Here is a 54,703-nt window from a genome sequence, read left to right on the forward strand (position 1 = left end):
ACGTTTGGCAGGGTGGGGACTGTCTTTCATGACATTCGAAAGATAAGACCCTATTCTGTCCATGATTACCCGACCACCTCAGTCTTCCGTCAGCAGATAGGCCACGCAGAGGTTTTCTATCAGGGCGTTGGCTACCGGCTTGTTGATTTCGCTTTTCTTGTCATTCCAATTGGCACTGAGCAAGTACTTCTCCCAGGTGGCTATCACAGGAGCCAGCTGCTGCTTGTCGGGGCGGGGCTGGGTAAGCATGGCCGACAGCACCGCAACGTTCTTGGAGATTTCTCCATAAGCCGGAATGCCGCCTTCCACCGTATTCACCACCACTTCGATAGGGAAGTCATGCGGATTCAGGTCGTAGTCGATGCGTCGTAAAACTCCCCTGAGCAGGTAGTCGCCTTTTTTGGGAAGGTAGGTGTTGTCCACGTAGTCGTTCAGCGCCCCTACGCTTTTGAAGTCCGGGGTGTCCTCGTAGTCGCCGTAGCTACGGTGGGACGCCAGCAGCGTGTTGTTTTTCAGGTCTATCAGCTCATACCCGCAGTTTGCCCGGTAGGTGATGGTGTAGTGGAAAGTAGGCGCCTCCTTGCTGCCTGCCTGCAGCAGATTTCGTTTGGCGATGTAGAAGCTCCGCACTTTCACCTTCAGCAGCAGGTCGGCACTTCCTTCGGTTCGCTCCAAGCCTTTAAGCAGGGGCGCCTGCTCTGGCGTGAGCGGCCTTTTGCCGAAGTCGTACTCTACCTTGTAAGTCTTGTAGCGCGAAGCCAGCTCAGCCTTGGGCGACTTATGAAAAGTAAACAGCGTTTTGGTGTCGATTATCTTTTGCGCATACAGCGGCTGCGACAGCAGCAGGGCGGAGCCCAGCAGCGCACCCGGTATGAAACGGGAGAGTAATGATGGTTTCATCAGATGTAATACACTTTATTGCAGAGATATGTGGTTCTGCAAAGCTAATTGACAAGGCCATGGCTAACAAGCAGAGTGCTGAAATTAAGATTGATGATGCGGCAGGCTATTTTTGTGCTTTTACCACATGGGTATGACTGAAGAGGCTGCGCAATGAACCCGGGTAGGTCATTATTTACAATGATTCGTGGTCCCGTACTAATTTATTAGTTGTTTTCAGGCGCGAACGAATTCAGCTGGCATGAGCATTCGCGAACAACTTTTTATTCCCCAGCCAATGCAATGTCTTTGTACTGCGCTCAGGAGTATCAGTCAACGCCTGGCGGCTTATGCTTTCACGGGTGAGGTGGCTGTCAGAGCAAGGTGTTCGGCTGCTATGACGGAGCTTGCCGAATCAGTGGCCGCCGCGTCATTTGGGGTTGGCCGGGCCCTTGGTGACGTTTCTAACCCAACACCTGAAGGTGCAGGGCAGAGCGCTGCGTCCAGCAGCCCTGCCTGTTCGGGGCCATCATCGAATCGGTCGAACTTTGCAATGAATACAGGTGCGAGCCCGGCGTGCAGGCAAACCCCGTCTGGGACACCCCAACCTGGCCTGATGACTGGGGACTTCAATGAATAATAAGCAATGCGAGAATCAAACAACCAGCCTCCTGTGTCTGATAATGAAGCAGCGGCATCAACGCCACCGGTAGAGATGCGGCTCACGGCCGACGGCTCGGCTACGCTGTTTGTGCCGGCCCTCAACGAGCATTACCACTCCCGGCACGGCGCCCGGCAGGAGTCACTGCACGTTTTCATCCGGCTGGGGCTGCAGGCGCGGCTCGGTAGCCAGGCGGGCAGGCCGCAGCCCCTGCGCATTCTGGAAGTAGGCCTCGGCACCGGCCTCAATGCCCTGCTCACCTTGGCGGATGTTGACGGTAAGGATGCTGCTATCGAGTACGATGCCCTGGAAACCTACCCGGTGCCGCCCGAGCTGGTGGCCGCCCTGCAGCCGGAATGGGACGCGCTGGGGCCACCGCTCAGCGCCTTGTTTCAGCGCCTGCACGCCGTTGCCTGGAACGAGCCGGTAGCGCTGGCGCCGGGCTTCACCCTCACCAAGCTTGAGCAGGCGCTGGAAACGGCAAGGCTCCCGGCCGGGCGCTACGATGTTATTTACTTCGACGCCTTCGCCCCGGAAAAGCAGCCCGAGCTCTGGACGGAAAGCATCTTCGCCCAGCTTTATGGAGCTGCCGCGCCCGGGGCGCTGCTGGTGAGTTACTGCGCCCAGGGCCAGTTCCGGCGCAACCTGCGCGCCGCCGGCTGGCTTACCGAAAAGCTGCCCGGCCCCCCCGGCAAGCGGGAAATGACCCGGGCCGTGAAAAGCTAAGGCCCTGGTTGGCGCGGGGCACCTGACCCGCCGCGCCGGAGCGAACCAGACACAAGTCGTTCAACGAGTGCAGGCCAGAGGCCTGCGAAAAGTCGACACGGAGCCAAGCCCTTTGGGTACGACCCCGCGTAATCAGGGCCGAATGTACCCGGCCCAGCACATCAGCACATCAATTAATCAGCACATCAACCTTGTCTCGCAAATTCATCGAAACCGACGGCCCGCAGTGGGTGGAGGAAGGCATTATCAGCCCCGAGCAGTACGCCCGGCTGCTGGGGCGCTACCCAGAGCAGGAGCGCGCCATTGGCTTGCTGCCCCTGCTGGGCGGGCTGCTGGTGGGGCTGGGCATTCTGAGCCTGGTGGCCGCCAACTGGCAGGCCTTGCCGGAGCTGCTGCGCCTGGCCATTCTACTCTTCACCCTGCTGGCCGCCTACACGGCCGGCGAGCGGGCCCTGCGGCAGGGGCAGCGCCCGCTGGGCATCGGGCTGCTGTGCGTGGGCCTGCTCACGTTTGGGGCGGGCATTGTGCTTACCGGGCAGATGTACCACCTGGTAAGCCACGACGTGCGGGCGCTGCTGCTCTGGGCCCTGGCCGGGCTGGCGCTGACCTGGCTTTACCGCAGCCGCTTTCTGTTTCTGCTCACGCTGGTGATTCTGGGCGCGGCCATGGCCTACAGCGTGCACGAGTTTGAGGTGTATAGCTACGTGGGGCTGGGCCTGCTGGTGCTGGGGCTGGGCGGCTACTGGTTTCGCTACCCCGACAACCTGCTGGGCTGGGGCTTTTCCCTGGGCTGGCTCACGGCCATGGGCCTGCTACTCGACCATACCCATACGCCCTTTGTATGGCTGCTGCCCCTGCTGGGCCTGCTGTACGTGGCCGGCGACTGGCTGCCGCGGCGGCGGGAGGCCCTTGCCGTGCAGCTGCTGCCCCTGGCTGCCGCCTGGTTTGTGGCAGCATCCGTGGCGGCCAATGGGGAGGCTGAGTCGACCCTGGAAGTGCTGCGCAAGGCGGGTGGCGCCTACGCGCTGGCCTTGCTGGTGCTGCTGGGGGCCTCGGCCGCCGGCAAGTGGCGGCAGCGGGCCCTGCCCAGCCTCAGCGACTGGCTGATTTTCCTGCCGCTGTTTTTTCTGCCCGCGGGCCCGCTGGTCATTATCCTGCAGCTGCTGGTGCTCTACGCCTTTGCGGGCGCCGTGCTGTGGGCCGGCTACCGCGAGCAGTGGCGGGCCGAAGTGAATGCCGGCACCGTGCTGTTTATCCTGGCTTCGGCCCTGGCGTACTTCCGCCTCACCTGGGCTTTCCTCGACAAGTCGCTGTTCTTCATTGGGGGCGGGGTATTGCTGCTGGCCCTGAGCTGGTGGCTGCGCCGCCGCAACGAGCAGATACTGGCCCAGACACCCCCGCTTGCTGCTGCTGACGCCCATGAATAGCCCTTTCCCTACCACTCACCCTGCCACCCCAGGCAGCCGCCAGCAGCTGCGATTCCGCTGGCTGGTGGGTGCCCAGGCCCTGGTGCTGCTGGGCATTGCCGGCCTGGCCTGGGCCGCCGACCACTGGGGCCAGACCATCCGCCTGCGCACCCGGCCCGTCGACCCGCGCAACATCCTCTACGGCGACTACGTGCGCCTCAACTATGACATCAGCCGGCTGGACACCAGCCTGTGGCGCGGCCCCGGCCGGGTGCCCGACCGGGGCCGGCGCGTGTGGGTGCTGCTGCGCCGGGCCAGTCCGGCCTGGCAGGCCGCAGGCGTGTACGGCGAGGCCCCCGCCACCACCGCCGACCAGGTAGCCCTGCCGGCCCAGGTAGAAAACAGCTGGCGGGGCATCAGCCTGCGCTACGGGCTTGAGCGCTACTACATTCCCGAAGGCAGCGGCCAGCGCCTGGAAAAAGCCGCCGCCGATAGCGCCGGCCTGCTGGTGCGGGTGCAGGTGGCCTCCTGGGGCACCGTGCGCTTGCAGGGCGTGGAGCTGAAATAAAAAACACCACCCCGGGCCAGGCGTGGTCCGGGGTGGTGCAAGGTTAGGCAGTAAGCAGGGGCTCTACTGAATCTTGTAGGTAATGGGCACGGTGAAAGACACACTTACCTCGCGGCCGTTCTGCTTGCCGGGAATGAACTTGGGCAGGGTGTTAATGGCGCGCATGGTTTCCGCGTCCAGGGTAGAGCTCAGGCCTTTCACAATCTTTACGTCGACTACCTCACCACGCGGGTTTACCGTGAAGCTGGCGAATACGCGGCCTTCTACGCTGTTGCGGATGTCGACGGCGGGGTATTTCACCGCCTTCTGAATAGCTGCTACCACGGCTGCCAGGCCACCACCGCCCGGCAGGCTGGGCATCTGCTCTACCGACACGTAGATTTTGGTGTCAACGACTTCGGTAACGGGGCCCTCAATCGGCGTTTCTACTGGCTCGACAAATTCAGTAGGTCCGTTGGGATTGGTATATGTTACGGCGCCGGGGTCAGCTTTAAGCAGGTCGTCCTGGCTTGCCAGTCCTTCGGTTGTGGCGCGGCTGTCTTCCACAATAGTAGGAGGTGTGAACTGTATGGTAGTGGGCTGGTCAATCCGGGTTTGGGGCTGCACTATTTCTTCTTTCGGCAAAGGCGGAACAATAGGGTCTTCAATCAGCGGGGGAGCAATTGGGTCGTATATCGGCCCTTTTTTCTCAACAATGTCCGGATGCTTCTCCATCATCCGCGCCACAATGGGAAAGGAAATCAGGAGCAGGAAAATGGACGTGGCAATGAGCAGGGCCCGGGTCACGTGCCGGTCGTAGGTGGCCCGCAGCACGTAGGCGCCGTAGGCTTTGTTGCGGCCATCGAAAACGATGTCGTCGAGGCTGGCCGTGGCCAGCTGGGCATTATTCATCATAGTGCTGCGGTATTAAGAAGGTGGGAGTCGTCTTTGGTGATGTCGACCAGCGCGTACTTTTTCTGGTTGGTGATGTTCATCTCGTCGAGGATGTCGACCATGTCGCGGTACTGCGAGTCGGCACTGGGCTTTATCAGCACGATGGTGCCGGGGTGGCTGCGCTGGCGCTCCAGCAAGGCCTGGCGGATGCCGCTGGCGGCAAACGAGGTGCTGTGCAGCACCGGGGCGGCCACGGCTTGGTCGTGCGGGGCATTCAGGCCGAAGTAGTAGTGCACCCGGTGGTTTTTACCCAGAATGATGGTCATGGCCCGGCTCATGGCTACTTTCGACGACTCGCCCTTTACCGGCATGGTCAGGTCCATCACGTAGGGCTTGGCAAACGTGGTGGTGAGCATGAAGAAGGTGAGCAGCAGAAAAGCCAGGTCCACCATGGGCGTCATGTCCACCTTGAGGGAAGCTTTTTTTACCCGGGGCCTTCCCCCGTTGCCTGCTTCGCGGGGCTGTTGCTGAATCTCGGCCATGGCTTCTGCGCTTTAAGGTGATAACTGCCCTGTCAACGCTTTGCCTGAATGCCTTATTGTGAGATATTTAACCCGTATTTAATAAAAAATAAAATTGTAATAAAAGCAGGGCCGCGACGTTCGCGCGCGCGACAAGTACAGCCGCTACGCTGCTGAAAAAAAGCCCCGGCCTGTAATTGCTTCAGGCTAAAAGCGCCACACCCGGTCGGGCGTAATGCAGGCGTGCAGGGGCACATCGGTGGTCAGCACGTCGGCAATGCCGCGCACCGGGGCATCATTCAGCAGGTTCAGGCCGATAAGCTGCGTATCTGGCCGGCACTGGGCCAGAAACCGGTCGTAGAAGCCGCCGCCGTAGCCTACGCGGTGCCCGGCCGCATCTACGGCCAGCAGGGGCACCAGCACCGCGTCAAGCTGAGTGGGCAGCACTTCCGGCGCGTTAATAGGGTCGGGCACGGGTTCTTCAATGCCCCAGCGGTTGGCTCTCAACTGCCCCTCTGGCGTCAGCTCATAGTGCTTGAGCGAAACCCGGTCGGGCTGCACCACGGGCACGGCCAGCCGCAGGGGCAGCTGCTCGCCCCACACCCATCTGACGATGTTCCAGGTGTCGGGCTCGTTCTGCTTGTCCAAGGGTAAAAACAGGTGGAGCCACTGCCAGGCATTTACCGGAAACTCCCGAAACAACCGCTCGCGCAGCTTGTCGCTTCGGCGCGCCACGTCGCCGGATGATAAAGCCAGGCGGCGCTGTAAGGAGGTAACGCGCAGGTTAGATTTTAATAGGTTTTGCATGGCCCCTTGACGAGGCAAAGTTAGTCCTGCACTGTCACGTAGAAGCTCAGCTTGGGCTGCATGCCAGCCATTGCCGCGCCCACCGACAGCCGCTCCCAGCTGTCGTGGCTTACTTCCCGCAGGTAGATGTTGTTATTTGCGAAGCCGATGCCCGCCGAAAACCCGAGCCCCTTGTGCACTTTGGCAGCCGTGCCCCCGCCCACCCATTCAAGGGCCAGAAAAAAGTCTTCGTCCAGGATAAGCCTATCAGCGCGGAGGTCGAAGCTGAGGGTGCCCTGCTCGATGGCGCTGGTTTGCACCACGTCGCGGGTTAGCAGCTTTTGGTCGGTAGGCCGGCCCTTGGCGTCGAGCCGGTAGAGGTTGAGGCGGAAGGTGAGCGGGCCGACGTGGTTGTGGGCCACGTTGAAGTGGGCGCTGAGGATTTTGGTGGGCTTGCGCTTTAGGTAGACAACGGTGCCCATCTGGGCGCCCAGGTCTTTGGAGTCGAGCACCAGCGTTACGCCGTCGCCCTTTTTCGTAAAGCCCAGGGTGTGGGTGCGTCGAAACCCACTTTTGGCGCTTACCTGTACTTCGGCCAGCGCCACGGGTGCCGGGCTCAGCGCCAGCTGCGGCTGGGTGCTGAGCTGGCGCAGGGTAAGGTTGCGGGTGTCGTATCCCAGGCTGGAAATGCGCACCGTGTCGTTGGCCAGCCGGTCGGGGAAAGCCAGCTCAAACAGGCCCTGCTCGTTGCTGACCGTACCCAGCGCCTTGCCCACCACGCCGATGTTGACAAAAGGCAGCGCCTGACCGGATTTGGCATCGGTAATGCGTCCTTTTATGGTTTGGCCGAAGCCTGAGAAAGCGAAAATCAGGAAAAGGGGCAGGAGGAAAATGCGCTTCATTGCAGAAAGAGGAGAGAAAAGCCCAAGGCGATGGCAGCCTTGTGGCCCTCAGATGCAGGCCTGCGCGATGAGGTTGCCTGCCCATGAAGCTGAATTGCCGGCTGCGCCTTACAGCCAGTCGGTATCAACGTTGAGGCTTACTCCTCCTCCAGCACCGTGAACTCCAGCGCCAGCGGCTCAAACGCATCAATCAGCTGCTCAATAAAGCCAGGGTTGTTAATCAGGATGCTGAGCACGTTTTCGCTGCGCTCCTGCAGGCCGCCGTCCGGGAAAAGCTTGTCTTTGAGGGCGCCCAGCTGGCTGTAGGCGGTTTCGTGCTTGGTTTCGGCCGCTTTGCTCAGGCGCTTTTCCAGGCCGGCGAGGCTGGCGGCGGCTTTCTGCGCTTCAGCAGCTACGGTCTTCACCAGGGTAGGGTCGAGGCGCTGGGCCAGCTCCTGCACTTCGCGGAAGGTGGCGGCCAGGGCCTGCTGCTGCTGCTGCAAGCTTACTTCTTCCTGGCCCAGGGCCGCGCCCACCTGCTTTTTCAATTCCGGCAGCGGCTTGAAAAGGTCGAGCGAAGTCAGCCCCAGCTTGCGCAGCTTGCCGGCGTTGGCCTTGCCGACGTAGAGGGCCGAGTTGCGCAGCAGCACCAGGGGGAAGGGCACGCCGTAGGCCGCAAACACGTCCTTGAGCTGAAACCAGTAGGCTACTTCCGCGCCGCCGCCAATGTAGGCCAGGTTAGGCATCAGCATTTCCTGATAGAGGGGCCGCAGCACCACGTTGGGGCTGAACTGCTCGGGATGCTGCCGGGCCAACGCCAGCAGCTCTTCGCGGTTGTGGCAGCGGGCCGTATTGCGAATGGTGACTTCCACACAGTCGGCCCCGCCGGCGTCGGGCTCCAGCCGCTCCCGCTTGCCCTCCGCCGTCAGGAAAAACAGGTTGAGGGGGCGCGAGTACACCTGGGGCTTGTAGCCGGCAGCCAGCAGGCGGGCATTGGTGGCCTGCACGGCGTTGTTGGAAGCCTGCTCCGTAATCTCGCGCTCCAGCACCGGCACCAGGGCCTGCTTCAGCTCCGGCCGGTCGGCATCGAGCGTTACCAGGCCGTACTGCCCAAACAGCCGGTCAACAAGGCGGCGGGTGGCTTCGGCCAGGGTTGTGGCGCCTTCGTAGGCTTCGCGGAAGGCCGCCGGTACCTCCGGCGGCAGCTGGCTGAGCAGCTGCTCGCTCAGCCCATCGAGCGGCATGCGGCCCACCGGCCCGCCGGTGTTTGCTGCCTCCCAGGCGTAGCCCTTGCCAAACAGCGAGAAGTGGTTGATTTCGGCGAAGTCGTGGTCTTCGGTGGCCATCCAGTACACCGGCACGAAGTCGTGCTGCGGATACTTCTCCTTCAGCTGCCGGCTCAGCTTAATCACCGACACAATCTTGTAGATAAAGTACAGCGGCCCCGTCAGCAGGTTAAGCTGGTGGCCGGTGGTCACGGTAAACGTGGTGGGCTCGGCCAGCAGCAGCAGGTTGGCTTCAATGGCCGGCTCGGGGTCCGGGGCGTAGCCGTACTGCCGGCGCAGGGCATCTACCAGGCGCCTACGCGCCTCGGGCGTGTAGGCGGCTTTCTTCTCCTCCAGCTGCGCCGCGAAGTTTTCCAGAGTTGGAAAGCGGTGGTAAAAAGGTGCCAACTCCGGCTTCTGGGCCAGGTAGTCAGTCAGTAGGCTGGAAAACGAGTTGGTGGCGGCGTATGAGATTGTCTGAACCACAGGATTGGGACCGCAGATTATAACGGATTTGACGGATAAGAACGGATTCACATGGCGCAGTACCGCCTTGCGTTCGTAGTGAGGTGGCAAATGTCGGGGTTAAACAAAAAAGGCAGCCAGTCGGCTGCCTTTTGAGAATTAAATGTGGGCTATGGCACTGGCCTGAGCATAAAGCTAGGCACAGCAGAACTGCATGAAAGAGCGGAAAAGAATCCGTTCTTATCCGTTAAATCTGCGTCAATCTGCGGTTCACACCAGCTGCCCGTACAGGTCGAAGTCCGAAGCTGAGGTGATTTTCACATTGGCGAAATCACCCAGCCGCACGAAGGTGTCCTTCTCCACGGGTACCAGCACTTCGTTGTCTACTTCGGGCGAGTCGAACTCGGTGCGGCCCACGAAATGGCCGCTTTCCTTGCGGTCGAACAGCACCTTGTAGGTCTGGCCCACGCGGGCTTCGTTCAGCTCCAGCGAGATGCCCTGCTGCAGCTCCATGATGGCGTCGGCGCGCTCCTGCTTTACTTCGGCGGGCACGTCGTCCGGGAGGGTGTGGGAGTGGGTGTTTTCCTCGTGCGAGTACGTGAAGATGCCCAGGCGCTCGAAGCGGGTTTGCTCCACAAACTCGTACATATCCTCAAAGTCCTGCTGGGTCTCGCCGGGGTGGCCGGCAATAAGGGTGGTGCGCAGGGCGATGCCGGGCACCTTCTGCCGGATTTTGTCGACCAGCTCCACGGTGCGGCGCTTGCTGATGCCGCGGCGCATAATCTTGAGCATGTTGTCGGAGCCGTGCTGCAGGGGCATGTCGAGGTACTTGCAGATGTTGGCGCGCTCGGCCATCACGTCCAGCGCATCCATCGGAAACTGCGAGGGGTAGGCGTACTGCAGGCGAATCCAGTCGATGCCGTTCACGTCGGACAGGTGGCGCAGCAGGTCGGCCAGCTTGCGCTCGCCGTAGTGCTGCAGGCCGTAGTAGGTCAGGTCCTGGGCAATGAGAATGAGCTCCTTGGTGCCCATGCCGGCCAGGCGCTTGGCTTCCTTCACCAGGTCTTCGATGGGGCGGTCGACGTGCTTGCCACGCATGAGCGGGATGGCGCAGAACGAGCAGGGGCGGTTGCAGCCCTCGGCAATCTTGAAGTAGGCGTAGTGCCGTGGCGTCGTCACCAGCCGCTCGCCCACCAGCTCGTGCTTGTAGTCGGCATTCAGCACTTTCAGCATCTGGGGCAGCTCCAGGGTGCCGAAGTAGGCGTCTACCTGCGGGATTTCCACTTCCAGCTCGTCCTTGTAGCGCTGCGAGAGGCAGCCCGTCACGTAGAGCTTTTCCAGGCGGCCGGCTTCCTTCTCGTCGGCGTAGCGCAGAATGGTGTCGATGCTTTCCTGCTTGGCGTTGTCGATAAAGCCGCAGGTGTTGATGATGACGATGTTGGCGTCGGACTTCTCCGCCTCGTGCGTCACGTCGAACTGGTTGGCCTGGAGCTGGCCCATCAGCACCTCGGAGTCGACCAGGTTTTTGGAGCAGCCCAGGGTGATGACGTTAACTTTATTCTGGAGTTGATTTCTAACCTTCATAAATCACTGATTCGCGCTGATTGTATTGATTCCGCTGATTATTCTGCCTATTTGCAGCGCTGCTTCTGGGGGTGATAAAGCCTTCGAGAAAGGGTAAATGGTATCCGGTGGAGCCGGGCAGTGCTTTGCCGGAATGCAAATTTACGACGTAGCCAGTCCCCGCCCACCAGTGAGCACCGCATACACATCGGGCAGTACCCGGCGCAGCACCGCGCCAAAGGCTACGGCCACCAGCACAATAAACAGCGGCAGCAGCAGGTACGTGAGCAGGTGAATGTGTGGAATGGCCCGTCCGTAGCGCAACGCCAGCTCGGTGGCATAGTTCACCAGGGGCACGTGCAGCACATAAATTATAAAGGAGAAGCCCGTCAGCCAGCGAAACCAGCCCCGGGCCATGGCACTGCGCACCAGCCAGTCGAGCCCAAACCAGGCCGTGAGCATGCCGCTCAGCTCACCCAGGCGGTGCAGGGTTATCATGCCCAGCACCGTGGGCCACTGCAGCTCCGTTCCGGTCTGAAAAGCCAGCCAGGTTTTAAGCGCGGCCGTGCCTATCCACAGCGCGGCGCACGGCCCCAGCCGGAACCAGCGCGGCGGCGTTTGCACCTCGTGCCGGCTTCGCGCCAGCCACACACCCAGGCCAAAAAACAGCAGCCCCTCGCCCTGCACGAGCGGCAGCGGCAGCATGGTAAACCAGAGCACGCCCGCAATGCCGAAGTACAGCGCCGGGCGCCGCTCAATCGCCTGCCGCAGCCAGGGATACACTAGGTTATACACCAGCAGGCTACGTAAAAACCAGAGCTGAAACGGCGCCGGTATCAACAGCCAGCGCGACAGCAGCTCGCCCCCGCTGTACTGGCTCAGCAGCTGCCGGGGCCAGAAGGGGCTTATTTCGGCGTCGATTACGGCCTGCCGGCTGATGGGGTATTGCTCCAGCAGCCAGAGCACGCCCAGCCAGAGCCCGCTCCAGAGCAGATAGGGCAGGCCCAGGGTGCGCAGGCGCCGCCGCACGCGCTGCCCGTGCGGCTCCAGCCCCTCGCGCCGGGCAAAGAGGTAGCCCGAGATGGCAAACAGAATGGGAATACGAAAGCGCAGCAGGCCATTGGCCAGAAAATACTGCAGTCCCGTGCCGAGCGTAAGCCCCTCCTCTACCTGCGTCCAGGGCTGTAGGTAGCGCGGGTGCAGGTTGAAGGCGTGCACGTATATCAACAGCACCATGGCCACCAGCGACCAGAATTTCATCTTCTGGCTGAGTAAGGTGTCGAGGCGGGCCGCGGGTGGGGGAAGGGTAGTTATAGCCGTCATTACTGCAATGATGCAGAAATGCCGCCAAGCGTTGGCTTGGTGTAGCGGCTAAAGCAAAAAGCGCTTTACGCCTTCATGCCCAAAAAGAACGTCATGCTGTGAAACTTAACTCAGTGGCTAGCCTATAGCCCTTCAAACTGGCGCAGGAAGCGCATGTCGTTCTCGGTGAACAGGCGCAGGTCTTTAATCTGGTACTTGAGCATGGCAATGCGCTCGATGCCCAGGCCCCAGGCAAAGCCGGAGTAGCGCTCCGCATCGATGCCGCAGAACTCGAGCACGGCCGGGTCGACCATGCCGCCGCCGCCGATTTCCACCCAGCCGCTTTGCTTGCAGATGTTGCAGCCCGCCCCTTTGCAAATAAGGCAGGTGATGTCGATTTCGGCGCTGGGCTCGGTGAAAGGGAAGAAGCTGGGTCGGAAGCGGATGTTGATATCGGCCCCAAACAGCTCCTGCACGAAGTAGTACACCGTCTGCTTCAGGTCGGCAAAGCTCACGTTTTCGTCCACGTACAGTGCTTCCAGCTGGTGAAACATCATGTGGGCGCGGGCCGAGATGGCCTCGTTGCGGTACACCCGCCCCGGCATGATGCTGCGGATGGGCGGCTGCTGGCTTTCCATCACCCGCACCTGCACCGGGCTGGTGTGGGTTCTCAATAAGTGAGTGGGTGAATGGGTGGATGAGTGAATGCCAGCCGAAGCATCAGTCGACCCGGTTTCTTCACTCATTCGCTCATTCACGCATTCGCCCATTAAGAAAAACGTGTCCTGCATATCCCGCGCCGGGTGGTTCTCGGGGAAGTTCAGGGCGGTGAAGTTGTGCCAGTCGTCTTCAATCTCGGGGCCCTCGGCCACGTTGAAGCCGATGCGGCCCAGCACGCGCAGCATTTCCTCGCGCACCAGCGACAGCGGATGGCGGGTACCCAGGGCGCCCGGCACCACGGGCAGGGTGTAGTCGAAGTCGGGGTTGGCCGGGGCGTTGTCGGCTGCAGCCTCCAGGGCCGCGTGCTGCTCGTCGAACCGGGCCTGGGCCTGTTGCTTGAGAGCGTTGAGCTGCTGGCCCACGGCGCGCTTCTCTTCGTTGGGAACGGTTTTGAGCTGGTCGAACAAGTCGGCCAGCCGGCCTTTGCGGCCTAAATAGCTGATGCGGAAAGCGTCGAGCTGAGCAGCGCTGCTGAGGTCGTAGTCGCTGATTTCGGCCGCTACGGCGGCAATAGATTCCTGAATCATGGGGCGAAGTTACGCTTGCTCCCGTACCCTGCCCGGTTGTTTTTCGTATTCAGGGCTCCACATTCCTTCCTGTTCCACTCATTTCCTATCTGTTCTGTTATGTCTCGTCTCCTGCTTCCTCTGGCCCTCGCGGTAGCTTTATGCACCGATGCTGCGGCCCAAACGAATAAAAAATCCACTGGCAGCCGTTCCAACGATGGCTGGGGCGACTCGGGTGCCACTGCCGCACCCGTCTCCGACAATAAAAACGCGCCCGATGCCGGCCCTGGCGCCGGCACGCCCCCCGCCGATGCCCAGTCCGGGGGATTTGTGGAAGGCCGCAACGACGACCGCCGCACCATTGAAGGGATATATGCCGCTCCTGGCTCGCCCGTAATCTTGCAAAATGGCCATGTAGGTGCCTATGATGGTGGAGCCCACGCCCGGGCCCGGGAGCGGGCGGCAGCCAAGGCAAACCGCCCCGCGGTAGCTCCGGAAGCAGCTGCGCCCGGCAGCACCACCGGCAGCGGCTCTGAAGGGGCGGCAACTCCCGCCGGTGGTACAGGCGCGGCCAGCTCCGGAGGAATAAACGCTTCGGGCGGGGCTAGCTCGGGCGCTGGTGCTGCTGGCGCCACCAATTCCGGTAAAACCTCCACGAAAGCAGCGCCTACCAAAGCCGCCTCCGGCAACGGCTGGGGCAGCCCGGCTCCAGCGAAGAAGTCCAAGACCAAAGCTGCTCCCTCGGGCTGGTAAGCGGGTTGGTACCCTGCAGGGTAGAAGCTTGCCCAGATACAGCTCCAGAGCTCTGCTACAGGGCTCTGGAGCTTTTTTGTTGGCCGGGAGAAAGCAGTGGGTTTTGAATTTGGCACGGTAATCGAATTACGCCTTTCAACCATCCACACTATTTCTACTTGTCTTATGTTCCGGTCCATCGCAACCCTCGCCCTCTCGCTGTTTCTGCTCGCCGAAGCCAGCGCCCAAACCACACCCGCTGCCTCCACCAAGGCCACTGCCAAAAGCCAGGCTAAAGCGGCCAGAAAAGTAACCAAGGAAGGCGCCCGCGCCGCGAAGAAAGCCGAGAAGGAGCGGGCCCGCCTGGCCCGTAAAGGCACCACCCCGGCTAAGGCCGTTGCTGTGGACAACGACGGCTGGCCCCCCATTGAAGATGCCAGCGTAGTAGCCAGCACCGCTACGGTTGAGCAGACTTCCGACTACGGCGTAACGCCGGTGCACATGCGCCACGAAGATGTAGTATATGCTGCCCCTGGCACGGCCGTGCGCATCGTCACCACCAAGAAAATGGTTCCCTACAGCGTGCGCTCCGACCGTAAGAAGGCGGCCAGCCCCAACACCCTGGGCCAGTAAAGCGTCGGCCTGCCCGCCATTGGGTACCAAATGAAGGGGCCTGCCTTTTTCGAACAGCACCTGGCTGTTTGAAAAAGGCAGGCCCCTTGCTCGTGTCAGGCGCTTATTCTGCCGCTACGGCTTCGTAGTAAAGCGTACTGCAGTTTTCCGGGCGCAGCACCAGGCGGGCGGCCTCGTGTACGTCGGGTACCTGCACGGCCTGAATGCGCTGGCTTTCGTCGTTTACCAGGTTGGCATCGCCCTGCAGCTTGCTGTAAGCCAGGTTCAGGGCGCGGTTCAGCAAGTCGATTTCTCCAAAAACCAGGCTGCTCTCGGCCTGGTTTTTTACTTTTTCCAGCTCCAGGGAGTTGACTTCGCTAGCCAGCAGCTCGGCCACCACGGCTTCCACGGCGGCATCGGCTGCTTCCAGGCTCACGCCCGCATTCAGCTTGCCGCTGATGACGAGCAGGCCCGGGTCGAGGGAGCCGGTGAGCGAGGCTGAGATGTTGTTGAACAAGGCTTGCTCCTTCACCAGGCGCTGGTGCAGGCGGCTCGACTTGCCCCGGCCCAGCACGTCGCTGAGCAAATCCACGGCGTGGTAGCGGGCATCGGAGCGGGCGGGCATGTGGTAGGCTTTGTACAGGGCCGAAAGCGGCACCGGGGCCGAGGCTTTGAGCATGCGGGCTTCTTTCTGCTCGGGCTCCTGGGGCAGCTGCCGCCGGTAGGGGGGGCCGCCGGGAATGGGGCCAAACCACTTCTCGGCCAGGCGGTGGGCTTCGGCTACGCTCACCGCGCCGGCCACTACCAGAATGGCGTTCTGGGGGGCGTAGTGCTTCTGGAAGAAGCCGCGCACGTCGTCCATCACCGCGTTTTCGATGTGTGAAATCTCCTTGCCAATGGTGTTCCACTGGTAGGGGTGGGCGTGGTAGGCCAGAGGCTTGAGCTTGAGCCACACGTCGCCGTAGGGCTGGTTGAGGTAGCTCTGCTTGAACTCTTCCACCACCACCTTGCGCTGCACCTCCAGGCCGTTCTCGGAGAAAGCCAGGTTGAGCATGCGGTCCGACTCCAGCCAGAACCCGGTTTCGATGTTGGCCGCCGGCAGCGAGAGGTAGTAGTTGGTAATGTCCGACGAGGTAAAGGCGTTGTTTTCGCCGCCCACGCGCTGCAGGGGCTCGTCGTAGCTGGGAATGTTTACCGAGCCCGAAAACATGAGGTGCTCGAAGAGGTGGGCAAAGCCGGTGTGGTCGGGGTCCTCATCGCGGGAGCCTACGTCGTACATCACGTTCAGCACCGCCATGGGGGTGCTGAAGTCTTCGTGTACGATGCAGCGCAGGCCGTTGGCAAGGGTGAATTCCTGGAAGTGAATCATATTTTCAATTAGCAATTAGCAGCGTGTAATGAGCAATGAACAATTGCCGGGTGGTTTTGTCGCGTAAAGTTGCTCATTGTTATCGGTGAATCGGCCCTTGGGTTAAAATGAGGGCTGACCCATCTGCACGGCATACGTTCGCAACCCGCCAAAGTCAGTTGGCTTGCCCGGCTTGCAGTGCCCGGCCCGTTCTAGCCCCGTTAGTAAACAAAGCCGGAGCGGACATTCGTCGGGGTCGGCGCAGGGCCGCCGCCAGCAGCAAAAGAGCGAGTCCGCCCCGGAATTCGGCCGGAAAGAATCAGGAAAAAGGGAAGATGCGCCGGGCCGCGTCCGCTACCTTTGCCCCACCAAATCCCACCCAGCACCGATGAACTTCAACCGCAAGGACTACGCCAACGAAACCCTTCTTCACCTCTACCAGCACCTGTTGCGCCCCCGGCTGATTGAGGAAAAAATGCTGATTCTGCTGCGCCAGGGCAAGGTGAGCAAGTGGTTTTCGGGCATCGGGCAGGAGGCCATCTCCGTGGGCAGCACCCTGGCCCTGGAGCCCGATGAGTACATTCTGCCCCTGCACCGCAACCTGGGCGTATTCACCGGGCGGCAGGTGCCGCTGGGCCGCCTCTTTGCCCAGTGGCAGGGCAAGCGCACGGGCTTTACCAAGGGCCGCGACCGCAGCTTCCACTTCGGCAGCAACGAGCACCACATCGTAGGCATGATTTCCCACCTCGGCCCGCAGCTGGCCGTAGCCGGCGGCATTGCCCTGGCCGACCTGCTCGACCAGCGCCCCAAAGTAACCGTGACTTACAGCGGCGACGGCGGCGCCAGCGAGGGCGACTTCCACGAGGCCCTGAACGTGGCCGCCGTGTGGCAGCTGCCGGTCATCTTCATCATCGAAAACAACGGCTATGGCCTGAGCACGCCCAGCAACGAGCAGTTCCGCTTTAAGCAGTTCATCGACAAGGGCCCGGCCTATGGCATGGAAGCAGTGCAGGTAGACGGCAACAACGTGCTGGAAGTGTACGACACAGTGAAGCGCCTGGCCGAAGACATGCGCCAGAACCCGCGCCCGGTGCTGCTGGAGGCCCTCACCTTCCGCATGCGCGGCCACGAGGAAGCCAGCGGCACCAAGTACGTGCCCCAGAGCCTGATGGAAGAGTGGGCCGCCAAAGACCCGGTGGAAAACTACGAGAAGTGGCTGCTGGCCGAGGGCATCCTCAACGAAACCGCCAAGCACAGCATTCGCGAAACCATCAAAACCGCCATCGAGGAAGGCCTGAAAGAGGCCGATGCCGTGCCCATGCCCACGGCCGACGTGCAGGAAGAAGTGGCCGATATGTACCAGCCCTTCCAGCCGGATGCCGGTCTGGTGCTGGCGGAGGGTAAGCAGGCTGCTGCTCCCGAGAAGCGCTTTATCGATGCCATTCAGGAAGGCCTGCGCCAGAGCATGGAGCGCTACCCCGAGCTGGTGCTCATGGGCCAGGACATTGCCGAGTACGGCGGGGTATTCAAAATCACCGACGGCTTTGTGGCCCAGTTTGGCAAGGCGCGGGTGCGCAACACGCCCCTGTGCGAGTCGGCCATTGTGGGCATTGGCCTGGGCCTGAGCATCAAGCGCAAGAAGGCCATGGTGGAGATGCAGTTTGCCGACTTCGTCACCTGCGGCTTCAACCAGATTGTAAACAACCTGGCCAAGAGCCACTACCGCTGGGGGCAGAATGCCGACGTGGTGGTGCGCATGCCCACCGGTGCCGGCAGTGCCGCCGGCCCCTTCCACTCCCAGAGCAACGAGGCCTGGTTTACCCACGTGCCCGGCCTGAAAGTGGTGTACCCCAGCAACCCCCACGACGCCAAGGGCCTGCTCTGCGCTGCCTTCGAAGACCCCAACCCGGTGATGTACTTCGAGCACAAGATGCTCTACCGCTCCCTGAGCGGCCCGGTGCCGGAAGCCTACTACACCACGCCCATTGGAAAAGCCGCCCTGGCCCGCGAAGGCGATGAGCTCAGCATCATCACCTACGGCATGGGCGTGCGCTGGGCCCTGCAGGCCTGCGACGAGCTGGGCCTGTCGGCCGATGTGCTCGACCTGCGCACCCTGCTGCCCTGGGACCAGGAAGCCGTGCGCGCTACAGTGGCCAAAAACGGCCGGGTGCTGGTGCTGCACGAAGACACCCTCACCGGCGGCATCGGCGGCGAAATCGCGGCCTGGATTGGTGAAAACTGCTTCGAGCACCTCGACGCCCCCGTGCGCCGCGTGGCCTCGCTCGATACGGCCATTCCCTTCGCCCCGCCCCTGGAGGCGGCTTTCCTGCCCCAGCAGCGCCTCAAGGAGCAGCTGGAAGCCCTGCGCAACTACTAAGCAGTTGTCAGTTGTTAGCTGTCCGTTGTTAGTTGTCCGTTGTTAGTCCCTGAATAAGAATTTGACTGACAACTGACAACCTATTTACTTCTGAATGACTGTCTAATCCTGTGGGTGAGGGTACAGCACCGCGCAGCGGGTACCGGCCCTATCGGCTTAGGTAAAACAAAAAGAGGAGCCTATATGGCTCCTCTTTTTGTTTGCAGCAGGATTTCAGGCTAGTACGAGCTGCGCGGAGTCGGGTAGTCTACCTGGCTGATGATTTTGTTGAGGTGGCTAACTACGCCGTCGGCGTCGGCAGAGGAGGGGTTACGCAGCAGCACGCCTAGCGAGCACAGCATGTTGCCCAGCAGGTTTTTCGACGACTGTTCCGGCGTTACCCGCAGGGTAGGGTTGGAGCTGGTGCTGATGGCAGCGCCGTTCAGGTTAAACGACATGGGGCCGTAGTTGATGGTCAGGGCCGAGCAGGAGCTGCTAAGCTGCGACAGCGCCAGCGGAATCTGCACGGGCAGGTTGCCGGTTCCAAAGTCAGCGGTGCTGCCGCTTACCATACCAATGGCGTAGATGGTGCCATTTTGCACCATGAAGTTGGTAATGCGCAGCAGGCCGTTCTGGAGCTGGCGGTTTTCGGTTACGGTCTGGCCCTGGTTATTCACATAAGTGAAAGGGTAGGTGCCGCTTACCGTAGAGGTAATGGCTTTGCCCTGGGCCAGCGGACTGGTGCCAGGCGATGCCGCCTGCTCAACTGCGGCTGCTTCGGGGGCTACTTCGGTTTTATCGCAGCTGCTGGTAGCGGCCAGCAGCATGAGGAATGCAGGGAGAATGGCTAGTCTTTTCATGGCTCAGGAGGGATAAAAGGGTGGGTGTAGAGCGTATGTGCCTGAGAATACGCCACTATCGTGCGCGAGTTGTTCGATTTTCTCGTGCGTGGCTGCCTAATATAGTAGTTGACATGTGCTAAATAATGATGGATAAGTGCAATAGTCTAATCGTAACTACTGGTGTAACAGGAGGATAGAATAGCCCGCGCTAATATTAATGCTGTTAAAAAATATCTATAATAAATGCCAAAATCTTGCGCTGCAATTTTTGGCATAGTGCTGAAACAGCAGCATGGTGGCGGAGGCCTCGGGTAGGCCTAATCGGGCAAGTGCGTATCTTGGGGCAGATTTTAACTTATACCCCGTGAAGCCGCTCTTTATTTATTGCTTGCTGCTGATAATGCTGCTAAGCGGCTGCCGCGTATACGAAAGAATAGTCCATCCCCACCGAATTCCCAACCCCAAGCCTTCGCTCGAGTATAAAGACAAGCTGAAGGCCGATAAGGAACGCAAAAAAGGAGGCCTGAAAATCACCCGTAAGAAAACGAAGAAGAAAGCCAAGGGTAGCGAAGGTGAGGGCGAAGCCAGCACCGACGACTCGGTACCGGTAGCTTCCGCCACCAATACGGAGTCGACGCAGGAAAGCCCCCGTACCCTGCCCGACGGGCCTACGGTGAAGTACAACAAGAAGCAGCTTATCAAGCGCAACAAGCTGCTTCTGCCGAAGAAGCGTCACGAGGTAGCTAAACCTTCCCTGTGGCAGCGGGTAAAATATGTCTTTAAGAAAAAGAAAGGCAAAAAGAAGAAGTCCACTCCTAAGCCCCCACCTGATGTGTCGCACCCCACTGACCCGAATTCTATTCCTTAGCGCGGTGGTGGCCTGCACCAGCGGCCCGGCCCTGGCGCAGATTGTGCGCGAAAAGCCCGGTAAGGTAAAGGCTGCCAACCGCCGCGCCCTGCGCGAAGCCCGCAAAACCGAAGTGCCCTACAAAGACACCCACCTCGACGTGTCAAAAGACCGGCTCAAGCGGGGCAGCAGCGAGCCCAAGGCTACCCAGCATAGCAACAAGCTGGATTACAAGCACGGCATAGCGCCCAACGTAAAGGAGCCGGGCATTTTCGGCCTGCGGCGGAAAAAGAAACTTTAACTCCCCCGCCGTGGGTTGCCAGTTTGTGTTTCGGCGTATAGCAACCTATTCTCCCGAAACTGGTTAACCTCTTCGAAACCCTACTTCCTATGGCTACTCCCTGGTTACCGCTTACCCAGCCCGAACAGCTGGCTGCTATTGTGCAGGAATCACACGAGCATGCGGTGCTGATTTTTAAGCACAGCACCACCTGTTCCATCAGCGCTGCCGCCAAAAGCAAGATTGAGCGCCAGTGGGCCGACAGCGGCTTGAGCGATACGCCCATCTACTACCTTGACCTGCTGCGCTTCCGACCCATCTCCAGCCAGATTGCCGAGCAGTTCGGCATCCGGCACGAGTCGCCGCAGCTGCTGCTTATTCAGGACGGCGAGTGCCGCTACGATGCCTCCCACATGGGCATCCGGCTGAGCGACGTTTCTGCGGTACTGAAGTAAGGCCGCGCAGAAAGGAGCACGGCCTTTCTGCGCGGCATCTGTTACAAATCGTAGCTGAAGCTGGTCTGCTGCCGGATGTCCGGGTGCAGGCTTACCGCCACGGGGCAGGTGTGGGCCGTGCGCTCGAGCAGGGCCCGGTCGGCGGCTTGCAGCGCCGCCGGTAGCCGAAAGGCCAGGTCAATCTGTACAATCCGGCGCGGCGTATCGGTGCTCATGTGCTTGGTAACCGCAAATGTGCTGCCGGTCAGGTTCAGCTGGTGGCGCTCGGCCACGATGCCCATCACGGTCATCATGCACGCGCCCAGGGCGGTGCTGACCAGGTCGGTGGGCGAAAACGCTTCACCCCGGCCGTGGTTATCGGTGGGGGCGTCGGTCTGGATAACGTTGCCCGAGGCAAGGTGGGTGGCTTCGGTGCGGAGCTGCCCGGCGTAGCGGGCGGTGGCGGTATTCATCAGGTCAGCTAATTACCTTTACAATCGTGTGTCTTGGCTGGCCAATTTACGTAATTTAAAGCCAGCCTCGCCGCAGGCATTTACCTTCACATTTCCGGTTGATTTATGCAGCTCTTATCTCGGCGTCTTCTGGGGGTTCTGGCCTTAGGCCTGGGGCTTGGCTTTACTGCCCGGGCGCAGGCCCCAACCCGGTCCGCAGCTACGCTGCCAACGCCTCCTTCCGACGAGCAGTCGTACAAGAAGGAGTTTGTCTACGGCATCAATTTCAACACCCAGGGAGCCCTCATCGGTGGGGTGTCGCTGCGCTCGGCCCGCGTGCTCGACGAGCGGCTGCTGCGCTTCTGGAGCCTGGAGGGGGTGATGCTGAAGAACGCCAAGGAAGTACAGACCAACACGCTGGTGGGAGGTACTTACATCCGCCACAAAACCAATTATGCTTTTTCCCTGCGGCCCTCGTTCGGCTTTCAGCGCATCTTCTTCCGCAAGGCCGCCGATGCCGGGGTACAGGTAAACGGACTGGTTAGCGCGGGCCCCTCCATTGGCTTGCTCTTGCCGTACTACATCACCTACGACCGCACGATAGCAGCCAACCCTGGCCAGCAGCCCAACCCCACCACCGATGAAATCGTCGACGAGCAGTACGACCCGCTCAAGCACACCGAAGAGAAGGCCATCCTCGACCGCTCTCCCTTGTTTACGGGCATAGGCGGCACCAAAGTGGTTCCCGGTGCTCATTTCCGCGGCGCCCTGAGCTTCGAGTACGGGCGCTACCGCGATGCAGTGGCCGGTGTCGAAGTTGGATTTTTGGTGGAAGCCTATACCCGGCGCATGCTCATCCTGCGGCCCCCTACCACCAGCGACACCGACAACCTGAACCACCAGTTTTTCCCCTCGGTTTACCTAACGCTGTATTTCGGGCAGCGCAGCTAATAAGCGGGGATAGTTAGCATCAGGCAATGAACAATAAGCCCCTTCGGATGGGGCACGCACATTTATGGGTTAATTTTGTTGAGACTACAGCCCGGGCTGCGTTGCTTCCTGCTTCTGCGGCCCGCCCTGTTCATTGCTCACTGCTCACTGATAACTGTTAATGATAGACCTTCCCGTTATACAGCCCGAGGTGGCGGCGCCCGCCCGGCCGCGTAAGCCCGACTGGCTGCGCGTTAAGCTGCCCGTAGGCCCGGAATACGCCGCTGTGCGCCGTCTTGTAGACGAGCACAAGCTGCACACCATCTGCGAGAGCGGCAACTGCCCCAACATGGGCGAGTGCTGGGGCGCGGGTACGGCCACGTTCATGATTCTGGGCAACATCTGCACCCGCTCCTGCTCGTTCTGCGCGGTAGCTACCGGCCGCCCCACCGAGTACGACCTGGATGAGCCGCGCCGTGTGGCCGAGGCCATCAAGCTCATGAAGGTGAAGCACGCCGTCATCACCAGTGTCAACCGCGACGAGCTCAAAGACCGCGGCGCCAGCGTATGGCGCGACACGGTAGTTTTCACCAAGCAGCTCAGCCCCGAAACCACCATTGAAACCCTGATTCCCGACGTAAAAGCCAACTGGGAGGCCCTGGAGGTGATGATTTCGGGTGGTCAGGAGGTTATTTCCCACAACATGGAAACCGTGGGCAGCCTCTACCGCCTGGTGCGCCCCCAGGCCAAGTACGACCGCAGCCTGGAGCAGATTCGGCGCACCAAGCTGGCCGGGCACCGCACCAAGTCGGGCATCATGCTGGGCCTGGGCGAAAAGCCCGACGAGCTGTACCGCGCCATGGACGACCTCGTGGCCAACGGCCTCGACATTCTCACCCTGGGCCAGTACCTGCAGCCCACCAAGCGCCACCTCGAAGTGGCCGAGTTCATCACCCCCGAGCAGTTCAACCACTACCGGGAAGAAGGCCTCAAGCGTGGCCTGAAGTACGTGGAAAGCGGCCCCCTGGTGCGCAGCTCCTACCACGCCGAGCGCCACGTGAACGTGCCGATTTAAGCATCTCTGACACCCATAAAAGCAAAAGCCCTTTTCCACTGGAAAAGGGCTTTTGCTTTTATGGGTGTCAGAACATAGCTAACCGCCATCAGCGAATAGCTGAAATTAACGGCGCGCCTGGTTGTCCTGGGGCGGATAGGTGCCCAGGATGCCGCCCACGATGCGGAAGGCCTCCTGCTCGGAGATGGTGTTCTGGTCTACTGCGGCCTGACCGGTGCCGCGCCAGGCCAACTGCTTGCGTTTGGCGTCAACAATGTCGATGATGACCGTGCCTGCCTTGTATTGGGTTACGGGCGTCATGTTGCGGCCGTACCAGCCGTAGCCGTAGTACGGGTAGCCCCAGTTGTTGTAGTAAGGCGAAACCTGTTGCTTGTCTTCTACGCGGGTGCTGTAGGCCACGTACACATCGGGAGCGGTGCTCACTTCAGTAAGGCCTTTCTTGGTCATCTCCGCCGAAACGGCGTCGCGGATGCGCTTGTCCAGGAAAGAGACATAGTCTTGACCCGGGCCACCTTGCGTATCAGTGGGCTGCTGTGGGTACCAGGCCCAGGTTTTGTAGGCGCGGAAGTTCACCGAGTGGTCGAAGTCGTTGGTCACGCCCACGCGGGACGAGGTAGCACAGCCACTCGTGCCCAGGGCCAACGACAAGCCGATGGCCGCAAGGGCAATCGGGCGAGTCAGGAAAGAGGTGATGCGGTTCATATTCAAAAGGAAAGACATGGTGGAAAGGAAGCCCGGACCTACGTTTCGGCAGTTGCCAGGAATGGTTTTGCGGGCTGCTATCTTAACGAATAATGCTGCTGTGGCGTTCCAAAAAAGTAGGCATGCTGAGTACTTCCGGGGGCATTCTAAACGGCTCTTTTTTAGGTTGCAGGCTTGTTGTAAGCCGATTTCGTCCTACCTTGACCACGAATTCCGAAGCCCACCCACTCATCATAATATGAAGAAAACTGCCCTTGTGGTTTTGGCCACCGGCCTGCTGGCCGCCTGCTCGTCTGCCCGGGATGAGCGCATGAATACTGCTGCTGCCAATCGTACTCCTGTTGCTCACAATACCATTGTCGACTGCCCGGTATATGATGGCATGACCAAGAAGTCGGCAGTGCTGGGGCAAATGAAAACCGGCGACGAGGTGCAGGTGACGGATACCATCAACGCCTACTTCGTGCGGGTGCGGCTGGATAAAGGAGGGCAAACGGTGATGGGCTATATGGACCGCCGCTGCTTTGGCGTGCAGGGCAGCAAGTAAGGCCCGGATTGCGGGCATGGCCTATTTAAGTCATTGCCCTGGCCTTTAAACAGGCCTGCTTTTACCGCGTGCAAACTGCGCTGGCCCTGGTCATTATCGAAGACCAGGCCCCAATTCGGGAGGCGCTAAGCGAATACCTCGGTGCCCAGCCGGAGTTCGACTGCGTGCTGGTGGCCCGCTCGATGGAGGACTTTTTGAACCGGCTACCCGGCGTGACAGTGCCGCCTACGCTGGTGCTGAGCGACATTGGCCTGCCCGGCCGGGCATTGAGGGGCTGCCGCTGAGCGTATTCAGCGATGCGGAGCGGGTGTTTGAAGCCATCTGCGCGGGCGCGGCGGGCTATCTGCTGAAAAGCACCTCGCTGCCGCAGCTCAAGGCCCACTTGCTGGAGGTGGCGGCGGGCGGCGCGGCCATGAGCAAGGCGGTGCCCCGGCTGTTGATGCAGGCGTTTCGGCCGCCGCCGTCGGTGCGGGTAGCCGCCGTACTGGGCGGGTAGGAATACAGAAGGCCCGCCTGGATTTCCAGGCGGGCCTTTTAGCCTTGCGGCGAATTTGAGGGTGGGTTACACCCGTCCTGGATTCGCTTAGTGTGAGGCACCGTGGTCGGGTACCACCTGCTCCTCTTCCTTGTCGGCATAGGCATCAATGGGCGTGCAGGCGCAGATGAGGTTGCGGTCGCCATAGGCCGAGTCGATGCGGCTGACGCTGGGCCAGAACTTGGCGGCGCGCACGTACTCCATGGGGTACACGGCCTGCTCGCGGCTGTAGGGGCGGGTCCAGTCGTGCACCAGCACCGTGGCGGCGGTGTGGGGCGCGTGCTTGAGCACGTTGTCCTTGGCGTCGGCCTTGCCCGACTCCACCGCGGCAATCTCCTTGCGGATGGAAATCATGGCGTCGCAGAAGCGGTCCAGCTCTTCCTTGCTTTCGCTTTCGGTGGGCTCCACCATCAGGGTGCCGGCCACGGGGAAGCTCACGGTGGGGGCGTGGAAGCCGTAGTCCATCAGGCGCTTGGCAATGTCCTCTACCTCAATGCCGGCCTTTTTGAACTGGCGGCAGTCCAGAATCATCTCGTGGGCGCAGCGGCCGTGGCTGCCGGTATACAGCACGGGGTAGTGCTCTTCGAGGCGGGCCTTGATGTAGTTGGCGTTCAGGATGGCCATCTGGGTGGCGCGCTTCAGGCCATCGCCGCCCATCATGGAGATGTAGGCGTAGGAGATGGGCAGGATGCTGGCCGAGCCCCAGGGAGCCGCCGATACCGAGCCTTCCTGGCGGCCATCTACGGCTACCACGGCGTGGCCGGGCAGGTAGGGAGCCAAGTCGGCTACCACGCCGATGGGGCCCACGCCGGGGCCGCCGCCGCCGTGCGGGATGCAGAAGGTCTTATGCAGGTTGAGGTGGCACACGTCGGCGCCGATGTTGGCTGGCGAGGTCAAGCCTACCTGGGCGTTCATGTTGGCGCCGTCCATGTACACGCGGCCGCCGTGCTGGTGAATGGTGTCGCAGATGTCGATGATGGTTTCCTCGTATACGCCGTGCGTGCTGGGGTAAGTCACCATCAGGCAGGAGAGGCGGTCGGCGTACTTGGCAGCCTTCTCGCGCAGGTCGTCCATGTCCACGTTGCCTTCGTTGGTGCTCTTCACCACAATCACCTCCATGCCGGCCATCACGGCCGAGGCGGGGTTGGTGCCGTGGGCCGAAGCCGGAATCAGGGCCACGTTGCGGTGGTGGTCGCCGCGGGCATCGTGGTAGCCTTTGATGGCCAGCAGGCCGGCGTACTCGCCCTGGGCACCCGAGTTGGGCTGCAGGCTAACGGCAGCAAAGCCGGTGATTTCGCAGAGCCAGGCCTGCAGGTCGTTGAAAATCTGCTCGTAGCCCTTGGCCTGCTCGCGCGGGGCAAAGGGGTGCAGGCTGCCGATTTCCGGCCAGGTCACGGGAATCATCTCGGCCGTGGCGTTCAGCTTCATGGTGCAGGAACCCAGCGGAATCATGGAATGAGCAAGGCTCAGGTCCTTGTTTTCCAGCTGCTTCATGTAGCGCAGCATCTCGTGCTCGGCGTGGTGCGAGTGGAAGATGGGGTGCGTCAGGTACTCGCTGGTACGAATCAGGCTCTTGGGCCAGCTCAGCTCGAAGGAGTCGCGGGCGGTGAGGGTGCCCGCTTCCTTGCCCAGCACCTTGGCAAACACGGCCACGATGTCGGCCACGTCCTGCAGCTCGGTGTTTTGGTTGAGCGAGATGCCCACCCGCGTATCGCCGAAGTAGCGGAAGTTGATGCCTGCGGCCTCAGCCTCCTGGCGAACGGCTTGCTGCAGCTCGGCACTTTCGAGACGCAGGTTGAGCGTATCGAAGTAGAACTCGTTGGTTTGCTCGATGCCAAGCGCCTTCAGCTCAGCCTCCAGGGTCTGGGCCAGGGCGTGGGTGTTGATGGCAAACTGCTTGAGGCGCTCGGGGCCGTGGTACACGGCAAACATGCTGGCCAGCACGCTGAGCAATACCTGGGCGGTGCAGATGTTGGAGGTAGCCTTTTCGCGGCGGATGTGCTGCTCGCGGGTTTGCAGGGCCATGCGGTAGGCGCGGTTGCCGGCGGCGTCGATGCTCTGGCCGATGAGGCGGCCGGGAATCACGCGCTTGAACTGCTCCTTGGTGGCGAAGAAGCCGGCGTGGGGCCCGCCGTAGCCCATGGGCACGCCGAAGCGCTGGGAGTTGCCCACGCACACGTCGGCGCCCAGCTCGCCGGGCGAGGTGAGCAGGGTGAGGGCCAGCAGGTCGGCGGCCATCACCACGAATACATTGCTGGCGTGGGCCTTCTCCACAAATTCCTTGTAGTCGAACACCTCGCCGTCGGCACCGGGGTACTGCAGCATGGCGCCGAAGAAGCCCTCGCCGCTCAGGTCTACCTGGCGGTGGTCGCCCACCACGAGCTCAATGCCGATGGGGGTGGCGCGGGTGCGCAGCAGGTCGATGGTCTGGGGCAGCACCTGCTCCGACACGAAGTACTGCCGGGCGCCTTTCTTCTTGGTTTGCCCGTGCAGCATGGTCATGGCCTCGGCGGCGGCCGTGCCCTCGTCGAGCAGGCTGGCGTTGGCAATTTCCAGGCCCGTCAGGTCGATGATAACCGTCTGGTAGTTGAGCAGGGCTTCGAGGCGGCCCTGGGCAATTTCGGCCTGGTAGGGGGTATAGGCCGTGTACCAGCCCGGGTTTTCGAGGATGTTGCGCTGAATGACGGCGGGCAGGGCCGTGTCGTGGTAGCCCAGGCCGATGTAGCTTTTGAATACTTTATTCTGCGACGCAATCTGCTTGAACTTGGCCAGGAAGGCACGCTCGGTCAGAGCCTGGGGCAGCTCCAGCTCCCGCTTGAGGCGGATGGCGGGCGGCACGGTCTCGTCGATGAGCTGCTCGATGCTGCTGGCACCAATGGTGCGGAGCATGTCGGCAACGGCGGCTGCATCGGGCGCATTGTGGCGGGTTTCAAAGACGTCGACGGGCTGAATTTTCAACATGTGGGACAAACGGGTTGTGATGGGTGGGGCCGGTATCTGATTCCTGAAACAAAGGTAGCCTGTAAAAAGTCCGGGCTGATGCGGAAATTCATTCCGTATTCTCACATAGCCAGAACCATTCCCTGGGCGCGCTCACCCCGCCGAAAGCCGCCGTTGCTCTAGCTTTGCAGGCAGAAACCGTCCCACCCCAGATTCCATGTCCCTCACCATCGGCCTTATCCGCGAAGGCAAAACGCCTTCCGACAAACGGGTCCCGCTCACGCCCAAAAAGTGCGTAGAGGCGCTCAGCACCTACCCCGGCCTGCGCATTGTTGTGCAAAGCAGCCTGGTGCGCTCCTATTCCGACCAGGAGTACCGCGACCTGGGCCTGCCCGTGCAGGACGACCTGTCGGAGTGCGACGTGCTGATGGGGGTGAAGGAAGTGCCCGTCAGCCAGCTTATTGCCAACAAGACCTACCTGTTTTTCTCGCACACCGTGAAAAAGCAGCCGGCCAACCGCAACCTGCTGCGCGCGATTCTGAAGCAGAACATCACCCTGATAGACTACGAGATGCTCACCAATGAAAAAGGGGAGCGGATTGTGGCCTTCGGGCGCTACGCCGGCATTGTGGGCGCTTACAATGGCCTGCTTACCTACGGCCGCAAGCACAGCCTGTATGCACTGAAGCCCGCCCACCTGTGCGTAGACATGGACGACATGCAGGAGGAGTTTTTCAAGGTGAGGGCCCTGCCGCCCATCAAGATTGCCGTCACCGGCTCCGGCCGCGTGGCCCAGGGAGCGCTGGAAGTGCTCAACCGCATGGGCATCCGCCGGGTGAGTGTGTACGACTACCTCTACCACGACTACAACGAGCCGGTGTACACCCAGCTCTGCAGCTCCGACTACAACCGCCGCCGCGACGGCCGGGTGTGGGACACTACCAACTTCCACCAGCACCCCGAAGAGTACGAGTCGACCTTCAGCAATTTCGTGCCCGTCACCGACCTGCTGATTGCCTGCGCCTACTGGCACCCGGCGGCACCCCGGCTGTTTGAGCTGGCCGACACCCGCCGTCCGGACTTCCGCATCAACACCATTGCCGACGTAACCTGCGACGTGGACGGCTCCATTCCGGTTACCAGGCGCAGCAGCACCATTGCCGAGCCGGCCTTCGACTTCAACCCCGCCACCGAGGAGCTGGAAGCACCCTACTCGCGGCCCGAAAACATCACCGTCATGGCCGTCGACAACCTGCCCTGCGAGCTGCCCCGCAACGCCAGTCGCGACTTCGGCCGGCAGCTGCTCGACAACGTGTTTCCCCACCTGCTGGGCGAAGATTCGGCAAGCGTAATTGAGCGGGCCACCATTGCCAAAGGCGGCGAGCTGATGCCGCGCTACCAGTACCTGAGCGACTACGTGGCCGAAGAAGTGCCGGCATAGGTTTGCTCAGTGAAAACAAAAAGCCCGCCGGGGTGCATCCGGCGGGCTTTTTTGTTTTCATTAGATGCCCCTCAGCACGGGGTAGCGGGCCTGCACCAGCATGTAGATGCCATAAGCCACCAGCCCCGCCGAAACGGCGCCCAGTACCAGCGGCCCCATCGTAGCCAGGAAGTCGAATACTTTGCCGGTATTCCCTACCGCCTTGGCTCTCGACTCCCAGCCGGCCTGCACCAGGAAGTATCCCAGAATGCCCAGCACAATGGCGCGGGCCGTGAACCCTATCTGCCCGGCCCGGTACACCATGCGCTGCTGCGTTTCGGAAAGACTGCTGGAATTAACATCGTTGCGGAACCGGCCCGAGAACGCGCGGTAGGCGTGGTAAATGCCAATGCCTACCATCACCAGGCCAATTGCCAGGATAAGCCAGTTGCCGCCGGGCCAGTTCAGGACTTTGGCTACCAGCGACTGCGAGGTGTTGCCGCCTTTTTCGGCGTGCCCGTTCATGGCGAGGCGGGCGGCGTACAGGGCCAGGCCGCTGTAGAACAAGCCGCTAATCACGTACCAGATGCGCATGCCCAGTCCTTTGGCCCCGTGGCCTTTGTCTTCGGTGTCGCGAATGGCCTGGGTGAAGCGCCAGATGATGTAGCCCAGCAGGCCAAAGGCAATCAGCCCCAGTAAGATGTTGCCACCCGGTACATCCTGCAGGCGGTTCACGGCTTCTTCGCGGTCGGTAAGTGCGCCTTCGCGCTGGCCCAGGGCGGCCAGCAAAGCCAGCATGCCCATCAGTACGTACACAATACCAATGGCTGCAAACCCAAGTCGGGCCATGGTCTTAATGCCATCGGTGGGTGAGTGCGGTACCGCAGAGCGTAAGGTATCAGCAGCATTCATAAGTGGAAAGGTCTGGTGGAACAGGACCTTGCTTACGCATTACACCCGCAGGAAGGTTAAGGCCTGCAAATTCGAGAAACCAATAACCGCCGCTTATTGCGAGAGGCAGACCAGCGAATGTGAAGTGAAAAGCCCTGCCTGATAAGCTAGCGAGGGCATTCCCTTAATTGCTGTTGAATATGGCAAGGGCGCTGAGGCCAGTTGCCAGGGCCATCCCAAAGCCCATGACAGCGGTGCCAAACTTCTTTTTCGCCGCTCGGCTACGATAGCCACGCATGTAGTCGGGATTGCTAAGCAGTGCTGCGTTGGGCACCTGCAGGTTCTTTTCCTTCGGGGCCACCATGCCGCAAGCCAGGGTACCAGCCACTCCACCCACAAACAAAACCGGGGTTGATATCAGCGTGGTGGCGTAGCTGCCCCAGAAGGTGCCCTGGGCATGATAGTAGCGTCCGGCGTCAATTCGGCCCTGGGTTTCCATCGCCTGGGCTGATAAGCTGCTGGAAGCAGGTTTAGGGTCGGGCGACGCAACCGGGGCCAGCACTTCTTTGGCCCCGTTGGCATAGCGTATCATAAACACTGTAGCACTAGCCAAAGACATGGTATCGGTAGCCGCAGTGGGGATGTAGGAAATGTGAGCCGGAGTAATGGTCAATACCCGGGCAGTTAGCTCGGCACCATCATTGGTAACAATTACATCCTGGGCCTTGCCTATCAGGGGCAGGCAGAGCAGAAGCAGAGCTAAGGCGCGCATATGCTGAGCAGTTGTAGGTTAGCGCGTCTTGGCGTTGAATCCTACCAGCAGGCTGATGCGGGCGCCGCCATTGCCGGGCACCACGGCCAGGTTTACCGGGAAGTTGATGCCATTGGAGCGGAACGAGGTGCCCACGGCCAGCACCACGCTGGTTCCGAGAGGCGTCAGGTTGGGGCCTACGCCAAACTCCAGGCCTTTGGCGCCCCGCATGCCCAGAATGCCGCTGATGCTGGGCAGGAACTTGCCCTGCTCCAGGCCCGCAACCAGGGGAATAACCTCCAGCAGGCCGCTTACGCCATTGGGCATGCGAAACAGCCGGGTTTCAAACTGCCAGCCAAACTGCGACAGCACCGGGCTCAGGCCGGGCACTTTCTCGCCAATCTTATCCGCTACGCCCTGCGTGAGGTAAGTAACCCCAAGGCGGGGGCCGGAAAGCTGTACGCCATCGGGAAACGTGGCGTCGTCGCCGGTCGGGTCCAGCGGATTGGGCTTGGCCGCGGGCTGCGTAACGGCAGTAGGGTTTTGGGGCACTGCCGGGGCCGCCGGGGCTGCCGGGGTGGCAATGGGAGTTGGGGTAGCTGCTGGTTGAACGGCGGCGGGCCGGGGGCTGCTGCCCCCGTTGGTGCCAAACACGTCCTTGGTACCGTTGGCGTAGCGAATCATGAAAACATCAGACTTCCACACCGTAATCAAGGGGCCGTCGAGGTTGTCGGCCCGGCGGTATTTCACCTCTGAGGAAGTTATTTCAACCACTTTTACCAACAGCTCATCGCCGTTGCGTTTGGTGAGCAAGTCCTGGGCCTGGGCCACAAAGCCGGAAAGCAGGAACAAAAACAGGGAGAGTAGCAGCGTGCGCATGGCTTCAGATGAGTTACTGGTGAGACGATGCACAAAGGTGTTCCGAAGGGGAGGCCAAGGGCCAGCCCACTTTACTGTTTGTATGACTTTTGGCTACGGTCTTTATTTGGAGATTTCCATTGACTTTCAATGGATTAAAATCTACATGTTCTGACTTCTAAAGTTGGCCGCTCTGGCGGTGTGGATGATGCTAAGAGCACAAAAAAAGCCCCGCTACATCCGTAGCGGGGCCTTCATCAGGTCGGCGAGCCGACTAGAAAATTATTTCTGGGTGGCAGGGGTTTCCTCCACAACGCCATTGGCGGGGCGGTCCATTACCACGGCGGTGTCGCCTTTTTCGCGAGCCATGTCGGCTTTCACGTTGTCGGCAGCATTTTCCATGGCATTACCGGCGTTATCGGCCGCGTTTTCCATAGCGTCGCCAGCGTTTTCAGCGGTTGCTTCGGCATTGTCCTGCTGCTTCTGCGAGCAGGAAGCGGTGGCGAAAGTGGCGAAAGCAGCCAAGGCCAGCATTTTGAGGGAAGTCTTCATGGTGTTCTGGATTAAGTGATGTGGAACGGGGCTTTATGCGGGCAACCCGGAAAAGGTAACCCAGCCTGCCGGCTGGGTAATGAGTGCCCGCAGGTTGATTGTGTGGAGAGTTATTTTACTGTTTCCACATTTTCAGCTGCCTGATACGGGCATACTTGCGCTTTTGTTTTTTTCAGTAAAGCGAAATTCCATTCCGCTACCCGGAACGGAGCCCCGATAATAGCGACAGCCCGGGCCCGCGAACTACAAGTCCGCGCTACCCCCGGCAATGTCCGGGCAGCCCTATCTTAGCCCGTATGAAAAAGCTGATTTTGCTCGGGGCCTGCCTGCTGGCCTTCACTGGCTGCCCGGCCCAAACCGTGGGGGTAGCCGAGCCGGATATTGTGGTAGTGCGGATTGATGATGGGATTGGCAACACCAACACCGACATCACGATTACGCGCGGAGAAAACAAAACAGAATACCTGACTTTCAAACCTAGCCACGGCGAAAAAGGGCTGAGGGTATCAGGCCAGGCATATTATAAGCTTATCTACAAGCTGTACCAGGAAGGGTATGTTCTACAAAGCACATTTACTGGTTTGACAGGCAGCAGCGCCACCCTGCTCTTCGTGAAAGCCAAGTAGCCCCGGCTCAACAACCATGGACGACCTCCGCACTACCCTGCTCACGCTCTCGCCCGATGACCGGCGCGACTTCGGCCTGTTCATTCAGCGGCAGCGCCGCAAAGCCAACGGCCGCCAGGACTCGCGCCTCTACCAGCTGCTGGTGCAGCCCAAGGAGCTGAAAAGCGAGCAAATCATTGCCAAGCTCTACCCCGACGAGCCCAACCCCGTGGCGTACTACGCCCTGCGCAAGCGCCTGCTGCGCCACCTCACCGACTACCTGCTGCTGCGGCAGCGGCAGCAGGACGTGACGGCGGCGGCCTCGGTGCGCGGGCAGCTCTCCCTGGCCCAGTACCTGTTCGAAGTAGGCATTCCGCGCCTGGCCTGGAGCACCCTGCGCAAAGCCGAGAAGCTGGCCCACGAAAACGAGCTGTACGAGCCGCTGAATGCGGTGTACAACCTGCAGATTCAGCACGCCGATTCCCCCTACGCCGAGCCCCTGGCCGATATTCTGCGCCGGCGCAAGCTCAACAAGAAGGCCGCCGATGAAGAGGAGCGGGCCAACATTGCCGACAGCCTGCTGCGGCAGCGCCTGCAGGAAGCCCGCGTGAAGGGCCGGGCCACCGTGTCGTTCGATGCCATCATGCACGAAATCCTGGCCGAGTACGACCTGGCGGAAGCCTTTGCCCGCAGCCCCTCGCTGCTCTGCCGCCTGATGAGCATTGCCCGCAGCGCCATGCTGGTGCGGCGCGACTTCACGTCCTTCGCGCCCTTCATTGAGCGCTGCTACGGGCTGATGGAGCGCCGCCACGGCTTCAAGCCCGCGCACCGGCAGTACCAGCTCAAGCTCCTCTACATGCTGGCCCATGCCCTGTACCGCTCGCGCCGCTTTGCCGACTCGGTGAAATACCTGGAGCAGGGCCAGGCCATTCTGACTTCGGCCACCGGCCGGCAGTTTGCGGAGTTTGGCCCGCGCTTTACCTTTCTGCTGGCGGCCAACTATGCCTTCCTGCGCCGCAACAAAGAGGGCATCGCCCTGCTGGACCAAATCCTGAAGTCGACCCCGCCGCTGCCGCTGACGGCCGACCTCACCGCGCGGTTTCAGCTTACGTTCCACCACTTCGCCGACGGCAACTTCCACAAGGCCAACCAGGCGCTGATGAGCCTGGCCCGCACCGACCACTGGCTGGAGCAGCACCTGGGCCTCGAATGGCTTATCAACCGCAACCTGGGCGAGCTGCTCATTCAGCTGGAGCTGGGCAACCCCGACCTGGCCCTAAACCGATTGCGGGCCATCGAGCGGGGCCTAAAAGAGCAGTTTCCCGCCGTGCCTGCTTCGGGCGAAGGCCCCGATGCCACGCCTGCCACCCCCCTGGGCGGCCCCTACCACCCGGTGCTAAGCTACCTGAGCTTCGTACACGAAATCATCGACAACCCGGCCGTGGTGAAGAAGCCCGACTTCCTGGCCCGCGTCGCCGATATTCCCTCCTTCCTGTCGTTGGAGCGCGAAGACCTGCAGGTGCTGAGCTTCTATGCCTGGCTGAAAGCCCGTATTGTGGGCCGGCCGTACTACGACGTGCTCCTGGAGCTGGCCGAGCAGCAATAAAGAGGGGCGGGGCTGGTCTTCACCTGCCGCCGAACAATGTTGTTCTGATGGCGGCAGTCGACCAGCCCCGCCCCATAGCGGTGCTCCAGCGCGAGCGAAGGCAGCTTACTTCCGCGCGGCTTCCTTCATGCGGGCCTTGCTTTCGGCGGCCGACTTTTCGGCGGCGTCGCCCATGGCTTCGAGCTTGGCATCGGCCCGTGCGGCGGCGGCTTCGGCTTTCTGGCCGGCTGCATCCAGCTTGGCTTCGGCTTTTTCGGCCGCGGCTTCAATTTTCTTAGCCGCGCGCTCGGCGGCCCGGTCAAGGGCCGAGCCAGCCGACTCCATTTTGCCTTCGGCTTTGTCGTCGGCTACTTCGGCGTTCTCGGCCGTCGCTTCAACGTTGGCTTCCGCGTTTCGCTCTTCGGCTTCGGTGCAGGCGGCCGTGCTCGTAGCCACGGCAATGGCCAGCATCATGGTTTTAACTGACAGTTTCATGGTTGGGAAAGAAGAGGTGAAAAGATGCCCTTTAATCGAAGCCCTGCTAAAAGGTAACCCAGCACCGGCTTGCCTGGTCTTGCGCGTAGCGTTCGAGCAGAGGAGCTAACTTTTTCGAGCCGGGCCTAGTATAGCCGACAACAGTTGCTATTACTTTCTTTCCCATGGATTCCACCGCCACCACTCCCCAGACTCCCCATACGCCTGCCGTGCCGCTGACCGTGAGCGACCAGCAGAACTCGGCCCTGCTCGACGATACGCTGGCCCTTCTCGGCTCTGGCCTGCCCGATAAGGCCGGCAAGCAGGGAATGGCCGAGATTGAGCGCTGGGAGGCCGTACTCAGCTCCTCGGAGCGCCCCGGGCTAGCTAAAATCACGCTGGCCTTGCGCCAGCTGCGCGAAATGCTCGAAGGCTCGGATGCTTCGACCCACGACATTGCCGAAGTGCTGGCCACCCTGGGGGCTGAAACGGCCAAAATTGCCGATGAAGTAGCCGATAACTACAGCGCCCCGCTGGCCAACCTGAGCAAGCTGCTCATTAAAGCCGGCTCCTCGCTGTCCCGCTAAAGCACGCCCTTCTCCAAAGTAGCCCGTCGTAGCGCGAACTTTGTAGCCAGGTTCCGAATCCAGGCCACCGAGCAACTATTGCTCAAGGCGCTGGTTTTGGAGCCTGCACTACAAAGTTCGCGTTACGTCTTTATGTCCCCATACTCTCCCGCCGACCTCACGCCCTACGACCCTTTCGACGGCCTGCGCTTCGGCTTCGACAGCTGCTTTCTCAGCGGGCAGCCCACCACCGCGGCCGACACCGTTCCGGTTTTTGCCGACTGGCTGCAGGCCCGCTACCAGCTGGCCGAGCGGTCTATTCAGCTGCTCGACCACAGCAGCATCACCTACAAAGAGCTGCGCCTGCCCCTCAGCCCGGCCGTGCGCCCGCGTATTGAGGCGCTGGAGCAGGAAGTAGCAGCCGCTGCGGCCCAGGGGCCGGAGGCACTGCGGGCGCTGGGCGACGACAAGCTCTTTCTCTGGCTGGGCAAGATGTTCTACGGCATCTTCATCACCGAGCTGTTCAAGGAGCAGGACCCGCTGATAAAGCCCAAGTACCCGCTGGCCGAAAACGCGGCGCTGCTGCGTAAGTTTCAGGCATTTTACCCCCTGCTGCAGGGCCTGCGCGTGCCCGTGGAGTATGCCGACTTCGCGCCCGGCTCCATCTTCGTGCTCGAAGTAGACCCGGCGGAGGACGTCACTCCATTCGAGTACGACGACGACCTGAATACCCTGGTGTTCAGCATCAAGCTCGATAGGGCGGTGCTCATAGTCACGCTTGGCGACATCGGCATGATACGGCAAGCCATGGGCAAGGTATATGCCGATGCCCGGCGCCCCCTGCACCCGGTGCAGGTAGCCGAGTTCAAGGCGCGGGTGTACTACGCCGCCCACCTGCTCTCCGTGGTGCCCGACATCTACCCCCGTCGGGCCAAGCCCGGCGATACAACCCTGGTATTTGATGCCCTGATTGACGACATCAACACCAGCGTGTTTCACCCCTGGGAAAACTTCGCCTACAGCCAGGCCCTGGCCGAGCTGTGGCTGCGCTGGGGCATCAGCCTGGAAGAAGTGCGCCGCAACCCCGAGATGCCCATGAGTTTGCTTTATGATGAAGAAGGGCAGCCCCGTCAGCTGGCTTCGTGGCCTGTGAAGGTTAGTTAAAAGGGAAGAGTTAAAAGTTAAAACCTGAATGGAGTTTAAATTTTTAACTCTCCCCTTTTAACTCAACGTACTAAATCAAGAGCCTTCCCTTATCTGTCGTGTTAAATCTTATATTGAGCCAGGCTCGTCTATTGGTACTACTGGCTTTGCTGCCCTTAGCTTCCTGCATCAACCTGCTCAAGCCGGGCCGCGACTTCGCGACCTATAAGCCCAGCCCCGCGCCCAATTATGCCATGGCCGATAGCTGGGCCGCCTTGCCCGAGCGCCGCGACTACGCCGACTTAGTGCCCCGCAAGTCAACCCTGCGCGACCAGCAGGCCACGGCCGAGGCCGACGTTTTCTTCCTGCACCGCACCACCTTTATCAACCGCAAAAGCTGGAACGCGAAATTCAGCCACCGCATCGACCGCAGCTCCATCCGGCACCAGGCCACGGTATTCAATGCCGCCGGCCGCATCTACGCGCCGCGCTACCGCCAGGCCACGCTCTACGCGTTTTTCGACCGGGAAACCCCCAACGGCAAGCAGGCCATTGCCCTGGCTTATGAAGATGTAAAAGCCGCTTTCCAGTACTATCTCAAGCATTACAACCAGGGCCGGCCCATCATCCTGGCCGGGCACAGCCAGGGCACCGTGCACGCCAAGCGCCTGCTGCACGAGTTTTTCGAAAACGACCCCAAGCTGCGCCGCCAGCTGGTGGCGGCTTACCTGGTGGGCTTCCCCGTCAAGGTAAAGGAATACACCACCATCCGCCCCTGCGCCGACTCCCTCGAAACCGGCTGCTTTCTTTCCTGGAATTCCGTTTCGCGCGGCCACGAGTACCCCGAAGATGCCGGCGTCACCAGCCCGCTCATCGTGGCCAAAAGCGCCGTCACCAACCCCCTCACCTGGACCACCGACTCGCTACGGGCCCCCGCTAGCCTCAACCGCGGCGGCGTGGGCTGGCCCTTCCGCAAAATCAACCCCCAGGTAACCGATGCCCAGGAGCACAACGGCCTGCTCTGGGTAACGCCCCCCGGCAAGCCCGCCTACGTGCGCTACATCCTGCCCGGCAAGCCCGAGTTCCGCCACTCCTTCCACCTCGCCGACTACGGCCTGTTTTACATGAATGTGCGGCTCAATGCCAAGGCGCGGGTGCAGGCTTGGCTGAGTGCTAATAAATAGAAACTACTTGAATAAAAAATAACTTAACCAAAGCCAAGGCAAGGCTGACCCAATTAGAAAGCTAACAGCGGCATCTCGCTTGCGCAGCATAGCTAGCAGGGACACCACAAATAAGTTCACGCCAAGGCCCCAACTCAATATGGGCGCCAGAATGGCAAGTATTTGCTTTGTACTCGCGTCTCCTATACTGCTTAGAAAAATTGTATTTAATACAAAGGGCAGGAGGCTCCAAGCTAAATAGTAAAAAGCATCTGCTTTTCGTGCTTGGGGTGATATCACTTGAGCCATGGTATGAACTTACGAAAAAAGCCCCGCCGGCACGATGCCAGCGGGGCTTTCAATTTTATCAGGCTCCCCTCTCCCGGAGGGGAGGGGCCGGGGGTGGGGTTATGCCCCGATAGCCACGCGCTTGAAGTCCGTCACGGTCATGCCTTTCGACTTGCTGTCGAGCAGCTGAGCGATGGTCATCGAGCCGTCTTTCACGAACTCCTGGTTCAACAGGGTGTTCTCCTTGTAGAACTTGTTGAGCTTGCCCTGGGCGATTTTCTCCAGCATAGCCTCGGGCTTGCCCTCGGCACGCGCCTGCTCTTTGCCGATTTCGATTTCGCGCTCTACCGTAGCCGAGTCCACCCCGTCTTTGTCAACGGCAACGGGCTTCATGGCTACGATTTGCATGGCTACGTCGCGGCCCACGGCAGCAGCGTCGGCCGAGCCTACGTTCTTCAGGCCCACGAGTACGCCCTTCTTGCTGTCGGAGTGGATGTAGGAAGCTACTTTCTCGCCGGTCAGCGTTACGTAGGTCAGGTCCAGCTTCTCGCCGATTTTGCCGGTCAGGTCGGTGATGTGCTCCTGAATGCTCAGGCCATCGTCTTCCTTCACAGCCAGCAGCTCTTCCTTGGTGGTGGCGTTGGTACGCACGGCGGCATCGAGGATGCGCTGCACCAGCTCACGGAAGTTAGCCACTTTGGCTACCGACTCCGTTTCGCAGGCCAGGGCCACCAGTTTGCCGTTGGTGCCGTCCTCGCTCACGTTCACGGCTACAAAGCCTTCCGAGGTCGTGTTCTCAGCACGCTTGTCGGCAATTTTCTGACCGGCTTTGCGCAGAATGTCGCGCGCAGCTTCGAAGTCGCCATCGGCTTCGGTCAGGGCTTTTTTGCAATCCATCATGCCGGCACCGGTCATGGTGCGGAGCTTGTTTACGTCTGCGGCGGTAATAGCGGCCATTTGAGTGAAAAAGTGTAACGCGGAATTTTATTCCGCGAAGTGGTGAAAATGTGTTTATTAAGTCGCGGAATGGAATTCCGCGTTACAGCAGCAAAAGAAAAGGGGAACCTCCGGAGCCTAGCTACTCGAAGGTTCCCCTTTTTTCAAAGAGCTAAGAAGGGATTATTCTTCGTCAGCAGCCGTCTTTTCAGCAATGGCGGCTTCGTCAGCCTCCTTGCGCTCGGCATCTTCCTTGTCAACTTTGCGCTCCGACAGGCCGTCTTCGATGGCCTTGCCGATTACGCTCACGATGAGCTGAATCGACTTCGAGGCGTCGTCGTTGGCGGGAATCGGGAACTGCACCAGCTCGGGGTTGGAGTTGGTATCGCAGATAGCGAACACCGGGATACCCAGCTTCTGGGCTTCCTTCACGGCGATGTGCTCGCGCTTCACGTCCACTACGAACAGGGCAGCGGGCAGGCGGCCGAGGTCGGCGATGCCGCCGAGTACGCGGTCCAGCTTCTCACGCTCGCGGCTCATCATCAGCTTCTCGCGCTTAGCGAGAGCGGCGTAGGCCGTGTTTTCCTTCACCATCTTGTCGATAGTCGCCATTTTCTTCAGCGACTTGCGCACGGTGGCGAAGTTGGTGAGCATGCCACCCAGCCACCGGTCGGTAACGTAGGGCATCTTCAGGCGCTGGGCTTCGGTGGTTACGATTTCCTGGGCCTGCTTCTTGGTTGCCACGAACATCACCTTGCGGCCGCTCTTGGCAATGTTGCGAATAGCCTGGGCCGCGTAATCGAGCGAAACCAGCGTTTTGTTCAAGTCGATAATGTGGATGCCGTTCTTCTCCATGAAGATGTACGGCGCCATTTTGGGGTCCCACTTGCGGGTGAGGTGACCAAAGTGCGCACCGGCGTCCAGCAGTTCTTTATAAGTCGTCTGAGCCATGATAGTAGTCCTCCTGGATTAGCGTTTCGAGAATTGGAACGAGCGACGAGCCTTGCGCTTGCCGAATTTCTTGCGTTCCACCATCCGGGGGTCGCGGGTCAGGAAGCCTTCCTTCTTCAGAGCGGGACGCGTCTCGGCGTTGTCGCTCACGAGGGCCTTGGTGATGGCCAGACGGATAGCCTCAGCCTGAGCCGAGATGCCGCCGCCGCGCACGTTCACCTTGATGTCGTACTGACCCACCTGCTCCAGCAGGGTGAGGGGTTGGTTCACGACGTTCTCCAGCAGCTCGTTGCTGAAGTACGATTTCATGTCCCGGTCATTGATAGTGATATTCCCTTGCCCGGCTTGCATGTAGATGCGAGCCACCGAGGTTTTTCTTCTACCAGAAGTGTTGGTAATTGCCATTTGGTGGATGGATAAAAAAAGCAGGACCGATATTGGCCTACAGGTTGGTCAGTTCAATGGCACGGGGCTGCTGCGCCTCGTGGGGATGCTCAGCACCAGCGTACACGTACAGGTTGCGGTACTGGGCGGCACCCAGGCGGTTGTCCTGCAGCATGCCTTTCACAGCGTGCTCGATTACGCGGCGCGAGTCGCGGTTCATCTGCTCGCGCACGGTGCGGCGCTTTTGGCCGCCGGGGTAGCCCGAGTGGGTGATGTACACCTTCTCGGTCATTTTCTTGCCCGTCACGCGCAGCTTGTCGGCGTTGATAACAATGACGTTGTCACCGCAGTCGGAGTTGGGGGTGAACGAAGGCTTGTGCTTGCCGCGCAGAATGTTGGCAATCTGCGAGCAAACGCGGCCCAGCGGGGCTACGCTGGCGTCGACGATAACCCAGCTTTTCTGGGCGTTGGCCTTGTTAACGTGGGTTGTCTTGAAGCTCAGGTGGTCCATGAGTCGAAAAAATCTAGTTGCTAAGCAATTGAAAATAAACCCGAAACCGGTAAGGCTTCGGGAAAAACGGACACAAAGGTACTGACTTTTCGGGAGAAAGCAAGCGCTTGCGTAGTATTTCCTGTTGAAGTGCAGCGCAATAGCTGGGCAGCCTGCCTGGAACCGGCTGAATCACGCTTCAGGCAGCGCAGAGCGCCTACTGATATTGCCGCAGCGTGTCGACCAGAACCCGGAAATCCTTGGGGTAAGGCGCTTCTACTACAATGTCCTCACCGCTTAGCCCCTGAAACTGCAGGCGCATGGCATGCAGGGCAAAGCGCTTGATAAACGGCTGCTCGGCCTCGCCCTCCTTCATGTTAAACTTCTTCTTGAGCGAAGACAGGTAGAAGTCTTCCCCGCCATAGGTTACATCCCCCACAATGGGCGACTCCAGAAACATCAGGTGCAGGCGAATCTGGTGCATGCGGCCCGTAATGGGCTCGCACAGCATCAGGGCGTGGCGGGCAAAGGTTTCGAGGGTGGTGAAGTGGGTTTCGGCGGGCTTGCCTTTGTAGGCCAGGCGGGCCTTGCCCCGGCTGGTGTTTTCGATGTTGCGCTGCACCACGTGGTGGTCGAGCTGGGGCGTGCCCCACACCACGGCGTGGTACTGCTTCTTTACCAGCCGGTCTTCAAACTGCATGGCCAGGTGGCGGTAGGCGGCCGGCGTCTTGGCGAAGGCCAGGGCGCCACTGGTGTCGCGGTCGAGCCGGTGGGCCGCCTGAATGTCGTCGTAGCTCTGCCGGGCCAGGCGCAGCAGGTTGGGGGCCCCGCCCACCCGCTCGTCGAGCGTGGCCAGAAACGGGGGCTTGTTTACCACGACGTAGTCGTCGTTTTCAAACAGGATGAGGTCGGCGAAATTGGGAAGCTTCATAGAGAAGCACAAAGGTACGACAGCCCGTAGCGCGGAATTCCATTCCGCGACAGCGCAAGCAGCCCCCTGCGACGCGGAATGGAATTCCGCGCTACGTCGCCTTGGGCCTGCCCAGCTTGAACTCCAGCGTAGTGCCTTCGCCAACGGTGCTTTTTACCCGGATAGCCGACTTATGCGCTTCCACAATGTGCTTGCTGATGGCCAGGCCCAGACCCGAGCCACCGGAGTCGCGCGAGCGGCTTTTGTCGATGCGGTAAAAACGTTCGAAGATGCGGCTTTGGTGTTCGGGGGCAATGCCGGCTCCGTCGTCGCGCACGGCAATGCGCACGGAGCGGCCGCTTTCCACCAGCGACACCACCACCCGGCCCTGGTCGCGGCCGTACTTAATGGCGTTATCAATCAGGTTTACCAGCACCTGGCGGATGCGGTTGCGGTCGGCTACCACGTTCAGGCCATCGGCTGGCAAAGTAGGTGGGAACAGCTCCAGGGTGGTTCCGCGCCGGGCAGCCTGCTGTTCGAGCAGCTCAAATATCTCCTGTACCAGGGCCACAATGTCGAAGCGCTGCCGGCGCATGCGCACCACCCCTTTTTCCAGCTGCGCGATGGTGACCAGGTCCTGCACCAGCGCGTCGAGGGTATCGAGGCTGGCGGCGGCTTTACTTAAGAACTTACGCCGCGTGGCCAGGTCAATCTCATCGTCTTCGTCGTCGAGCACGGTGTGCACAAAGCCCTGGGCGGCGAAAAGCGGCGTTTTCAGCTCGTGCGACACGTCGGCCAGAAACTCCCGGCGCAGGGCCTGCAGCCGCACCAGCTCGTCGAGCTCCTGCTGCCGGCGCTCGGCCATCTGGATAATTTCCTCCCGTACCCGCTTGATGGGCTCGGGGCGAAACAGAAACTTGTTGCTGAGCTTTTTGAACTCCTTGCGCTTGATATGCTCCAGCCCGGCGTAAATGCCGTTGATTTCCCGGAAGATGAGGGCTTCAAAGGAAAGGTACACCAGCAGGAAGCAGGCCGCTACCGTTACGCCAGCTGCCAGAAATGCCTGCTGCGAGGTCAGGGTATGCGCTACATAAGCGAAAGTGGTTAAGACACCCGCAACCAGAAGAGCAATAAGGATGGCAATGGTGCGCGAAGAAAGGTACATGGATTATCGGGCGCTAAAATTAAATTTTAACTTGTTTTTAATGGTGTTTTACCAGACGGCTAATCTTTTTTTATAAAAGAGCTAAAAAAGTTCTTATGGTACATTTCCAATAGTATAGCTTTGCGGTGAGAAACCATCCATTCATAATTTTTCAAATGAAAAAAGTACTATTGACACTCGGCATTCTTGGTTGCGGCTCCCTTGCTGCCAATGCGCAGGATAATGCAATCAAACTCAATGTTACCAGCTTGCTATTCGGTATTGGTAATGGCTCTTTTGAGCACAAACTAAGTGACCAGTCTTCGCTTCAGCTAGGGGCTTTTTATGCTAGCTACGGTAGCGACGAAAGCGGTAAGTTCACAGGTTTTGGCATCACGCCCGAGTACCGCTTTTATGTGACCGGCGAATCGATGCAGGGCCTTTTCATTGGGCCTTTCGTGCGCTTCCAAAACTTTAACATCTCTTCTACTTCTACTTTTGGTACTTCTACAAGCACCGACAAATCCACTCTCACTACTTTTGGTGGTGGGGTAAATGTTGGCTACCAGTGGATTTTTGGCGGCCACTTCTCGATGGAGCCCTTCCTGCGCTTGGGCTACAACGCTGGCAAACCCAAGTCAGACAACAACGGCAACGTTGACTACACGGGCCTGAGCTATTTCACCGGCACCAGCGTACTGCCCGGCCTGAACCTGGGCTTTGCTTTCTAAGCCAGCCTGAAGTCCATAAAAAAAGCGTCGCTGCCGGTTGGCAGCGACGCTTTTTTTATGGAAAGCTTAGTCGACATTGAACTTGTAGCCCACGCCCTTTATGGTTTGAATGTGGTGCTCGCCCACCTTCTCGCGCACCTTGCGCACGTGCACATCTACGGTGCGGGCCAGCACAAACACGTCGTTGCCCCAGATGTTCTGTAGCAGCTCCTCACGGTTGAACACCTTGTGTGGCGTGGCAGCGAGGAAGGCCAGCAGCTCAAACTCTTTCTTCGGTAAGGTAATCTTGCGGCCTTCCTGGTACACGGCAAAGCCGGTCCGGTCGATGCGCAGGCCATTGATGTCGATGGCATCGATGGCCGTGTGGGGGTCCTGGTCGCGGCGCTTTACCGCGGCCAGGCGGCTGAGCAGGGCCCGGGGCTTGATGGGCTTGGCGATAAAGTCGTCGGCACCCGCGTCGAAGGCGGCTACTTCGGAGAACTCCTCGGCCCGGGCCGTCAGAAACAGGATGTAAGTATCCTTAAACTTTGCTTGCTCGCGCAGCAGGCGGCAGGCCGCGATGCCATCGAGGTGGGGCATCATCACGTCGAGCAGGATGATGTCGGGGTTGAACTCGGCGGCCACTTCCAGGGCTTTGCGCCCGTCCGGGGCCGATGCCGTCTGGTAGCCTTCCTTCCTGAGGTTGTACTCCAGCAACTCGACAATGTCCGGGTCGTCGTCGACCACAAGGATTTTATAAACGGCTGATTTAGGAGTGGCCACGGCAAAAAGGCTTTAGTGAGGCAATAATGCGCAGTACAAAAGTACCGCCGCCGCGATGCTTCAGCATGTTACGTTTGTGTGACCTCAGGCTTAGCCCCATTTCGGGGCTGCTGTACGTAGCGCGGACTTGTAGTCCGCGAGTGCGCCCGAATTGATGGACTCTCGCGGACTAAAAGCCCGCGCTACTGAGCGGCGTACAGCGGAACGGTGGAACCGCTCTAGGGCGCCAAGACGCGGACTGCCCCCGCTCTTGCCTGGAGAAAGCAACAACGGGGGCAGCGCCAAAAGTGGGATTGGGATTATCGTACTGCGTTCAGGGGGTGCTTCAGGCCCTGGTACTTCACCATGTCTACCTTCACCGAGCCGACGAACATCTCGGCTACGAACAGCACCGGGATTTTATTCCGGTCGTCGGAGAAATACACGGCAATGGCGTTTTCACCACGGAAGAGCTTGTTGTCGGGCATTCGGGGTACCAGCTTGTGGGTGCGATAGGTGCCGGCCTTGGTTTCTACCGTTTCGCGGCCTTTGTAAATCACGTCCAGCATAAAATTTTCACCGTCGAGGAAGCCCGGTACTTTTATCACCTCACCTACCCGCATACGGTCGAAGGGCAGGGTGCGCAGGTAGTAGAAGCCACTCACCATGTCGACCGAGTTGTTGGCGATTTTTACCGTGGTTCGCTTGGGCTCGTCCTTGTCGTGGTCCTGCACCTCTGCCAGGTCGTTGAGGTGGTCGAAGTACACAGTTTCCTTTTTGCGGTACTTGTTCTCGGCGATATCGCGCTGGGAGCGCAGCGGCAGAATACTGGTGGTGTCGATGTAGGAGCGCCACTGGTCGCGAATGCGCAGAAAGAAATCCAGGGAGCCCGTGGTGCGGCCGCTCACCGTGGCTTTGTAGCAGGGCCGGTCGTTTACGCGTTCCAAGCCGTTGGCCGTTTCTACGGTGGCCACGCCGCCATTAATCAGGCCATAGTGTACCGTGTAGTTGATTACTTCACCCCGGCCAAAGCTGTTTTGAGGAATGCTTCGCACAGCATCGCCGGGGCCCAGCTGCGGCAAAGCAGCAGCGGTGAGCAGCAGAGCAAGCGGAGAAATTAAAAGCCAGAGGCGGTTCATAGTACAGGTGAGGTGAATATCCGTCGGGGCAAGACAAACAGAATGCCAGTAAAGCTACGCTTGGCTGAAAGGCAAAGATTATACGGGCCTCCCCGCCGGCCCGCTTTCCTGGCCCGGCTAGCCAGAGCGAGGCCCGGCATACAGAAGCCGTTCCAAGCCCTGTAGAGGCAGCCGTATATAGCAAAAAGCCCGTCGCGGCATGCAACGGGCTTTTGTACTGATAGGTTCAAGCGGAGGCTTAGAGCGTGTCTTCGCCGTCCTCGGGGCCAGCCATGTCGACGGGAATTACGTCCTCGTCGCCTTTGGCCATCTGCCGGATTTTGGCTTCGATTTGCTCGGCTAGCTCAGGGTTGTCGAGCAGCAGGGTTTTCACCGCTTCGCGGCCCTGGCCGATTTTCTGGTCGCCGTAGCTAAACCAGGAGCCCGACTTGGCAATGATGCCCATGTCGACGCCCAGGTCCACAATTTCGCCGACTTTGGAGATGCCCTGGCCGTAGATGATGTCGAACTCCACCACCTTGAAGGGCGGCGCTACTTTGTTTTTCACCACCTTCACCTTGGTGCGGTTGCCGGTTACGTTGTCCTTGTCTTCCTTGATTTGGCCGATACGACGGATGTCGAGGCGCACCGAAGCGTAGAATTTCAGGGCGTTACCACCGGTGGTGGTTTCGGGCGAGCCGAACATCACACCGATTTTCTCACGCAGCTGGTTGATGAAGATGCAGCAGCAGCCAGTCTTGTTGATGGTGCCGGTGAGCTTGCGCAGGGCCTGGCTCATGAGGCGGGCGTGCAGGCCCACTTTCGAGTCGCCCATGTCGCCTTCGAGCTCGCCTTTGGGAACCAGGGCGGCTACGGAGTCAATCACGCAGATGTCGACGGCACCCGAGGAAATCAGCTGGTCGGCGATTTCCAGGGCCTGCTCGCCGTTGTCGGGCTGAGCAATGAGGAGGTTAGCGGTGTCGATGCCCAGCTTCTGGGCATAGATGGGGTCGAAGGCGTGCTCGGCGTCGATAAAGGCCGCCATGCCCCCACTTTTCTGGGCTTCGGCAATGGCGTGCAGGGTAAGGGTGGTTTTACCCGACGATTCCGGGCCGTAAATCTCCACGATGCGGCCCTTGGGCAGCCCGCCAATGCCCAGCGCGATGTCGAGCGAAAGGGAGCCGGTGCTGATAGCCGGGATGTCGCCGACTTTCTGGTCGGAGAGCTTCATCACGGTGCCTTTGCCATAGGCTTTGTCCAGCTTGTCCAGCGTGAGCTGGAGGGCTTTCATTTTTTCGGCGGCGACGTTGGTCTCGCCTTTGTCCGCTTTAGAAGCTTTGTCGGTAGCTACTGCCATTGGTGTGGGTTGGGAAAAAAGGAATTAGGTTTGATAAAGATAATCGAAATTCAGCCAATTGCCAATGCTACGAAAAAACCTGCGCTGGCGCTGTTCTGCTTGGCTTTTTCTAACACAACGACCCTGCGTTTCGTGCCATTGGAAGCGGAAATATATGAGGAATTTTCTAAAAATTTTAGTTGGCCTTGTGCTTGTGCTAATTACAGTAGAAAAGGCAAGCGCGCAGCTGGATAATCGGGCGTTTATCTCATCTGAGCCAGGGGTACGCAGGCACCAGTATTTTCATGGGAATTCGCGACTACTCATATCTCCTGACTTTCGCGCAAATGACACAGTAGTAATCGATTCTCTTTCTGGGCGGTTATTGCTGAATCTGCAAAGCTTAACTTTCTTCAAAGACAACGAATATTTTAACCAGATTATCGAAGGATATACCCTGTTTGGGACGCACTTAAACCCACAGCTAGTCTATTATCCTAGTGCTAGCTTACGGCTGGAAGCGGGTATCTTTTTGTGGAAAGATTTTGGTGCCCCCGGATTCCAGCAGGTGCGCCCCACATTTCGGGCTACCTGGACTGTCAACAATAGCCAGTTTATACTAGGCAATATCCGGCCTCATTTAAATCATGGTTATATAGAGCCGCTCTTTAATTTTGAGCGAGTATTACTACGTCCGCTTGAGGAGGGCTTGCAATACCGTTTCACGAGTAATCATCTCTGGCTGGATGCTTGGGTAGACTGGCAGCGACAGCAATACCGATACAGTAATTTTCAGGAAGAAATTGCAGGAGGGCTAAGCGGCGATTTTGGTCTTCTTGGTGAGAGACAACACGGTGCATTAACGGTTTCGGTGCCTTTTCAATTTACTGCTACCCATAGTGGCGGGCAGATTGACACATTGGATAAACCACTACAGACACTATTTAATGAGGCGCTGGGCCTAACTGTACGCTGGGCTTACGCTAGGCATAGAGCCCTTCGCCTCAACGCCTATGCTCTCGGCTACCAGGACCGTTCCTTCGTCAGCAGCTTTCCCTTCCAATCGGGAATGGGCGTTTACCTCAACGGCACCCTGGAAACCAAATATGCCGACTTCATGCTGAGCTACTTCCAGGGCCGCAATTTCATTTCCCCACTGGGCGGCGACTTGTACCAGGGCATCTCGCGCACCGTGTCGGACCCCACGTATAGCGAGGCTAACCGGCAGTTATTGCTGCTGCGCCTCATGCGCGACTTCCGCATCGATGATTCGGCCGCGCTGACTGTTCGCGTAGAGCCGGTGTACGACCTGAATGCCCGGCTGCTGGATTTTTCCTTTGGGGTGTATCTCAACTTCCGACAGGAATGGCTGCTAGGGAATGTGGGAAAGCGGGTGCGGGTGGGGCGGTAGCCGTAGCTGTTGCTCAGAAGAATGGGAAAACCGGCTGGCAGATGTAGAGACGCAACATTTTGCGTCTCGTCGTTGAGCGACCCGGCAGAACAATACTTGTGCTAACGGCGCAGTCCCGGAGACGCAAAATATTGCGTCTCTACATCGTTCCTGAGTCAAGCTGAGACAGGGCTGCCGATTTACCGCTTCAGCACAAAGCGCACGATATTATCGTCGGGCGCCAAATCCAGGGTGCGCACCCAGAAGGGTGGCTTGGGCTTGGGTTCTTCCTTAAACCCAATGGCCCGGGCCACACCCTGGCCCCGCAGGTTGTCGGCAAAGCAGCGAATCAGCAGCTGGCGGGCGCCCAGGGTTTCGAGGCCGAAGGCCGTAATGGCCTCCAGGGCCTCACGGGCATAGCCGTGGCCTTCGGCCGTGGTCGACAGGTAGTAGCCTATCTCCCCGCTGTGGGGTGGGTGGGGCATGAGGCAGATGTCGCCGAGGTAGTCCTGCGTGCTGCGGTCCCAGATGCCAAACACGTAGAAGCGCCCCGTGTCCCAGTCGTGGCTGAAGCCGGTAATCGCCTGCAGGGCCCCGGCCAGCGTGGTGATGGTGCGCAGGCGGTCGGGAAAAGACGACTGCAGCCGCTGGGCTTCGGTGGCCAGCAAGGCAAAAAAGTCGCCGGCGTCGGTGGGCTCGTAGGGCCGCAGCAGCAGGCGGGCGGTTAGAAGGGGAGTACGCGGTAGCGGGGCCATGGAAGTATTTACGAAGATGCGGGCCGGCTGTAACCCCCAAGTGAGGAGAAAAGTAAGCACTAGGTAGCCCCGCTCAGGCGGGCAATTCTTTGGCGCTTCAGTGCGAGCTTACATTCTATTCACTTAGCCGGCTTTTAGCTGGCGCAACACCTCATCATTATGCAGGGCAGACTCACAGGAAAAGTAGCCATCGTTACGGGTGGCGGGGCAGGTATTGGCGAGGCCGTGGCTAAGCGCTTTGCCAAAGAAGGCGCGGCCGTGGTAGTAGCGGGCTTCGCCGAAGACCCGGTGCGTGAGGTAAGTGAGGAAATCACCGCCAGCGGGGGACAAGCTGTGCCCTTCACCGGCGACTTATCCCTGCAGCCCGTAGCCGAGGCCTGCGTGCAGCTGGCCGTAGAGCAGTTTGGCAAGCTCGACATTCTCATCAACAATGCGGGCGTGTTTCCGGCCACGGCAACCCTCGACAAGTACCCGGTTGAGGCGTTTGAGTACATGGTGAAGAATAACATCTACTCGGTGTTTCACATGACGCGGGCCGCCCTGCCTTACCTGCAGAAATCCCGGGGCAATATTGTATCGGCTGGCTCCGAGGCAGGCTGGATGGGCATTGCCCAGAATACGCCTTACGGCGGCACCAAGGCCTTTATTCATGCCTTCATGAAAGGCGTGTCGACGGAGCAGGCCAAGGAAGGCGTGCGCGCCAACTGCGTATGCCCCGGCCCGGTAGATACAGCCTGGACGCACAAGGAAACCGGACCCATGAGCGCCAAGATGGAAAAAGAGGTGGTGGCTGCCCCGCCCCTGGGCCGTCGGGGCACCCCCGAGGAGGTAGCCAACGTGTACCTGTTCCTGGCCTCCGATGAGGCGAGCTACGTGACCGGCGCCCTCTACTTCGTGGATGGGGGCGTGACCAACTCCAAAGGCCCGCACGGCGAAGAGGTGCCCAGCGAACTGAAGAAAGAGCCCGAAGGCCAGCTGGTGCTGGAACACAGCAAGGACGGCCACACCAGCATTCGGGAAGAAAATGCCGGGCGGATGGTCTGAACCGCAGATTGACGCAGATTTATCGGATAAAAACGGATTCAAAAGTCCTTTATCTATTCAATCATAGCCAAAGCAAAAGGCCACTGCTAAACGAGCAGTGGCCTTTTGCTTTGATAGCATAAGCGGAAAAGAATCCGTTCTTATCCGTTTAATCCGCGTCAATCTGCGGTTCAGACGGCGTATTGCTTGGGGCTGCCCAGGGCTTGCTGGGTGCGCATTACGTTTACCTGGCGGGCGGCTTCGTTGAAGAATTCGAGGCGTCGGATAAGCATTTCCTTGGTCAGTACGCGGCCTTCCGGGGTGCGCATGGTACCGCGCTTGTCGGCCAGGATGCGCTGCATGGCGGCCAGCGTCTGGCCTTCGTGCCGCATAAACTGCTGCTGAAACTCGGCCAGGCGGGCTACCCCGGTGGCGGTGAGCTGAAACTGCTCGCCGCCGCCCTGGTTCAGCACTTCGCACAGCACATATACTTCCAGCGGCAGGCTGGTTTCGAGCGAAGTCGTGCGCAGGTCAAGGCCGGCGGCCAGGGCGTCGAGGATGATGCGCACGTTGCGCTCAAACTGCTCGTAGTAGGATTGGGCTTCCATTTTCAATTAACAATGAACAGTGAACAATAAGCAATAAGCGGTTAGAACAACATTGTTCACTGCTCACTGCTCATTGCTCATTGGTTACAACAGTTCTTTCACAATCTGCTCCACGCCGATGCCTTCGGCTTCGGCTTTGAAGTTGCGCACCAGGCGGTGGCGCAGGATGGGCACGGCTACGGCGCGCACGTCTTCAATATCGGGCGAGTACTTGCCGTTGAGCAGGGCGTTGCACTTGGCGCCTACAATCAGGTGCTGCGACGCCCGGGGGCCAGCGCCCCATTCCAGCAGCTGATTGGTGCGGGGGGCAGCCCGCTCGGTGTTGGGCCGGGTTTTTTGCACCAGGTTCACGGCATACTCCACCACGTTGTCGGCCACCGGCACGCGGCGCACCAGCTCCTGGTAGGCCTGAATCTCGGCAGCGTGCAGCACCTTGTTTACCGTCTGCTTGGTGTTGGAAGTGGTGTTTTTTACAATGCTCAGCTCTTCCGCGTAGCTCGGGTAGCCCAGCTCAATGTTGAACATGAAGCGGTCGAGCTGGGCTTCGGGCAGGGGGTAGGTACCTTCCTGCTCGATGGGGTTCTGGGTGGCCAGCACGAAGAAGGGACGCGAGAGCGGGTAACGCTTGCCAGCTACCGTGACGGCGTATTCCTGCATCGATTCAAGCAGGGCGGCCTGGGTTTTGGGTGGCGTGCGGTTGATTTCGTCGGCCAGGATGATGTTGGCAAACACCGGCCCTTTCACGAACTGAAAGTCGCGCTGCTGGTTCATGGTTTCCGAGCCCACGATGTCGGACGGCATCAGGTCGGGCGTGAACTGAATGCGGTTGAACGACAGGTCGAGGGAGTCGGCAATGGTTTGGATGAGCAGAGTCTTGGCCAGGCCGGGCACGCCCACCAGCAGGCTATGGCCCTGCGAAAAAACCGCGGTGAGTACCAGGCGCACCACTTCGTCCTGGCCCACGATGACTTTCCCTATTTCCTGGCGCAGCGAGCGAAAGGAGGCAGCCAGCGCGTCGGCGGCTTCTTTGTCGTTTGTCATTATTTAGAACTTAGAAATAAGAGCTTAGAACTTAGTCACTGAATGTGAATGAGGATTGAAGAGCTAATCGGGGCTTAAACGTTGCTGAACAAGTCTAAGCTCCAGGCTCTAAAATCTAAGCTCTATTCTTCAACGTCGAGCACCTTGCACTGGGCGTACTCCGGGGCAATTTCCAGGTACACGCTCCCCCGGTTTTTCAAAAACCAGTTGTCAAGCGCCTTGTTTCTTTTCTCGGCCAGGGCCGCGGCCGCAATTTTCTGATAGTCTTCCTGCAGGTTGGCCTGGTGAGGCGGGGTGTTCGACTTCAGCCAGATGATGCGCATGGCCTCCTTGCCGTCGTCGGTACGATACGGCAGCGGCGGGGTGATGTGGCCCACCTTCATGGTGTCGATGGTGAAGAAGATGGCGGGGTCGAGCTTGTCGAGCGGCAGGCGCGAGCCGCCGTCCTGGCGGTTCGCAAACAGGCCACCGTTGCCGCTGCTGCTTTTGTCGGATGAGTGCTCTTTGGCCGCTTTGGCAAAGCTGATGCTGTCAGCCAGAATCTGCCGGCGGATGCGGGCCAGCTTTTTGCCGGCTTCGCTGGCATCGGCGCTGCCCGTGGCCGGCTTGAGCAGAATGTGGCGCGTGGAGTAGCTGTCGCCTTTGCGCTCAATAAACTGAATGAGGTGGAAGCCGAACTGCGACTGCACCACCGGCGAAAGCTGGCCGGGCTCCAGCTTCAGGGCCGCAGCTTCGTACTCGGGCACCAGCTCGCGGCGCTTAAAGAAACCCAGGTAGCCACCTTCAGCGGCCGAGCCGGGGTCCTCAGAATGCTTCTTGGCCAGGGTGGCAAAGTCGGCCCCGGCCAGAATCTGGGCCCGGATGTCGTTGAGCTTGGCGATGGTGGCCTGCTTGGCTTTTTCGTTTACCTGGGCCGGAATCACAATCTGCCCCACCTCTACCTCGGTGCTGTAGTAGGGCAGGCTGTCCTTGGGCACCCGGTTGAAGTAGGCGCTTACTTCTTTGGGCGTAACGGACACCTTGCCGGTGATGGTTTCCTGCATTTTCTGCTGCACCAGCTGCTCCTGAATCTGGGGGCGCAGGTCGTCCTTCAAGGCCTTCACGGGCTTGTTGTACATCTCTTCCAGCTTTTTCTCGGAGCCAATCTGCTGGATGAAGTAGGCCATGCGGCGGTCCAGCTCGTTGTTTACCTGCTGGTCGGTAACCGTTACCGAGTCGGTTTCGGCCTTGGCCAGCATGAGCTTGTTAAGCACCAGGCTCTGCAGAATCTTGCACTTTAAGTCCGGCGGCAGCAGCTTGCCTTCGGCGCGGGCTACCTCCTGGGCGTAAATGTTCTCGACATCGGAGCGCAGCACAATCTGGTTGTCAACCTTTACAACAATTCCATCCAGCAGCTGCTGGCCTTTGCTGCGGCTGATGCCAAGCTGGGCCTGGCTTTGGGGGGTAATAGCCAGCAGCAACAGCACCGTAAGGAGCAGGTGTGTGGCGGCACGGTTCACTTGATACAGCATAGAATAGGGAATGGAGCCAGCCGAACGGTTGTTCAAAGCCGGGCCGGCGTAGGTGCTAACACCACAAACGGCCCGTAAATTTCACTATAAATCCGTAGGCAGGCAAAAACAAGGAGTAGCAGGGGCCCGATAAGGTTGCAGCCTAGCCAATGGGTAAATGGCTGAATGGCTGAATGGGTGAATGACCCGCGAATCTGAGTCATTCACCCATTCATCCATTCAGCCATTTACTCGTGGCTTACTTGGTTACCAGCTTATTTACCTCGGCATCGTTCACTTTCACCGGGTATTTCTGCCGCAGCTCGGCAATCCACTGCTTTTCGAGGTAGGTCTGGTAGTCGCTGGTGGCCTGGCCGCGGGCCTCAGCCAGGCTTTTGGGACCGGCCGGGAGGCTCTTGTCGATGATGACGGCGTAATGACGGCCGTCTTTCTGCACGGTGTAGGTGCCAGGCTCGCGGTTCATCATGTCATCCACTACCTTGTTGTCGCCCTTCTGGAAGATGCGCTGGGTGACTTGTACCGAGAGCGGGTTCTGCTCATTCATCAAGGCTTCCAGGGCCGTGGGGCTGCTGCTCACCAGCGCAATCTGGGCGGTGGGCTCACCAAACGGCGCGGCTGCCATGGCCGAGCGCAGGCGGCGGGCCGGGATGCCGCTTTTGCGGCGCAGGTAGCTCACGGCGGAATCGCCGCGGGCCTTGGCCAGGGAGGCTTTTTCGCCTTTTTTAATCCGGCCGGTGAGGGTTACCGTCGTCAGGGTGTCTTCCATCATGCGGCGGGCTACCTCATCGAGCGAAATCCAGCCAATCTTGGTCAGGATGGCGGTGTTGGGGCGGAAAGTGGCGCCTTTGGCCAGCCCCTTGGTTACGGGGTAGCGACCGGTTTTCATTTCTTTCTGGGCCCGGGCCAGCAGCTCCGGCGTAGCCGCGCTGATAACCGTGCCCTGCACGCGCTGGTCCCACTGGTACTTAGCCTGGTTTTCGGCGAAGTATTTCTTCAGCCCAACGGTGTCTTCAATGGCTTTGCTCCATACTTTCTCGTCCATGAGCTGAAACAGCAGGATGCCGTCGCGGTACTCTTTCACCAGCATGCGGTAGTCCTCATACTTGGTGTCGAGGCTGTTGCGCTCAAACTCGGTCAGGGTCTGGTCTACGTACTGGTCGTAGAGCTGCTGCATCAAGAACTTGGGGTCGGCTCCGGGGCGGGAGCGCTGGTTCTGCTGAGCAAACGTCAGGAAATCCTTGATGGGGTAGGGCTTGCCCTTGATGGTGAACAGGGGCATGTTATCGCTCATGCCCTTGCTGCCTTTGGCCGGAGCGGCCGTGGGAGCCGTGTATTTAAAGCGGCCGTTCACGAGGGCGGTATCGGCTTTGCCCAGCACGTACTGCTTGGCAGCAGGAATTTCCACAAACTGGTCTTCCTGGCGCACGCGCTTGAGGAAAGCGGCGCGGTTCAGCTCCGAGCGGGAGTCCTTGGCCACCTTGCTTTTCAGGGTGGGCTCCATGTCGGCAAACTTGGGTACGGGCTGCTTCTCAATCAGCTTGATTACGTGCCAGCCATAGGGTGTTTGCACAGGGGCGGCCAGGT

58 protein-coding genes (1 of these 58 cut by a window edge) are annotated in these 54,703 nt (G+C 59.9%); 24 read left to right on the forward strand and 34 right to left on the reverse strand.

The genetic code is table 11. The features are described from left to right. Positions 1 to 78 precede the first annotated feature (78 nt). Positions 79 to 900, reverse strand: coding sequence for a hypothetical protein (locus tag ABD919_RS20475; protein WP_345237937.1), 822 nt, complete (start codon positions 898 to 900; stop codon positions 79 to 81). Between the two features lie 652 nt (positions 901 to 1,552). On the opposite strand from ABD919_RS20475, the gene mnmC2 reads away from it, so the two are divergent. The 3 genes from mnmC2 to ABD919_RS20490 all read left to right on the forward strand — a co-directional run bounded on the left by mnmC2 (position 1,553) and on the right by ABD919_RS20490 (position 4,240). Next, positions 1,553 to 2,266, forward strand: coding sequence for a tRNA (5-methylaminomethyl-2-thiouridine)(34)-methyltransferase MnmC2 (gene mnmC2 / locus ABD919_RS20480; RefSeq protein WP_345237938.1), 714 nt, complete (start codon positions 1,553 to 1,555; stop codon positions 2,264 to 2,266). Positions 2,267 to 2,457: 191 nt separating this feature from the next. Next, positions 2,458 to 3,693 (forward strand): DUF2157 domain-containing protein, encoded by a 1,236-nt coding sequence (locus tag ABD919_RS20485; protein WP_345237939.1) that lies wholly within the window; start codon positions 2,458 to 2,460, stop codon positions 3,691 to 3,693. Beyond that, positions 3,686 to 4,240, forward strand: coding sequence for a GDYXXLXY domain-containing protein (locus tag ABD919_RS20490; protein ID WP_345237940.1), 555 nt, complete (start codon positions 3,686 to 3,688; stop codon positions 4,238 to 4,240). The genes ABD919_RS20485 and ABD919_RS20490 overlap by 8 nt, the downstream gene beginning before the upstream one ends. A 63-nt stretch (positions 4,241 to 4,303) precedes the next feature. Here ABD919_RS20490 and ABD919_RS20495 read toward each other — a convergent pair whose 3' ends face one another. The 8 genes from ABD919_RS20495 to pheS all read right to left on the reverse strand — a co-directional run bounded on the left by ABD919_RS20495 (position 4,304) and on the right by pheS (position 13,140). Further along, entirely contained in the window at positions 4,304 to 5,134 is an 831-nt protein-coding gene (locus tag ABD919_RS20495) for an energy transducer TonB (RefSeq protein ID WP_345237941.1), read from the reverse strand. After that, positions 5,131 to 5,655, reverse strand: a complete 525-nt coding sequence (locus ABD919_RS20500) for an ExbD/TolR family protein (RefSeq protein ID WP_345237942.1) — start codon at positions 5,653 to 5,655, stop codon at positions 5,131 to 5,133. The genes ABD919_RS20495 and ABD919_RS20500 overlap by 4 nt, the downstream gene beginning before the upstream one ends. A gap of 186 nt (positions 5,656 to 5,841) precedes the next feature. Then, positions 5,842 to 6,441: a 5-formyltetrahydrofolate cyclo-ligase gene (locus ABD919_RS20505; RefSeq protein ID WP_345237944.1), complete on the reverse strand. Its 600-nt coding sequence runs from the start codon at positions 6,439 to 6,441 to the stop codon at positions 5,842 to 5,844. Positions 6,442 to 6,461: 20 nt separating this feature from the next. Then, a complete protein-coding gene (locus tag ABD919_RS20510) occupies positions 6,462 to 7,322 on the reverse strand; it encodes a carboxypeptidase-like regulatory domain-containing protein (RefSeq protein ID WP_345237945.1) in 861 nt (286 codons plus the stop codon). Between the two features lie 137 nt (positions 7,323 to 7,459). Then, positions 7,460 to 9,052, reverse strand: a complete 1,593-nt coding sequence (gene bshC / locus ABD919_RS20515; protein WP_345237946.1) for a bacillithiol biosynthesis cysteine-adding enzyme BshC — start codon at positions 9,050 to 9,052, stop codon at positions 7,460 to 7,462. 249 nt (positions 9,053 to 9,301) lie between these two features. Further along, a complete protein-coding gene (gene rimO, locus ABD919_RS20520) occupies positions 9,302 to 10,615 on the reverse strand; it encodes a 30S ribosomal protein S12 methylthiotransferase RimO (protein ID WP_345237947.1) in 1,314 nt (437 codons plus the stop codon). A gap of 141 nt (positions 10,616 to 10,756) precedes the next feature. Further along, a complete protein-coding gene (locus ABD919_RS20525) occupies positions 10,757 to 11,917 on the reverse strand; it encodes an acyltransferase family protein (protein ID WP_345237948.1) in 1,161 nt (386 codons plus the stop codon). A 122-nt stretch (positions 11,918 to 12,039) separates the two neighbouring features. Beyond that, positions 12,040 to 13,140: a phenylalanine--tRNA ligase subunit alpha gene (pheS, locus tag ABD919_RS20530; RefSeq protein ID WP_425556428.1), complete on the reverse strand. Its 1,101-nt coding sequence runs from the start codon at positions 13,138 to 13,140 to the stop codon at positions 12,040 to 12,042. Positions 13,141 to 13,242: 102 nt separating this feature from the next. Between pheS and ABD919_RS20535 the strand changes: the two genes are divergently transcribed. Together ABD919_RS20535 and ABD919_RS20540 are read left to right on the forward strand one after the other, a co-directional pair. Then, positions 13,243 to 13,875 (forward strand): hypothetical protein, encoded by a 633-nt coding sequence (locus ABD919_RS20535; protein WP_345237950.1) that lies wholly within the window; start codon positions 13,243 to 13,245, stop codon positions 13,873 to 13,875. Between the two features lie 165 nt (positions 13,876 to 14,040). Further along, entirely contained in the window at positions 14,041 to 14,487 is a 447-nt protein-coding gene (locus ABD919_RS20540; protein WP_345237951.1) for a hypothetical protein, read from the forward strand. 103 nt (positions 14,488 to 14,590) lie between these two features. On the opposite strand, the gene ABD919_RS20545 is transcribed toward ABD919_RS20540, so the two are convergent. Beyond that, complete coding sequence (locus tag ABD919_RS20545) at positions 14,591 to 15,835, reverse strand: M16 family metallopeptidase (protein WP_345237952.1); 1,245 nt, start codon at positions 15,833 to 15,835, stop codon at positions 14,591 to 14,593. Positions 15,836 to 16,202: 367 nt separating this feature from the next. On the opposite strand from ABD919_RS20545, the gene ABD919_RS20550 reads away from it, so the two are divergent. Then, entirely contained in the window at positions 16,203 to 18,191 is a 1,989-nt protein-coding gene (locus ABD919_RS20550) for an alpha-ketoacid dehydrogenase subunit alpha/beta (RefSeq protein WP_345237953.1), read from the forward strand. A 218-nt stretch (positions 18,192 to 18,409) separates the two neighbouring features. Here ABD919_RS20550 and ABD919_RS20555 read toward each other — a convergent pair whose 3' ends face one another. Next, positions 18,410 to 19,030, reverse strand: a complete 621-nt coding sequence (locus ABD919_RS20555; protein WP_345237954.1) for a hypothetical protein — start codon at positions 19,028 to 19,030, stop codon at positions 18,410 to 18,412. 346 nt (positions 19,031 to 19,376) lie between these two features. On the opposite strand from ABD919_RS20555, the gene ABD919_RS20560 reads away from it, so the two are divergent. From ABD919_RS20560 to ytxJ, 3 genes are all read left to right on the forward strand, one after another. After that, on the forward strand, positions 19,377 to 19,880 hold the full coding sequence (locus tag ABD919_RS20560) for a hypothetical protein (RefSeq protein WP_345237955.1): 504 nt from the start codon (positions 19,377 to 19,379) through the stop codon (positions 19,878 to 19,880). After that, complete coding sequence (locus ABD919_RS20565) at positions 19,843 to 20,160, forward strand: hypothetical protein (RefSeq protein ID WP_345237956.1); 318 nt, start codon at positions 19,843 to 19,845, stop codon at positions 20,158 to 20,160. Before ABD919_RS20560 ends, ABD919_RS20565 begins: the two co-directional genes overlap by 38 nt. An 89-nt stretch (positions 20,161 to 20,249) precedes the next feature. Further along, on the forward strand, positions 20,250 to 20,594 hold the full coding sequence (gene ytxJ, locus ABD919_RS20570; RefSeq protein WP_345237957.1) for a bacillithiol system redox-active protein YtxJ: 345 nt from the start codon (positions 20,250 to 20,252) through the stop codon (positions 20,592 to 20,594). Positions 20,595 to 20,635: 41 nt separating this feature from the next. Here the strand turns inward: ytxJ and ABD919_RS20575 are convergent, their stop codons facing one another. Next, the gene (locus ABD919_RS20575) at positions 20,636 to 21,046 is read right to left on the reverse strand and encodes an OsmC family protein (RefSeq protein WP_345237958.1); all 411 of its coding nucleotides are present in this window, start codon (positions 21,044 to 21,046) and stop codon (positions 20,636 to 20,638) included. Positions 21,047 to 21,151: 105 nt separating this feature from the next. Between ABD919_RS20575 and ABD919_RS20580 the strand changes: the two genes are divergently transcribed. Beyond that, a complete protein-coding gene (locus ABD919_RS20580; protein ID WP_345237959.1) occupies positions 21,152 to 21,976 on the forward strand; it encodes a hypothetical protein in 825 nt (274 codons plus the stop codon). 160 nt (positions 21,977 to 22,136) lie between these two features. Continuing rightward, positions 22,137 to 23,030, forward strand: a complete 894-nt coding sequence (gene lipA / locus ABD919_RS20585; protein ID WP_345237960.1) for a lipoyl synthase — start codon at positions 22,137 to 22,139, stop codon at positions 23,028 to 23,030. Positions 23,031 to 23,135: 105 nt separating this feature from the next. On the opposite strand, the gene ABD919_RS20590 is transcribed toward lipA, so the two are convergent. Next, positions 23,136 to 23,750, reverse strand: coding sequence for a DUF4136 domain-containing protein (locus ABD919_RS20590; protein ID WP_345237961.1), 615 nt, complete (start codon positions 23,748 to 23,750; stop codon positions 23,136 to 23,138). 220 nt (positions 23,751 to 23,970) lie between these two features. Here ABD919_RS20590 and ABD919_RS20595 point away from each other — a divergent pair, with 220 nt between their 5' ends. The 3 genes from ABD919_RS20595 to ABD919_RS20605 all read left to right on the forward strand — a co-directional run bounded on the left by ABD919_RS20595 (position 23,971) and on the right by ABD919_RS20605 (position 24,775). Continuing rightward, entirely contained in the window at positions 23,971 to 24,279 is a 309-nt protein-coding gene (locus tag ABD919_RS20595; RefSeq protein ID WP_345237962.1) for an SH3 domain-containing protein, read from the forward strand. Positions 24,280 to 24,347: 68 nt separating this feature from the next. Next, on the forward strand, positions 24,348 to 24,563 hold the full coding sequence (locus ABD919_RS20600) for a helix-turn-helix domain-containing protein (RefSeq protein WP_345237963.1): 216 nt from the start codon (positions 24,348 to 24,350) through the stop codon (positions 24,561 to 24,563). 23 nt (positions 24,564 to 24,586) lie between these two features. After that, positions 24,587 to 24,775, forward strand: a complete 189-nt coding sequence (locus ABD919_RS20605; protein WP_345237964.1) for a transcriptional regulator — start codon at positions 24,587 to 24,589, stop codon at positions 24,773 to 24,775. 87 nt (positions 24,776 to 24,862) lie between these two features. Here ABD919_RS20605 and gcvP read toward each other — a convergent pair whose 3' ends face one another. After that, positions 24,863 to 27,775, reverse strand: a complete 2,913-nt coding sequence (gene gcvP / locus ABD919_RS20610) for an aminomethyl-transferring glycine dehydrogenase (protein ID WP_345237965.1) — start codon at positions 27,773 to 27,775, stop codon at positions 24,863 to 24,865. Positions 27,776 to 27,971: 196 nt separating this feature from the next. Here gcvP and ABD919_RS20615 point away from each other — a divergent pair, with 196 nt between their 5' ends. Further along, complete coding sequence (locus ABD919_RS20615) at positions 27,972 to 29,195, forward strand: NAD(P)-dependent oxidoreductase (protein ID WP_345237966.1); 1,224 nt, start codon at positions 27,972 to 27,974, stop codon at positions 29,193 to 29,195. A 60-nt stretch (positions 29,196 to 29,255) separates the two neighbouring features. Here the strand turns inward: ABD919_RS20615 and ABD919_RS20620 are convergent, their stop codons facing one another. From ABD919_RS20620 to ABD919_RS20635, 4 genes are all read right to left on the reverse strand, one after another. Then, positions 29,256 to 30,086 (reverse strand): DUF1206 domain-containing protein, encoded by an 831-nt coding sequence (locus ABD919_RS20620; RefSeq protein WP_345237967.1) that lies wholly within the window; start codon positions 30,084 to 30,086, stop codon positions 29,256 to 29,258. A gap of 163 nt (positions 30,087 to 30,249) precedes the next feature. Then, positions 30,250 to 30,837: a hypothetical protein gene (locus ABD919_RS20625; protein ID WP_345237968.1), complete on the reverse strand. Its 588-nt coding sequence runs from the start codon at positions 30,835 to 30,837 to the stop codon at positions 30,250 to 30,252. Between the two features lie 18 nt (positions 30,838 to 30,855). Beyond that, the gene (locus ABD919_RS20630) at positions 30,856 to 31,695 is read right to left on the reverse strand and encodes a hypothetical protein (protein WP_345237969.1); all 840 of its coding nucleotides are present in this window, start codon (positions 31,693 to 31,695) and stop codon (positions 30,856 to 30,858) included. 261 nt (positions 31,696 to 31,956) lie between these two features. Continuing rightward, positions 31,957 to 32,226: a hypothetical protein gene (locus ABD919_RS20635; RefSeq protein WP_345237970.1), complete on the reverse strand. Its 270-nt coding sequence runs from the start codon at positions 32,224 to 32,226 to the stop codon at positions 31,957 to 31,959. A gap of 296 nt (positions 32,227 to 32,522) precedes the next feature. On the opposite strand from ABD919_RS20635, the gene ABD919_RS20640 reads away from it, so the two are divergent. Together ABD919_RS20640 and ABD919_RS20645 are read left to right on the forward strand one after the other, a co-directional pair. Next, complete coding sequence (locus ABD919_RS20640; RefSeq protein WP_345237971.1) at positions 32,523 to 32,852, forward strand: hypothetical protein; 330 nt, start codon at positions 32,523 to 32,525, stop codon at positions 32,850 to 32,852. A gap of 16 nt (positions 32,853 to 32,868) precedes the next feature. Then, positions 32,869 to 34,437 (forward strand): hypothetical protein, encoded by a 1,569-nt coding sequence (locus tag ABD919_RS20645; protein ID WP_345237972.1) that lies wholly within the window; start codon positions 32,869 to 32,871, stop codon positions 34,435 to 34,437. Between the two features lie 105 nt (positions 34,438 to 34,542). Here ABD919_RS20645 and ABD919_RS20650 read toward each other — a convergent pair whose 3' ends face one another. Continuing rightward, complete coding sequence (locus ABD919_RS20650; protein WP_345237973.1) at positions 34,543 to 34,911, reverse strand: hypothetical protein; 369 nt, start codon at positions 34,909 to 34,911, stop codon at positions 34,543 to 34,545. Between the two features lie 164 nt (positions 34,912 to 35,075). Here ABD919_RS20650 and ABD919_RS20655 point away from each other — a divergent pair, with 164 nt between their 5' ends. From ABD919_RS20655 to ABD919_RS20665, 3 genes are all read left to right on the forward strand, one after another. Continuing rightward, entirely contained in the window at positions 35,076 to 35,477 is a 402-nt protein-coding gene (locus tag ABD919_RS20655) for a hypothetical protein (RefSeq protein ID WP_345237974.1), read from the forward strand. Between the two features lie 132 nt (positions 35,478 to 35,609). After that, positions 35,610 to 36,620 (forward strand): hypothetical protein, encoded by a 1,011-nt coding sequence (locus tag ABD919_RS20660; RefSeq protein WP_345237975.1) that lies wholly within the window; start codon positions 35,610 to 35,612, stop codon positions 36,618 to 36,620. A gap of 146 nt (positions 36,621 to 36,766) precedes the next feature. Next, positions 36,767 to 37,783, forward strand: coding sequence for a DUF3089 domain-containing protein (locus tag ABD919_RS20665; protein WP_345237976.1), 1,017 nt, complete (start codon positions 36,767 to 36,769; stop codon positions 37,781 to 37,783). A gap of 3 nt (positions 37,784 to 37,786) precedes the next feature. Here ABD919_RS20665 and ABD919_RS20670 read toward each other — a convergent pair whose 3' ends face one another. The 7 genes from ABD919_RS20670 to ABD919_RS20700 form a co-directional block, all read right to left on the reverse strand. Then, on the reverse strand, positions 37,787 to 38,071 hold the full coding sequence (locus tag ABD919_RS20670; RefSeq protein ID WP_345237977.1) for a hypothetical protein: 285 nt from the start codon (positions 38,069 to 38,071) through the stop codon (positions 37,787 to 37,789). A 99-nt stretch (positions 38,072 to 38,170) separates the two neighbouring features. After that, positions 38,171 to 39,007, reverse strand: a complete 837-nt coding sequence (gene tsf, locus ABD919_RS20675; protein ID WP_345237978.1) for a translation elongation factor Ts — start codon at positions 39,005 to 39,007, stop codon at positions 38,171 to 38,173. Between the two features lie 162 nt (positions 39,008 to 39,169). After that, positions 39,170 to 39,937 carry a 30S ribosomal protein S2 gene (gene rpsB / locus ABD919_RS20680; RefSeq protein WP_345237979.1) on the reverse strand — a complete coding sequence of 256 codons (768 nt, stop codon included), beginning with the start codon at positions 39,935 to 39,937 and terminating at the stop codon, positions 39,170 to 39,172. A gap of 18 nt (positions 39,938 to 39,955) precedes the next feature. Next, positions 39,956 to 40,342 (reverse strand): 30S ribosomal protein S9, encoded by a 387-nt coding sequence (gene rpsI / locus ABD919_RS20685; protein ID WP_345237980.1) that lies wholly within the window; start codon positions 40,340 to 40,342, stop codon positions 39,956 to 39,958. A 37-nt stretch (positions 40,343 to 40,379) separates the two neighbouring features. Continuing rightward, positions 40,380 to 40,832 carry a 50S ribosomal protein L13 gene (gene rplM, locus ABD919_RS20690; protein ID WP_345237981.1) on the reverse strand — a complete coding sequence of 151 codons (453 nt, stop codon included), beginning with the start codon at positions 40,830 to 40,832 and terminating at the stop codon, positions 40,380 to 40,382. 196 nt (positions 40,833 to 41,028) lie between these two features. Beyond that, positions 41,029 to 41,742: an RluA family pseudouridine synthase gene (locus tag ABD919_RS20695; RefSeq protein ID WP_345237982.1), complete on the reverse strand. Its 714-nt coding sequence runs from the start codon at positions 41,740 to 41,742 to the stop codon at positions 41,029 to 41,031. A gap of 91 nt (positions 41,743 to 41,833) precedes the next feature. Beyond that, positions 41,834 to 42,886 carry a sensor histidine kinase gene (locus ABD919_RS20700; protein ID WP_345237983.1) on the reverse strand — a complete coding sequence of 351 codons (1,053 nt, stop codon included), beginning with the start codon at positions 42,884 to 42,886 and terminating at the stop codon, positions 41,834 to 41,836. Positions 42,887 to 43,041: 155 nt separating this feature from the next. Here ABD919_RS20700 and ABD919_RS20705 point away from each other — a divergent pair, with 155 nt between their 5' ends. Then, entirely contained in the window at positions 43,042 to 43,596 is a 555-nt protein-coding gene (locus tag ABD919_RS20705) for a DUF3575 domain-containing protein (RefSeq protein WP_345237985.1), read from the forward strand. A gap of 66 nt (positions 43,597 to 43,662) precedes the next feature. On the opposite strand, the gene ABD919_RS20710 is transcribed toward ABD919_RS20705, so the two are convergent. The 3 genes from ABD919_RS20710 to recA all read right to left on the reverse strand — a co-directional run bounded on the left by ABD919_RS20710 (position 43,663) and on the right by recA (position 46,812). Continuing rightward, positions 43,663 to 44,358, reverse strand: coding sequence for a response regulator transcription factor (locus ABD919_RS20710; RefSeq protein ID WP_345237986.1), 696 nt, complete (start codon positions 44,356 to 44,358; stop codon positions 43,663 to 43,665). A gap of 299 nt (positions 44,359 to 44,657) precedes the next feature. Next, entirely contained in the window at positions 44,658 to 45,476 is an 819-nt protein-coding gene (locus ABD919_RS20715; RefSeq protein ID WP_345237987.1) for a DUF3108 domain-containing protein, read from the reverse strand. Positions 45,477 to 45,714: 238 nt separating this feature from the next. Next, entirely contained in the window at positions 45,715 to 46,812 is a 1,098-nt protein-coding gene (gene recA, locus ABD919_RS20720) for a recombinase RecA (protein ID WP_425556427.1), read from the reverse strand. Between the two features lie 9 nt (positions 46,813 to 46,821). Here recA and ABD919_RS20725 point away from each other — a divergent pair, with 9 nt between their 5' ends. Both ABD919_RS20725 and ABD919_RS20730 read left to right on the forward strand, forming a co-directional pair. Continuing rightward, complete coding sequence (locus tag ABD919_RS20725) at positions 46,822 to 47,046, forward strand: hypothetical protein (protein WP_345237988.1); 225 nt, start codon at positions 46,822 to 46,824, stop codon at positions 47,044 to 47,046. Between the two features lie 814 nt (positions 47,047 to 47,860). Beyond that, complete coding sequence (locus tag ABD919_RS20730) at positions 47,861 to 48,202, forward strand: hypothetical protein (protein ID WP_345237989.1); 342 nt, start codon at positions 47,861 to 47,863, stop codon at positions 48,200 to 48,202. 179 nt (positions 48,203 to 48,381) lie between these two features. On the opposite strand, the gene ABD919_RS20735 is transcribed toward ABD919_RS20730, so the two are convergent. Then, on the reverse strand, positions 48,382 to 48,936 hold the full coding sequence (locus tag ABD919_RS20735; protein WP_345237990.1) for a GNAT family N-acetyltransferase: 555 nt from the start codon (positions 48,934 to 48,936) through the stop codon (positions 48,382 to 48,384). 159 nt (positions 48,937 to 49,095) lie between these two features. Between ABD919_RS20735 and ABD919_RS20740 the strand changes: the two genes are divergently transcribed. After that, positions 49,096 to 49,980 (forward strand): SDR family NAD(P)-dependent oxidoreductase, encoded by an 885-nt coding sequence (locus ABD919_RS20740; RefSeq protein WP_345237991.1) that lies wholly within the window; start codon positions 49,096 to 49,098, stop codon positions 49,978 to 49,980. A gap of 170 nt (positions 49,981 to 50,150) precedes the next feature. Here the strand turns inward: ABD919_RS20740 and ABD919_RS20745 are convergent, their stop codons facing one another. From ABD919_RS20745 to ABD919_RS20760, 4 genes are all read right to left on the reverse strand, one after another. After that, a complete protein-coding gene (locus ABD919_RS20745; protein WP_345237992.1) occupies positions 50,151 to 50,567 on the reverse strand; it encodes a hypothetical protein in 417 nt (138 codons plus the stop codon). A gap of 84 nt (positions 50,568 to 50,651) precedes the next feature. After that, complete coding sequence (locus ABD919_RS20750; protein ID WP_345237993.1) at positions 50,652 to 51,608, reverse strand: AAA family ATPase; 957 nt, start codon at positions 51,606 to 51,608, stop codon at positions 50,652 to 50,654. A 122-nt stretch (positions 51,609 to 51,730) separates the two neighbouring features. Then, positions 51,731 to 53,119, reverse strand: coding sequence for a peptidylprolyl isomerase (locus tag ABD919_RS20755; protein WP_345237994.1), 1,389 nt, complete (start codon positions 53,117 to 53,119; stop codon positions 51,731 to 51,733). Positions 53,120 to 53,357: 238 nt separating this feature from the next. Next, positions 53,358 to 54,703, reverse strand: partial view of a peptidylprolyl isomerase gene (locus ABD919_RS20760; protein WP_345237995.1) — the 3' portion only. 973 nt of this gene lie beyond the right edge of the window; 1,346 of the gene's 2,319 nt are visible here — the last part of the coding sequence; its start codon lies off the right edge, out of view; its stop codon occupies positions 53,358 to 53,360.

This window comes from Hymenobacter saemangeumensis, from assembly GCF_039541835.1.
GTDB lineage: Bacteria > Bacteroidota > Bacteroidia > Cytophagales > Hymenobacteraceae > Hymenobacter > Hymenobacter saemangeumensis.

Excerpts from the sequence above, each read along its gene's own strand:
- ABD919_RS20750 (WP_345237993.1), bottom strand. The coding sequence starts at position 51,608 with ATGACAAACGACAAAGAAGCCGCCGACGCGCTGGCTGCCTCCTTTCGC.
- ABD919_RS20620 (WP_345237967.1), bottom strand. The coding sequence starts at position 30,086 with ATGAATGCTGCTGATACCTTACGCTCTGCGGTACCGCACTCACCCACC.
- ABD919_RS20670 (WP_345237977.1), bottom strand. The coding sequence starts at position 38,071 with ATGGCTCAAGTGATATCACCCCAAGCACGAAAAGCAGATGCTTTTTAC.
- ABD919_RS20505 (WP_345237944.1), bottom strand. The coding sequence starts at position 6,441 with ATGCAAAACCTATTAAAATCTAACCTGCGCGTTACCTCCTTACAGCGC.
- ABD919_RS20755 (WP_345237994.1), bottom strand. The coding sequence starts at position 53,119 with ATGCTGTATCAAGTGAACCGTGCCGCCACACACCTGCTCCTTACGGTG.
- ABD919_RS20565 (WP_345237956.1), top strand. The coding sequence starts at position 19,843 with ATGTGTCGCACCCCACTGACCCGAATTCTATTCCTTAGCGCGGTGGTG.
- ABD919_RS20510 (WP_345237945.1), bottom strand. The coding sequence starts at position 7,322 with ATGAAGCGCATTTTCCTCCTGCCCCTTTTCCTGATTTTCGCTTTCTCA.
- ABD919_RS20535 (WP_345237950.1), top strand. The coding sequence starts at position 13,243 with ATGTCTCGTCTCCTGCTTCCTCTGGCCCTCGCGGTAGCTTTATGCACC.
- rpsB (WP_345237979.1), bottom strand. The coding sequence starts at position 39,937 with ATGGCTCAGACGACTTATAAAGAACTGCTGGACGCCGGTGCGCACTTT.
- lipA (WP_345237960.1), top strand. The coding sequence starts at position 22,137 with ATGATAGACCTTCCCGTTATACAGCCCGAGGTGGCGGCGCCCGCCCGG.
- ABD919_RS20735 (WP_345237990.1), bottom strand. The coding sequence starts at position 48,936 with ATGGCCCCGCTACCGCGTACTCCCCTTCTAACCGCCCGCCTGCTGCTG.
- gcvP (WP_345237965.1), bottom strand. The coding sequence starts at position 27,775 with ATGTTGAAAATTCAGCCCGTCGACGTCTTTGAAACCCGCCACAATGCG.
- rplM (WP_345237981.1), bottom strand. The coding sequence starts at position 40,832 with ATGGACCACCTGAGCTTCAAGACAACCCACGTTAACAAGGCCAACGCC.
- ABD919_RS20625 (WP_345237968.1), bottom strand. The coding sequence starts at position 30,837 with ATGCGCGCCTTAGCTCTGCTTCTGCTCTGCCTGCCCCTGATAGGCAAG.
- ABD919_RS20645 (WP_345237972.1), top strand. The coding sequence starts at position 32,869 with ATGGACGACCTCCGCACTACCCTGCTCACGCTCTCGCCCGATGACCGG.
- ytxJ (WP_345237957.1), top strand. The coding sequence starts at position 20,250 with ATGGCTACTCCCTGGTTACCGCTTACCCAGCCCGAACAGCTGGCTGCT.
- ABD919_RS20540 (WP_345237951.1), top strand. The coding sequence starts at position 14,041 with ATGTTCCGGTCCATCGCAACCCTCGCCCTCTCGCTGTTTCTGCTCGCC.
- ABD919_RS20640 (WP_345237971.1), top strand. The coding sequence starts at position 32,523 with ATGAAAAAGCTGATTTTGCTCGGGGCCTGCCTGCTGGCCTTCACTGGC.
- ABD919_RS20705 (WP_345237985.1), top strand. The coding sequence starts at position 43,042 with ATGAAAAAAGTACTATTGACACTCGGCATTCTTGGTTGCGGCTCCCTT.
- ABD919_RS20490 (WP_345237940.1), top strand. The coding sequence starts at position 3,686 with ATGAATAGCCCTTTCCCTACCACTCACCCTGCCACCCCAGGCAGCCGC.
- ABD919_RS20630 (WP_345237969.1), bottom strand. The coding sequence starts at position 31,695 with ATGCGCACGCTGCTACTCTCCCTGTTTTTGTTCCTGCTTTCCGGCTTT.
- ABD919_RS20580 (WP_345237959.1), top strand. The coding sequence starts at position 21,152 with ATGCAGCTCTTATCTCGGCGTCTTCTGGGGGTTCTGGCCTTAGGCCTG.
- ABD919_RS20655 (WP_345237974.1), top strand. The coding sequence starts at position 35,076 with ATGGATTCCACCGCCACCACTCCCCAGACTCCCCATACGCCTGCCGTG.
- ABD919_RS20545 (WP_345237952.1), bottom strand. The coding sequence starts at position 15,835 with ATGATTCACTTCCAGGAATTCACCCTTGCCAACGGCCTGCGCTGCATC.
- ABD919_RS20500 (WP_345237942.1), bottom strand. The coding sequence starts at position 5,655 with ATGGCCGAGATTCAGCAACAGCCCCGCGAAGCAGGCAACGGGGGAAGG.
- ABD919_RS20615 (WP_345237966.1), top strand. The coding sequence starts at position 27,972 with ATGTCCCTCACCATCGGCCTTATCCGCGAAGGCAAAACGCCTTCCGAC.
- rimO (WP_345237947.1), bottom strand. The coding sequence starts at position 10,615 with ATGAAGGTTAGAAATCAACTCCAGAATAAAGTTAACGTCATCACCCTG.
- ABD919_RS20660 (WP_345237975.1), top strand. The coding sequence starts at position 35,610 with ATGTCCCCATACTCTCCCGCCGACCTCACGCCCTACGACCCTTTCGAC.
- ABD919_RS20555 (WP_345237954.1), bottom strand. The coding sequence starts at position 19,030 with ATGAAAAGACTAGCCATTCTCCCTGCATTCCTCATGCTGCTGGCCGCT.
- ABD919_RS20695 (WP_345237982.1), bottom strand. The coding sequence starts at position 41,742 with ATGAAGCTTCCCAATTTCGCCGACCTCATCCTGTTTGAAAACGACGAC.
- ABD919_RS20550 (WP_345237953.1), top strand. The coding sequence starts at position 16,203 with ATGAACTTCAACCGCAAGGACTACGCCAACGAAACCCTTCTTCACCTC.
- ABD919_RS20590 (WP_345237961.1), bottom strand. The coding sequence starts at position 23,750 with ATGTCTTTCCTTTTGAATATGAACCGCATCACCTCTTTCCTGACTCGC.
- ABD919_RS20715 (WP_345237987.1), bottom strand. The coding sequence starts at position 45,476 with ATGAACCGCCTCTGGCTTTTAATTTCTCCGCTTGCTCTGCTGCTCACC.
- ABD919_RS20525 (WP_345237948.1), bottom strand. The coding sequence starts at position 11,917 with ATGACGGCTATAACTACCCTTCCCCCACCCGCGGCCCGCCTCGACACC.
- recA (WP_425556427.1), bottom strand. The coding sequence starts at position 46,812 with ATGGCAGTAGCTACCGACAAAGCTTCTAAAGCGGACAAAGGCGAGACC.
- ABD919_RS20700 (WP_345237983.1), bottom strand. The coding sequence starts at position 42,886 with ATGTACCTTTCTTCGCGCACCATTGCCATCCTTATTGCTCTTCTGGTT.
- tsf (WP_345237978.1), bottom strand. The coding sequence starts at position 39,007 with ATGGCCGCTATTACCGCCGCAGACGTAAACAAGCTCCGCACCATGACC.
- ABD919_RS20745 (WP_345237992.1), bottom strand. The coding sequence starts at position 50,567 with ATGGAAGCCCAATCCTACTACGAGCAGTTTGAGCGCAACGTGCGCATC.
- rpsI (WP_345237980.1), bottom strand. The coding sequence starts at position 40,342 with ATGGCAATTACCAACACTTCTGGTAGAAGAAAAACCTCGGTGGCTCGC.
- ABD919_RS20475 (WP_345237937.1), bottom strand. The coding sequence starts at position 900 with ATGAAACCATCATTACTCTCCCGTTTCATACCGGGTGCGCTGCTGGGC.
- ABD919_RS20730 (WP_345237989.1), top strand. The coding sequence starts at position 47,861 with ATGGGCGTTTACCTCAACGGCACCCTGGAAACCAAATATGCCGACTTC.
- ABD919_RS20650 (WP_345237973.1), bottom strand. The coding sequence starts at position 34,911 with ATGAAACTGTCAGTTAAAACCATGATGCTGGCCATTGCCGTGGCTACG.
- ABD919_RS20740 (WP_345237991.1), top strand. The coding sequence starts at position 49,096 with ATGCAGGGCAGACTCACAGGAAAAGTAGCCATCGTTACGGGTGGCGGG.
- ABD919_RS20575 (WP_345237958.1), bottom strand. The coding sequence starts at position 21,046 with ATGAATACCGCCACCGCCCGCTACGCCGGGCAGCTCCGCACCGAAGCC.
- ABD919_RS20495 (WP_345237941.1), bottom strand. The coding sequence starts at position 5,134 with ATGATGAATAATGCCCAGCTGGCCACGGCCAGCCTCGACGACATCGTT.
- ABD919_RS20635 (WP_345237970.1), bottom strand. The coding sequence starts at position 32,226 with ATGAAGACTTCCCTCAAAATGCTGGCCTTGGCTGCTTTCGCCACTTTC.
- ABD919_RS20595 (WP_345237962.1), top strand. The coding sequence starts at position 23,971 with ATGAAGAAAACTGCCCTTGTGGTTTTGGCCACCGGCCTGCTGGCCGCC.